Source organism: Thalassobacillus sp. CUG 92003 (genome assembly GCF_013618635.1).
Lineage (GTDB): Bacteria > Bacillota > Bacilli > Bacillales > Halobacillaceae > CUG-92003.
Genome location: NZ_JABLSJ010000014.1, coordinates 1 through 57671 on the forward strand (window position 1 = coordinate 1; position 57671 = coordinate 57671).

The following is a 57671-nucleotide window of genomic DNA, read 5'->3' on the forward strand; positions in this document are numbered from 1 at the left end:
CAAAATAATTTCCAATTCCATATCAATTTACAGTTGACATTACACCACTAGGCTAAGCTTATTAGAGCATTAAAATAGATAAATCCGTCTCAAAGCAACTATGAGACGGATTTTTTCTTATTCAACCGTGATGGATTCTTTTTTGTGTGTATGAATGTCACCTTTTTCAATATGAACCTTTACGGTATAGTTACCAGAGGCGGGGAATGTGTAACCTGCTGAATATTTTCCATCGTCGGATTCAGCTGCATCGATGAACTTCTCATTTTTCGACTGATCAGAAGATACTTCAAAACGCACATCCGCTTGCTGGAACGGCTCCTCATCTTTTTGGATATGGGCTATAAGTTCTGACTCTGTCTTCGCCGTGAACGTTTTATCTGTCATCACATGAATCGCGAAGTTATCGTCTCCGTGGGCGTGAGACTCCGAGTCTTCTTCCGAGTCATCCTCGGCTGTTTCCTTATTTGGAGATCCGATTGTTACGGTTTTGGTTGGCATCACATGCATATCGCGCGCTGTTGTATGGGCCGTGATGTTATAAGTACCTTTACTTGGGAAAGTGAACTCAGCTTGGTAAACCCCATTTCCGGTTGACTCAGCACTCAGCATTTTGCTGTTGTCTTTAGACGCGTTCTTTTTCCAGATTTCAAACTCTACTTCATCCGCATCATTTACAGCTTCCCCGTCTTGGGTAACTGTTGCTTCAATGGACGTTTGCTTATTCGGTTCGGGTTGATCAGGTGCCAGCGTAATCTCAGTTTCGACCATCGCTAGTGCTTCACTATCGCCGCCATTGCTTTCGGCGTTACTAGAACCACTATCATCTTTGGCCTGGGAGCCGCAGGCACTTGTGAACAGCAAGAAAATAAAAGACATACATAATAGCTTTTTCAACTGCTTCAACTCCTTCTTTATATAATCACGTTAAGAATAACATGGATGCAACCACTTTGTACCCATTATCCCCCGCATAAATGTGGCAAATACATGACACATTAAAATTACACGACACACCCGGCTCTTTCAAAAACCGATTTTTGTACCAGGTACGCTCCATGTGCGTACCTGAAGGAGAATCGGTTGTATGATTCTCTTTGGGTTTGTGTTATAATAGAAAAGTTGAATAATTTTGTGAGTTGAAAGAGGTGTGTGCTTTTATGCAACACAGAACAGATATTCGAAATATCGCTATTATTGCGCACGTGGACCATGGGAAAACAACGTTGGTTGACCAGATGCTTCATTATTCAGGGACTTTCCGTGAAAATGAACATGTGGCAGAACGTGCGATGGACTCTAATGATTTAGAAAAAGAACGCGGTATCACCATTTTGGCGAAGAATACTGCGATTAATTACAATGACACGCGTGTCAATATTCTTGATACCCCGGGTCACGCTGACTTTGGCGGTGAAGTTGAGAGAATCTTGAAAATGGTAGATGGTGTTTTACTTGTGGTTGATGCCTATGAAGGGTGCATGCCGCAAACGCGTTTTGTTTTAAAGAAAGCTTTGGAACAAAAGCTGACACCAGTACTGGTTTTAAATAAAATTGATCGCCCTAATGCCCGTCCGAATGAAGTCGTTGATGAAGTGCTGGATCTATTCATTGAACTGGGTGCTGACGAGGATCAGTTGGAATTCCCGGTAGTCTACGCTTCCGCGCTGAACGGTACATCTGGTGATGAGCCGGATAACTTGCAAGAAACCATGGATCCGATTTTCAATCTGATCATGGATAACATTCCTGCGCCGGTAGACAATTCAGAAGATCCCCTGCAATTTCAAGTTACGCTGCTGGATTACAACGACTATCTCGGGAGGATCGGGATTGGTCGTGTCTTCCGCGGGAGGATTAAAGTCGGGCAGCAAGTTGCCCTGATGAAAAAGGACGGAAGTACGAAGAATTTCCGGATTTCGAAATTATTCGGCTTCATCGGCTTAAAGCGTCGTGAAATTGAAGAAGCTAAAGCTGGTGACATTATTGCGATTGCCGGGCTCGAAGATATTAATATCGGCGAGACAGTTTGTTCTGCTAATAAAAAAGAAGCGATGGAAATACCACGTATTGACGAACCTACGCTGCAAATGACTTTCCTTGTGAATAACAGCCCATTTGCAGGACGGGAAGGAAAATACGTGACGGCACGCCAAATTGAGGAACGGTTGCTGACTCAGTTGGAAACGGACGTCAGCCTGCGTGTTGATCCGACAGAAGTGCCGGATGCTTGGACTGTTTCAGGACGCGGAGAACTTCACTTATCCATCCTCGTCGAAAACATGCGCCGCGAAGGTTTCGAACTGCAATTATCGAAGCCTAAAGTCATCCTTAAAGAGATAGATGGCGTAACATGTGAACCTGTCGAGTACGTGCAAATTGATACACCTGATGAGTTTCAGGGTCCCGTGATGGAATCAATTGGTGCCAGAAAAGGTGAAATGCAGGATATGGTGAATGACGGCAACGGCCAAGTGCGTCTGGAATTCATCGTACCTTCCCGTGGATTAATCGGTTACGCAACTGAATTCATGTCCATGACGCGCGGTTATGGCATCTTGAACCATACGTTCCACGGCTATGCGCCGGTAGCGGAAGGTCAAGTGGGCGGCCGCAGTAAAGGTGTACTTGTTTCCTTAGATAAAGGAAAAAGTTCAACTTACGGCATCATGAACCTTGAGGATCGCGGAACAATCTTTGTTGAACCTGGTACCGATGTGTATGAAGGTATGATTGTGGGCGAACACAGTCGCGATAATGATCTGACGGTTAATATTACGAAAGAAAAGCATCTCACTAACGTGCGCTCTGCGAATAAGGACACGACGGTTACTATCAAGAAAACCCGTTCATTGACACTCGAAGAAGCAATCGAGTACTTGGATGACGATGAGTATTGTGAAGTTACACCTGAAGCTGTCAGACTTCGTAAGAAAATCCTCAATAAAGGGGAACGCGAACGTTTAGCGAAAAAGAAAAAAATGCAAAATGCAGAGTAACAAAAAAACCTGTTCCGATTTAACGGAGCAGGTTTTTTTAATGGGAGGAGATTTATTCCACGAGGTCATTTTCCCAATCATAACTATAAAATTGTTCAGTGGTCACCCATTTTAAAGCTTCCGGATCATTCACTTTGATTCCTTCTTCTATCATCTCCAGCCAACGTGCTGTTTGTGATATATGTGCATGCATAGCATTTAACTTTTCATCTTTAGCATCGGCAATATTACGTTCGATATCAGGATGGCCTAAATCGTCGTACGTATTATTGGCAAAGGCTAGACAGTGCAATTTCGGGCGCTCTGACGGTGCGATTTTTCTAACGGCCCGGACGACTGCCCGTGCGGTCGCTTCATGATCGGGATGGACTGAATATCCCGGGTAAAAGCTGATCACGAGAGAGGGATCCAACTCTTCGATGAGGTCGCTAATCATTTGAGTCATCGCCTCGTCATCTTCAAATTCAAGCGTTTTATCTCTTAAACCCATCATTCGCATATCCGTAATTCCCATGGCATTTGCAGCTTTGAGAAGCTCTTGTTTTCGAATGCCTGGCAAACTCTCTCTCGTGGCAAATGTCGGCGTACCAAGATTGCGCCCCATCTCACCTAAGGTCAGACATGCATAAGTGAGCGGTGTGCCTTGTTTGATAAATGAGGAGATGGTTCCTGATACACCGAACGCTTCGTCATCAGGATGAGGAAAGATGACAAGCACGTGTTTTTCCTGTTCCATATACAATGTCACTCCTTTATTTGGATGTGATATTCCACTCATCATTATCCCGCAGACGACGAGCATTTTAAAGCTATCTGTTTGCGAATGGTATAGACGAGGGCGAGCATCATAAATTATTGTTTATTGCCTTGCAAAATAAGGAACATGCTTCGTGACATCACATTTTAATTAAGGAGTGTTACACGAATGGAAGAAAGGGTCAATCATTTAGTAGATTGGTTGCAATATAAGGTCGAAGAGTCAGGGTTGAACGGTTTGCTCGTAGGTGTAAGTGGCGGCATAGATTCGGCCGTCGTTTCCCAACTGATTAAGCGGGCGGCTCCCGATCAGTCCCTGGGGGTTATATTACCTATCGATCAACATGTAGAAGATCAAGGAGATGCACTGGATGTCGTTAAAAATGCCGGACTCGATTATGTGGGAATTGAATTAACCGAGACGTATCAGCAGTTATACGGTACGATCGAACAAAAACTGACGGATAAAGGGGACTGGAATGAACAGCATTCCCAGTTAGGCGGGGCGAATCTGCAAGCCAGGCTCCGCATGAGTACGTTATATGCTGTGGCAGCTAACTACGGTTATCTCGTAGTAGGAACGGATAATGCTGCAGAACACTACACAGGCTACTTTACAAAGTATGGCGATGGAGGCGTCGACTTGGTCCCGCTCGTTCATATGAACAAGTCGGAGGTAAGAGAGATGGCCCGGTATTTAGAGGTTCCGGACTCCGTTATCTCTAAGGCCCCGAGTGCTGGACTTTGGGAAGGCCAGTCTGATGAGAGTGAAATGGGCGTTTCATATGATGTAATCGATGCTTACCTACAGGGACAACCGGTGAGCGACTCGGATCGTTCTTCGCTTCACACCATGCATGAAAATACTGAACATAAGCGTCAAATGCCAGCCGAACCATCCCCGTTTAAAGGAGAATGATCAATGTCAGAGGTGAAGCGTTCGCGAACAGCACTCATTATGATCGATATGATTAACAAAATGGATTTCGAGGGTGGACACAATCTCCTGGAAAACACACGGTCCATTATGGGCAACCTTCAGGACTTGAAACAAGAAGCCAAGAAAAGAGACGTTCCGGTCATCTATGTTAATGACAACTTCGGTTTATGGCAAGACAACGTCGCGGAGCTGATTGAAGAGTGTCAACAGGGGCCGGGGAAAGAAGTGATCCAGGAGATTATTCCGGAAGATGATGATTTCTTTATTATCAAGCCTAAACATTCAGGTTTTTATGGCACTCAGCTGACCATTCTCCTAAACCAAATAGGAGCTGAGAATTTAGTTATGACCGGCATAGCTGGCGATATATGCGTATTATTTACAGCGAACGATGCCTACATGCGGGAATATAACATCTACGTCCCGAAAGATTGTGTCGCTTCTGAACATCATAGTGATAACGAAAACGCCCTACAAATTATGAAACGCTCCTTATTTGCCGACCTTCGAGAATCCCATCAGTTAAACTGGGAAGAATTAAAATAGACAAACATGCCGTGATGACACACCCGGCTCTTTTCAAAATCAACATTTTGTACCAGGTACGGGTACGAGACGGAAGGAGGAGGCTTATATGAAGAAGCGGCGACTGAAATGGTGGCTGGTTGGCGGCGTTTTAATTGTATTAGGTGCGCTCCTGATTCCTGAAGCTTACGCGTACTTTACGAAGCGTAATTATGAAAGCGAAGCTGTCAGTCAGGAGGATATCCCTGCAGGGTATACCGTCGCCACGTTTGCCGGCGGTTGTTTCTGGTGTATGGAGCCTCCATTTGAAAAACTGAAAGGAGTAGAGGAGGTCGTCTCAGGTTATACCGGGGGCGAAACAACAAATCCAACTTATGAAGAAGTTTCAGCTGGAGGGACGGGTCATATAGAATCTATACAAGTTTACTTTGACCCCGACGTTATCTCATACAAGGAACTGCTTGATGTGTTTTGGCGGCAAATTAATCCAACAGATGATGAGGGGCAATTTGTTGACCGAGGTCATCAATATACGTCAGCGATTTTCTATCACAATGAAAATCAAAAGCAGCTAGCCGAGACCTCGAAACAAGCAATGGCCGAGTCAGGACGTTTTGAAGGTGAGATTGTGACACCCATACGGGAAACAGAGGCTTTCTATAAAGCAGAAGAGTATCATCAGGACTACTATAAAAAGAATGAACTGCGTTACAAATTCTATCGCAATGGTTCAGGGCGAGATGACTACCTGAACGAAACCTGGGGGAACGACCGAGAACTCGACTTCCCAACCAAAGAATAAAAATGGAACACCCGGCTCTTTTCAAAATCAGCGTTTTGTACCAGGTACAAAAAAATAGAGACAACGCGTTTGTGTTTGATTACGTCGCGTTGTCTCTATTTGTGTGGTTGGGGGCGAGGTTTTTGTTTCTGTTTTGGACTGTTAATAATGTTATCTGCCTCCTTCATTAAGATACGAATTTTAAGCCGACGACACCGGCGACAATGCAGCCGATAAAAAATACCCGCTTCAGGTGCGCACTTTCTTTAAAAAACAACATGCCGATCAGGACAGTACCAGCGGATCCGATTCCGGTCCAAATGCCGTACGCCGTTCCAACCGGTAAGTGTATTAAGGAAAGTGACAGAAAATAAAAGCTGAAACAAGCAGCGGTTATTGCTCCAATCGTTGGTTTGACCTTAGAAAAACCATCAGAAAGTTTTAGAAACAGCATGCCTGTCATTTCACCTATGCCTGCTAACACTAAAAATACCCATGCCATCACAGACACCTCCTATCCAATTTCAACCTCTTGAGGCGTCATGACCTCTTCCGACTCTTGTTCTGACGATGTTCCCTTGTTTTCTTCTTCCTGCAAGATCCCTTTAGAAGCAGAGAGCTTCAAGCCAATGATTCCAGTAATCAAAAGAGCAATAAAAAAGACCTTCCCAAGATTTGCTGAATCTCCCAGGAATGTCATGCCGACTATAGCCGTGCCTGCCGCTCCAATACCAGTGAAAATGGCGTACCCTGTGCCAATATCGATTTCTTTTAAAGCCTTCGTAAAACAATAGAAACTGAGTAAGATGAGCACGACCGTAATGCTGGTAATGAGTGGTTTACTGAACCCATCTGACATTTTCAGTCCAATAGCCCATCCGATTTCAAATAGCGACCCGATTAATAAATAGATCCATGCCATCGTTAATCCTCCTTATGTCCGGGATGTTTAATCCCCAACCAGAATATGGTCCAACTCGCTTTTTGCCGCTTGGCAAATAAATCTACATCGTAGAAATTTTCTTCTAAAAACAAACCATCAATTAGTGTGTAAAATGCCGAGGTTAACGTTTCAATGTCTAAATCACGAATGATGCCATCCTGGATACCTTGTTGAAAAATGGGGCGAAGAAGCTCAGTGACAATCGTTTCAACCTCGATGAATTTCTGTCGTATAGCATCTGAAAATTCTTCCGGTGGAAAAAAAGTGACCCGCTTCCAAAACTGACCTTCTTTAGATGTGGCCATCTGCTCGATATACATTTGATAAACATTCTCCAAGCGCTGCTTAATCGTGGCATCTTGAGCAAAATGAATCTGGTTACAGAAAAAATCCTTTTCCCGTCGTGTCACTTCATTTAAAACTTCGAAAAAGATGTCTTCCTTGCTGGCAAAATGATTATAAAGGGACGGTTTCTTGATGCCGATTTCCGAGGCAATATCAGAAAGGCTTGTATTTTGGTAACCGTATTGCCCGAAACAATCGATCGCAACATCCAAAATTTTTTGTTGGGTCATCCTATCGCCACCTTCACTAACTAACGTTTGTTAGTCTAACTGTACCACAGAAAATCCTACTGTGTCCACCCCTCTCGGTCTACACGTTGAGATGACAGAATTTTCAATGTTTCGACAGTGTGAATACCGGGAATACGTTAATTAATAACGTCTTGATAAGATATTTAAAATCTGTTCAGAAAGGGAGAGCTCATTTGTGAGCAAAAATCAGTACACCTTGGGACGATACGAGGGAGAATACGCTATTTTGATGGAGTACGGCCATGAAGATAACGAACTTTCGATTTTAAAGGAACGCGTGATTGCATTCGCAAATTTAGGTGATCGGTTATCCATTCAGTTTGATAACATCGGAAATCTTAAGCAGGTTCAGGTCATAAAGGCGAAGGAAGATGGTAAAGACACGATGGTGATAGAGAAGGAGAAAGTTTAATAGGATTAAGCCTCATCAGGTCATCTAGTTAGCCTGATGAGGCTTATTTTTTTGAACTCCAGTGCTTACGCGTTATATCGTCGGGCCTGATCCCATTATCGTCGCTCCGTCTGCACTTATCATCAGACCCGCTGGAAATATCGTCGTTCCGCACTATGTCGTCGGACCTGATACCCTTATCGTCGCTCCGCCGGCACTTATCATCGGACCCGCTGGAAATATCGTCGCTCCGCACAATGTCGTCGGACCTGATTCCCTTATCGTCGCTCTGCCGGCACTTATCATCGGACCCGCTGGAAATATCGTCGTTCCGCACAATGTCGTCGGACCTGATTCCCTTATCGTCGCTCCGCCGGCATTTATCATCGCATCGCCACAAAATATCGTCGCTCCGCGCCATAGCGGCCAGAGGCGCATAATAAAAGACCCCCGAACAAACGGAGGTCTTTTAACTCAACTAAGAATGAGTGACTAAGGACATGTTCAATTCTTCATCTTTAATGTTTGCAAGCGGCATCATGATATTTTTCGCATTAAATTCGTTTAGCTGTTTTCCTTCGTAAATTTTGTTCGGGGCGTCTGGATTGGCTAATGCGCCTGTTCCAAGACTGATCATATCTGTTTCTTCATTTGCAATCATTGAAGCGGCTTTTTCGGGATCCGATAGCTTTCCGTTTGCAATGATCGGAAGTCCACTGTAATCTCTCGCGGCTTGAGCCATACTTCGGCTATCTTCTCCAAAACCAGGTTGAGCGCCATCTTCATCGGTCACGTGGATAAAATCGACTTCTGATTTTCCCAGGCTGCCGAATATAATGCTGGCATCATCTTCACCATTGGCCCAGCGGTGTTCTGAGTCAGAAACCTTTCCTTGCGAGAGTCTGATGCCAACAGGGTAATCCGGACCGATTGCATCGCGGACATCGGCAATCGTTTCAAGGATGAATTGCATGCGATCGCTCGTAGAACCGCCATAATGGTCTCTGCGTTGGTTGGAGTAATCAGTCAGAAACTCGTCTAGCAGATATCCATTCGCGCCATGCAATTCCACGCCGTCGAATCCAGCCCGCTTAGCATTTTTTGCTGCCTGGACAAATGATTGTTTAACATCTTGAACGTCGATTAAACTCATGGCTTCAGGGTCTGCATAACTCCCTTCGCCTCCATAAAAGGATAATTGCTCTCCTTTTGGTTTGACACCGGAGGGGCTGATGTTGGAATGGACGAAAGCGTTGTATTGGGATTGTGCTCCCGCGTGCATGAGCTGGGCGATGAATTTTGCGCCATGTTCATGGACAGCTTCCACAGCTTCCTGCCATGTTTCAGTTTGTTTAGCGTTAGCTAAGCCAGGTTGATTGGCATAACCTTGGGAATACTTTTCATCAATATAAATGCCTTCGGAAATAATTGCGGCAAAGCCACCTTTTGCGTAACGTTGATAATAATCTATGATTCGGTCATTGATGACGCCGTCTTCTGATGCACTGATGCGTGTCATAGGTGCTACGATGAAACGGTTTTTAAGCGGCAATGGCCCCAAAGATACGTTGTTGAATAATAGGTTATTGGAATAGGTCATTGTTTCTCTCCTTTAAATCTGGTTGTAGATTCCTGACTTTCTTTAATCTAATTCCATTTTTTTGCTGAGTTTAAACAAAAGCCTCTTAGGAAATAAAGGAAGTTATGGTATAATGCAAACAAATGTTCTTGTAAAAGGAAGGTAGATTTATGGGAGAATTGCTCGGGAACCTGAATGACAATCAGGCAGCGGCTGTCATGGCGACGGAGGGGTATTATAGAGTCATAGCAGGAGCCGGGTCTGGAAAAACGCGGACCTTGACCCATCGTTACGCCTTCATCGTAAATGAATTGGGGATCGACCCTGCTCATATCCTTTGCGTAACTTTTACGAACAAAGCGGCTCATGAAATGCGAAAACGGGTTAAAAAACTGATTGGTGGCGAGCAGGATACTGGTTTCATCACAACTTACCATGGTTTTTGTGTCCGTGTGTTACGCGAAGACATTCACCGCCTGTTTTATCCGAAAAACTTCGTCATTTTGGATGTGGATGATCAAAAGACTATACTTCGAGAAATTTTTGAAGAAATGGATTTAAAATTGAACGACAAAACGTTCAAACGCATTTTGGATAAGATTGGGGTGTTGAAAGGGAGTACTCATTACGTGCAACAGATGATTACCCGCGGGGAGATGCCATCAGCAGACGAAGCTGGGGATCTCGATGGCCAAATTATTCAGCGTTATTTAACGAAGCAAAAGCGGGTTTATGGCCTCGATTTCGATGACTTACTCAACTTCACCTTTGTGCTGTTTGCGCAGTATCAGGAGGTGTTGGAAAAGTGGCAAGAGCGGTTATTTTATGTGCAGGTCGATGAATTCCAGGATAGCAGTGGCAAGCAATTTGAATTACTGCAGATGCTTTCTAACAAACATGGCAATTTATTCGTCGTCGGGGATCCGGATCAGACGATTTATGAATGGCGAGGGGCTGATCCTAAATTCCTTGTAGAATTCGAAGCATACTTTCCTGCGGCAGAGACAATCATCTTAAAGCGAAATTATCGGTCGACACCTGAAATTTTATCCGTCAGTAATGATCTGATTAGACAGAACGCCTTTCGCGTCGATAAACAAATGGTGACGGAAAATCCCTTTGGTGTGAAAGTCACGCATTTTCATGGTAAACACGAGCAGGAAGAAGCTAAGTGGGTGATCCATACAATCAAGCGATTAGTGACAGAGAACCAGGCTGCTTATAATGAAATGGCGGTGTTGTATCGGGCGAATTATTTATCCCGATTTATTGAACAGGAATTGATGAATGAGGGGATCGACTATACCATTTTTGGTGGTTTTAAATTTTTTGAACGGATGGAAATAAAAGATGCCATTGCCCACCTTAGAATGGTAGCTCAGGCTGATGATTTGGCGTTTTCACGTATTGTAAATAAACCAAAGCGTCAGATAGGTAAAAAGAGGATGCAGTTCCTGCGGGAGCGGGCTCAGTCAGACGGTTTGAGTCTTTATGAAACATTGAAACGCTATCAAGACCATGCGAGATTGAATGGTACGGGTGCAGCGCCTTTCATTCAAGCGATCGAGTCACTGAGGGAGAGAAGGGAAAGCCTTCATGTATCTGAGTTGCTGCAGGAAGCCATGCAACGCACAGGATACGAAGCTTACTTGAGAGAAGACGGCGATCAAGAACGGTTGGATAATATAGCTGAACTGCTTAATTCGATTGTGCAATATGAGCAAACGTTAGGAGAAGATTTAGAACTCGAAGCTTACTTGCAAATGCTCACATTATATACGGATCACGATCGTGATGACCGCCGTAATACGGTTAAGCTTATGACCATTCATACCGCTAAGGGATTAGAGTTTCCTTATGTATTTTTGGTAGGGCTGAGTGAACGGGTACTGCCGAATGAACGGGCTTTACGGGACAGAAAAGAACGAGCGCTTGAGGAAGAGCGGCGGCTTGCTTACGTAGCCATGACACGAGCTGAGCAGGAGTTGTTTATCACGGAATCGGAAGGTTTCCAAAATGGGGGTCAGCGAAAATATCCGTCACGCTTCATTTTTGAAGTCGACGAGACCCTGTACCAGAGGGTGGGAGAATTGGATGAAGAGCTGGAGCAAGAAGCCAAAGCATTCATCCGGTCAGCTTATCATGATCCTTCTTCCGAGCAATCAGCCCGCCAATTCTCGGTAGGAGCCAGAGTGATTCACCCCGTTTTCGGGGAAGGCACGGTAGAAGCGATCGATGAGAAAACCAATACGTATCAAATCTTTTTTGATGGCTTAAAAGCGCCTCGACCGATTAGCCGGAACTTCAAAAAACTCGAACCTGCATCTGGCTGATCGATGATCATAAAAAGGAGCCGTTCGTCTATGTATGCGAACGGCTCCGATGGTTATTAGGAATTATATAGAATTCACCGTCTCCATAACCTGGGCAAGGTCGGGATCTTTCCCTTCATAGACCAGCTGATAGATGACATCTCTCGTGCTGTTGTACCATTCAATTCGTGTGGTTTCTCCCTCTGTCATGACACTGGCGACAGCGCCTGAATCCATATTGATTTGCCGGTCCGGGTTAACGTGGATTTCCATGTCGCGCAGTACAGTTATAGTCGAAAGGGTTGTTTTTTCCCCGTGGTAGATGAGCTCAATTTCAGAAAGCTGCTCATTTTCTTTGGACACGTGCGCTTCGACAGATTTTTCCTCGAATGGTAGTTTGTCAGGGACGCCGACAAGCTCTTGTTGCTCCGACGTAAGCTCTTCCATAGGTTGGCCAACGTCATCTGGATAGGATCCGGTTAAGTCTTCGAGCGTGACATTTTTGCCGCACCCTGTAATTAGAAGCAGACTCAGACCAACACCGATGATAGATTTCAATCTGATTTTCCTCCTCGTCCTAACGATTGTTAAAAGGGCTGGGGGCCTGGAAATTGAGTGATTTTGGCCCCGAAATTGTTTGCGAACACTCCCGCTTCTTTATGGTTATGGCCGTTTCGAAAAAGTTCCGTGAGATAAGCCCCAATAAACGCATCTCCCGCACCGGTCGTATCGATGGCGTTAGTCGGTGCAACCGGAATACGTTGAGTTTCACCACCGTGATAGACCATACAGCCCTCTTTACCTAATTTCAACACAGGATGCTTGGCGAAGGCAGACAGCCTGGTTAAAATCACTTCTGGCTCCGATTGACCAGTTAACAATTCGCCTTCCTCATAATTAGGGAAAAAATAATCCGCGCCTTGAATAAAATGGAGCAAATCTTGTTTGTGCGTGTGTAAAAAATAGCTGGAACTTGGATCGACTGCTGTAGGAATGCCAGCTTTTATCGCAATTTCTTTTGCTGCCATAACGGCGTCTACCGTTTTAGCATCAAAGAAACTGTAACCTGAGAGGTATAAACATTGGCTGTTGCGGATGGTCTCGGCTTGCCGCCAAACTTCTTCGCACGCCAACGTCTGATTCGCCCCGCGATCCGTGAACATTGTTCGTTCTCCGTTTTGTTTATCGACAAGAATGACGATCTTCCCTGTCTCCAACTCTTGATCACGTTCAATGGCGGGGGAGATGCCTTGTTCCTGGACCTTTTCGATTAAGTATCGGCCGTAAACATCGGAACCGACTTTAGCGAGTAAGGTGCTTTGCCCCCCGCATGCCTGAATACTGGCTGCCACATTATTCGCTTGGCCGCCTGGACTTGTCGTAATATTCGATACCGTATCTGTTCCGTAATGTGCTCCGGATTTGTGTACAATCACATCGACTACCATATCTCCGATTACTGTAATCATTGGTGATGGGCCACCGCGATTTTTGCTCCAATACGGGCGTTATTGTACATAAGCGATAAATTAGCAGTTAAACTGGCGCCGCCCGTTTCTTGTTTAATGTGCGAAAGTAAAAATGGAGTGATCTCCTTGCCTGTTATGTGCTGTTCGTCTGCTTCACGTAAGGCCTGGTTTATGATGGTTTCTATCTCCCCTTTATCCATGGCATCCTGAGGGGGGATAGGGGCCGCTACATGGATAGCTTGGCTGAGATTTAGGTGCTGCTTCACTTTCATGATATCGGCTGCCTCTTGAGCGGAAATCGATTCAACGGGCAACGTTGTTTCTTGAAAGTAAAAGCCAGGGTATCGTTCTGTTTCGAATCCATATACTGCAATCCCAAGGGTTTCCATGAATTCCAACGTTTTCGGTACATCAAGGATGGATTTGATGCCGGCCGACACAACACAGATATTACAATGGGCTAACGTTGTCAGGTCAGCTGAAATATCAAGATGCTCTGCTACGTTTCTGTGAATACCGCCCAGCCCGCCTGTGGCAAAAAAACGAATACCTGCTTGATCGGCAGCATAAGCGGTCGTCGCCACCGTGGTCGCTCCCGTTTGCTTCTTCGCTAAAACACCTGCTAAATCCCGCGTGCTCGTTTTGACGACGCCCTCCTCTTGAGCCAGGCGTTCGATCTCTTCTTCCGTCAAACCTATCTTTATTTTGCCATCCATGAGGGCGATTGTTGCTGGCACTGCTCCTTCTTCACGAATGATGCGTTCAGCTTTTCGTGCCATTTCAACATTCTCAGGGTAAGGCATGCCATGCGAAATAATGGTCGATTCTAAAGCGACAATCGGTTTGTTATGTAGTAAAGCATCCGTTACCTCTGGACTATAATGCAGCATTTTCAATTTTATTCCTCCCTTGCCATCATTATATCTCATTTTAACAAAGGCTGATAGATGGAGTCAGGCTTGTTGGCCGAAGTGGAGTACGGTAATATGAAGAAGGAGCTAAAAATGACCTTGAAGCGATGGAGGTGACGGTATGTCAGGATCGGAAGGGGAGAGACGTCTGCAGGAAAAATATCAGACGAAGCAACAGGCCATTGCCTTTTACGATAAGCAAATGCTGGCACATTTAAATGAGCTGATGATTGATTTTATACGTGATCGCGATATGATGTTTATTGCAACCTCAGACGCCCAAGGGAATTGTGATAGTTCATTTCGTGCGGGGCCGCAAGGGTTTGTGCGCGTGTATGATGAACAGACGGTATTTTACCCTGAATATAAGGGGAATGGTGTGATGGCCAGTCTCGGCAACATAGTTGAGAACCCGCATATTGGTTTGATGCTGATTGACTTTGAACAGGATGCCATTGGTTTGCATATTAATGGTACCGCAGACATCATCGAACATGATTGTTTAGCAGACGTCTTAGACTTGAGCTCAGATCAGATGCAGGAGATTGAAGCAAGTGAAAAGGGACGGGCGCTAAGGTGGGTCGTGGTATCTGTAGAAGAAGCTTATATCCATTGCTCAAAACACATCCCTTTGATGGAAAAACAGGATAAACGTGTACACTGGGGAACGGATCAAGATAAATATAAAGGCGGCGACTATTTTAAAGCCAAAAAAACGAACGATAAAATAGCTGAGAGATAAGCTTGGGTTTAATCCAGGCTCTTTTTTTATGGGCATCGTTATGTATTCATAGACGTTAAATTTGAAAAGTCTTGCTCAATCGTAGCAACAAATGAAAAGGTGCTCTGACAACGATCACCCATCTGTTTGCAGGATAATTGTAGGGGGAACGCGAAAGTATGTATGAAAGCAAATGCCGTAGAAACTACATACAATTGGAGTAAGAACGGTTAGAAGAGAAAAGGAGTGGTACCAGTGAAACGAAAAGTCGGCATATTATTCGGGGGTAAATCTGCAGAGCATGAAGTATCGCTGCAGTCGGCCAAAAACATTATAGAAGCGATTGATGAAAATAAATATGACGTCGTGTTAATCGGAATCGATAAAGAAGGGAAATGGCACCTTAGTAAGGCTTCGCAATTTTTGCTGAATGAGGAGAACCCCAAGTTAATTGCCCTTAACAAATCAAATGAAGGTATAGCAGTAGTTCCTGGGAAAGCAACTAACCAAGTTGTGGCGCTTGGTGATCAGCAGCTCGACCAACTTGACGTTATTTTTCCTATCGTGCATGGGACGCTTGGGGAAGATGGGAGTATGCAAGGAATGCTCAGGCTGGCTAACCTGCCTTTTGTCGGGAGTGGTGTACTGGGTTCTGCCGTGAGCATGGATAAAGATATCGCGAAACGCTTACTTCACGGAGCGGGATTAGAGGTCGCCCGATCCATAACTGTGTCACGAAACAATAGGTCCACGGTACAATTTGAGCAGGTAAAAGCAGAACTCGGGACGCCTCTGTTCATTAAACCAGCCAACCAGGGTTCATCGGTCGGTGTAAGTCGAGTTGAGCATGAAGATGACTTTAATCGCGGCCTGACAGAGGCATTTCAATTTGATCATAAAGTCATCATTGAAGAAAGTATAAATGGGCGGGAGATTGAATGTTCCGTTCTAGGAAACGAAGACCCCGAAGCTTCCTTACCAGGCGAAATCTTGCCTCAGGACGGATTTTATTCATATGAAGCAAAGTATGTCGATGAGAAGGGAGCTATACTGGAAGCCCCAGCCGACCTCAATGATGAGCAAGTCAAAGCGATAAAAGAAGCGTCTATTCAAGCTTTTCAAGCATTGAATTGTGAAGGTCTGGCGCGGGTTGATTTCTTCTTCACAGACGACGGGCGAATTATTATCAATGAAATTAACACATTACCTGGTTTTACTAGAATCAGCATGTATCCGAAGCTATGGGAAGTGAGCGGTTTACCGTATGATCAATTAATTGATAGATTGATTGAATTGGCACTTGAACGTCATCATCGTGATCTGGAACTTAAGCATTCCATCCATGATGATTAAGTAGAAAGAGAGGGAAATGACGTGACCATTAACATCCGTTCTTATCAATCAGACGATTTTGATACAATCCAGTCTTTAAATTCACAGGAAGGATGGTCTGGCCTTGTGTCCCGCTATGAGGCGACACGTCAGGCATTTGAACAGTCATCTCCTGTGTTAGTGGTTGAGTATGAGGGTGAAGTTATAGCATATTTACGGGCATTGACCGATCAAATAGTCACGTTGTATGTGTCCGAAGTATTAGTCAGAGAAGACTGGCGCGGCCATGGAATCGGGAAGCTATTATTAAAGGAGGCTCACCGATTATATCCAGATACGCGTATCGACATGCTAGCCACTAGTCAGTCTCAAACGTATTATACACAACAGCAATTTCGACCGTTTTATGGATTTAGAAAATCAGCAGAAGAATGGAACTAGCAGTTTGGTTACCTATTTATTTTGCTGGAATATTAATTATTCAGATAAACCTAGTTTAATTAATGTGTATAGTGGAACACCTTCCTTAGGAAATATTTCAGAATAACGATTAGGGACTAAGGAGGAGATAGTATGGATCGCGATTATCGTCAAACAGAAGGGCAGCCAGGTCAACATCAGGCGGGCCAGCCTGGGTACGAGCGTCCCATGGACCCACAGCCTTTGCAGGCAGATGATGATTATCGGAGCGGCAATAAACTGAAGGGGAAAGTTGCTTTAATTACCGGCGGTGACAGTGGCATTGGTCGCTCTGTTGCTATTGGTTATGCAAAAGAAGGCGCGGACGTAGTGATTTCTTATTTGGAAGAACACGAAGATGCAGCCCTGACCAAAGAACAGGTTGAAGCTGAAGGGCGAAGAGCAGTGTTAATTAGTGGAGATGTGGGATATCCAGATGTGTGTAAGGATGTTGTTGAGAAAACCATCCAAGCATTTGGTAAGCTGGATATTTTGGTTAACAACGCAGCAGAACAGCATCCCACTGACGATATTATGAATATATCACCAGACCAACTGGAAAGTACGTTCCGCACGAATATTTATTCCATGTTTTATATGACTCAAGCCGCGATTCCGCATTTGGATCGGGGCAGTGCCATCATCAATACCGCATCGATTAATCCGTACACGGGAAATCCGGAGTTAGTTGATTACACTGCCACAAAAGGAGCAGTGGTCGCCTTTACACGCTCAATGGCACAGCAGTTGGTGGACCGCGGCATTCGCGTGAATGGTGTAGCTCCTGGCCCAATTTGGACACCACTTATACCAGCAACGTTTTCAGAGGAAAAGGTGGAAAAGTTCGGTACCAACACGCCTATGGGAAGGCCTGGTCAACCCGTGGAGCACATCGGAAGCTACGTCCTGTTAGCATCTGACGACTCCTCCTATATGACCGGTCAATTCATCCACATCAACGGCGGCCTCTTCACCTCAAGCTAGGCGTACCTGGTACAAAAGACGATATTTCAAAAGAGCCGGGTGTTTCATGTTCGTACATGAAACACCCGGCTCTTTTCATTTTCCCTGATTTGTACCAGGTACGCTAATTATTCTTTATCAATATAGTGTGCGATTTTGGCGGTTGTTGAGCGTGGGAGGAACTTGCTCATGACGGCCGCACTCGTGTTAAGTGCTCCGGGAACGACCACACGCTTTCCTTTGACGAAACCGAGGAAGCCGGCTTTGGCTACATCATCGGCGGTCATCTGACTTTTGGTTAGCTTCGTATTTTCTGCATTAGCTCGTTTAAAGAAATTCGTTTCGGTTGCGCCAGGACATAATGTGGTTACCGTTATGCCCGTGCCTTGCAGCTCTTCTACTAATGCTTCAGAGAAGGAGAGGACGTAGGCTTTAGATGCATAATAAACGGCCATTTTCGGGCCTGGTTGGAAAGCAGCAGTGCTCGAGATATTCAGAATCCCTTTAGGAATATCAAACAAAGGGGCTTTCTTCATGTCAGGTAAGAAATAGTAAGTCAGTTCGGTCAATGCATTAATATTTACCTGAAGCATATCCTGTTGCTCTTTAAGATTAATTGAATCAAAATCCCCGTTCAGGCCGAAACCTGCGTTATTGACGAGTACTTCGACGGTTAGCTCATGGCGGTGCACCACATCATAAATGCGTTTAGCAGCCCCTTGTTTTGATAAATCTTCAACAATCACCGTGACGGGGTGGTCACCTAATTCATCTTGCAGCTCGCGCAATTTATCTTCTGAACGCGCTACAATGATGAGGTGGTAGCCAGCTTTAGCAAACAGGTGGGCAAATTCATACCCAATTCCTCCTGACGCCCCAGTAATTAAAGCAGTTGGTCTCATCTTATACACCTCTCAAATATAACTATTGTAGACTCATTTAACCCCCATACCCGAAATGAATGAGGATTAAGCGTACCTGGTACCAAAACGCAATAATGAAAAGAGCCGGGTGTTCCATGTTCGTACATGGAACACCCGGCTCTTTTGGAAATATCGTTTTGGTACCAGGTACGTTAACGGTACGCTAACTAGGATCAGGCCATTTCTTTGGTGCGGAAGACGAGGGTTGAGGCAATGAGCAGGATCACGATGGTGGCGAGTGATATGCTGGTTGCGGCCCAGAGCTCGCCTGGTACGCTGCCCTCGGCCAGCATGGTACTGAGGTGAGGGATCATCAGCCCTGGGCTCCACGTTAGAATGTGCGATAGAACGTTACTTACCATTGAAATTAAAATTACCACAGCTAAAGTCAGAAAACTGACCATGCCGGGAGACCTGAACAAGGTGTTGAAAAATAAACTGAATGTGACGACTAATGCCAGCCAAACACCATAAAACAGAAACAATTGCATAAATTGACCGAACGCTACATCTCCGATTAATAGATTGGTATAATACCAGCTAGACAATAATCCGAGGAATAAAGAAACGGCCACGATCCCCAACGTGCCGGCCCACTTTGCTGAAATATAAGTATGATAATGGACAGGCTTAACGAGCACTAGTTCAGCCACGCCACTTTTTCGTTCGCCGGAGATTGTTCCCATAGACATTAAGACAACAATCAACACACCAAGCATGTTGAATTGGGATAGACTCATAATCAGTACTTCTCCGGGTGGAGGGGTGGGGATGTCAACTGTCGCTCCTTCTGGGAGTCCGCCCATGGAGTCGAGGATTTCGGGCAGATAATACGTGGACAACGGATCAGTGACACCGAGGATAATAAAAACCAGCGGTACCCACACCCATTTAAAATTCCGCGCTGCTTCCAGATTCTCACGCTTGAAAATGGTCAGCCATTGCATCGTCATTCACCACCTTCATAAATAAGTCTTCAAGCGATGTTCGTCCGACTTCGAACTGGGTAACAGGCCATTTATTCAAAAATGCCCGTTCCAAAATCGCTTCTCTAGCTTGTTCTAAATCTTTAACCCATAAAGTCAGTCCATCTTTTTCACGTAATACTGATTCCACAACTTCCAGGCCTTCTAAATCAGCCACATAAGCATCGGGTTCAGTTTGAAAGTGCAGCGAAATTTTATCTATACGGTGTTTATCCCGTACGGATTGAAGCGTACCGGATTCAATGATTTTGCCACGATGCATTAATAAAAGCTCATCACTCACATCTTCAGCATCCTTAAGAATATGGGTGGAAAATAATAGCGTCGTTTCCTGTTTCAGTTCTTTCATCAAATTCAATACCTCTCTTCGCCCGATAGGATCGAGCGAGGACACAGGCTCATCAAGCATCAACAGTTTGGGTTTATGAATCATCGCCTGGGCGATGCCAAGCCGTTGCTTCATGCCGCCCGAATATTTACCGATTCGCTGATTTTTCACCTCAAGTATGCCGACCCGTTTCATGAGTGCTTCGGCCTGCTCACTCGCTTCTTTTTTACTCAGATGAGCCAGCTGCCCGACGTATACAAGAAATTCCTTGCCATTCATCCAGTTATGAAATTGAGGATGCTGAGGCAAATAGCCGATTTGTGCTCGAATATCATGATCAGGAAAATCTTCAAAAGCGATACGGCCCGAAGTAGGCGTGATCAGGCCTGCGAGCATGCGGAGTGTGGTCGTTTTGCCCGCCCCATTCGGTCCTAACAGCGCAACACAGCTTCCTTTTTGAATATCGAAATGAAGGCGATCCACCACGGGCGACTTCTCGTATGTTTTCGTTAAATCGTGAACGGTTAAGATCGTCATCCATCACCTCTCCTTCCTACGATAAAATAAGCGACAGGCCCAATTGTATTGATGATTAAAATAATCAGGATCCAAAGCCACTTTGGTCCATAAGTGGTATTGGTACGGGAAAGACTGATGAGTGCAACAATCTTTAGAATGAGCTCGATGACAATTAATGGGGCAATGATTCCCCACTCGATCGTTTCAAACATGGCAGACACTCCTTCAATAAAAGTTGTAGTATGATTACGTTTATCAGGGTGAAAAGATTCAATAAAACGAAAAAATTGTCAGATACCTTTGGTTGACATGGGGGAGCTGGTTCTATAAACTAATGGGCAAGATTAGTTTCAGAGATTAGCAGAGATTTAGAGAATGAGAAGAGCCAGAGTTGAGGCAGGATGAGCGGAGCCGAGTGAGCCTGGGGTTAACAAGGGAGAGCCTTGTATTATCGCCTAAGCCAATTCCCACATTAAATTCATCCACTTTTATGCGTTTTCCTCAACCTCTCATTCTCCATAACTACTATGGAGAGGTGAGTCTTTTTTGCGTACCTTAAATTCTTTTCTGCACCAGGCAGAAACCTACCACACACTTCCAATAAGCGATACTTTTTATGCGGATACACTGACACCGATTCAAATGTTTCAGGCTGTTCAGGATGAGGCTGTTTACATGCTTGAAAGCCAGGATCCGGAATCCCCATGGGCAAACTATTCCTTTATCGGTCTTGATCCTATGGTTGAAATCAAACAAGCCTCAGAACAGTTTGTGATTCGGGATACCCAAAACGGTCACGTTCAGTACGCGCCTTCTCTTAAGCGCGCATTTGACCTGACGCTGCATGATCTGAATGTTGAACAGCCTGATATTCCTTTACCCTTTCGAGGCGGAGCTGTCGGGTATATGGGTTACGATGCGATTTCCGATTTCGAGCCGATTCCAAAAGCAGTTCCTGATCATGTGAATGTGTCGAACTATCATTTGGTATTTTGCCAAAGCTTGATTGCGTATAATCATAAATCAAAAGAAACAACATTTATTCATTTTGCCCACTTGCCGTCTTCTTCTGATGACGAGGAAAAGGCATGGCATTATCACCAGGCCAGTTCACGTATTCAGCAATTACGTGATAAATTGATGAATAATTTCACCGGCCACGATCTCATGATCAATCAACAACACGAGACAGGCGATACTTTGCAGCTGTCAAGCAATTACGAGCATCAGAAATTCCTGAGTGATGTTGAGCGCATTAAAGAATATATCAAAGCGGGGGATATATTCCAGGCGGTCTTATCTCAGCGTTTTGAAGTGACGAGTCAATTGTCGGGTTTTCAACTGTACCGTGTTTTGCGGAAGGTGAATCCTTCTCCTTATATGTTTTACTTGAATTTTGATGATGTAGAAGTTATCGGCAGCTCGCCTGAACGATTGTTGGAAGTTCAAAATCAGAAGCTTGAGATTCATCCCATAGCGGGAACCCGTAAACGAGGCGCTACAGTTGAAGAAGATGAAGCGTTAGCCAAGGACTTGTTAGACGATGAAAAAGAACAGGCCGAACACCGGATGTTGGTCGACCTAGCACGCAATGATGTCGGAAGAGTGGCCGAATTCGGCTCTGTGGCTGTGCCGGAATACATGGTAATCGGACGTTTTACCAGTGTCATGCACATTATCAGCAAAGTGACGGGAACTCTTCGGAGCGATGTTCATCCGATTGACGCGTTATATGCAGCATTTCCAGCCGGTACGTTATCAGGCGCGCCTAAAGTAAGGGCAATGCAGATATTGCGGGAACTTGAACCGACGCCGCGTCATTTGTACGGAGGAGGAATCTTATATTTAGGGTTTGATGGCAATATTGACTCGTGCATTACGATCCGGACGATGACACGTATCAAGGATAAAATATATATTCAGGCAGGGGCGGGCGTTGTGGCCGACTCTGACCCTGAGAGTGAGTATCAGGAAACGTTAAATAAAGCAAGCGCACTAAAACGTACGATTGAGTTAGCTGAGGAGATTTTTGAGCCGAGCAGAGAAGGAGTGGAGACGAGTGAAAACACTATTAGAACAGATCGTAGCAGGTAAAACATTAAACGAACAGGATGCTTTTCAAACGATGGATCAAATCATGAAAGGGGCCGTTTCAACAGGGCAGTTGATGAGCATGTTAAGCGTCCTCAGTTTTCGAGGTGAAACAGTCGAGGAGTTGACTGGATTTGCCAGGGCGATGCGGGAGAATATGACGAAATTGTCGGTTGAAGACGACGAGGCCCTGATCGATACATGCGGAACAGGAGGAGATGGCAGTTCGACCTTCAATGTGTCCACAGCTGTCTCGCTCGTTTTAGCCGCGATGGACGTCAAGGTGGCGAAACATGGCAATCGCAAAGTCTCCTCTAAAAGTGGGAGTGCTGATGTGCTTGAATCGTTAGGTTTGCCAATTGAAACGACACCTGAAGAAGGAAGGCAAGCATTGCAGCACAAGGGAATGACCTTCTTATTTGCCCCGAATTACCATCAGGCTATGAGGCATGCGGTACCGGCGCGAAAAGAACTGGGATTCCGAACGGTTTTCAATCTGCTCGGGCCAATGGCCAACCCTGCCAACGCTAAGCGGCAGCTCATTGGTATTTATGACACAACACTCGGGGAAAAAATGGCTGAAGCCCTTCATGCCCTTGGTTCCAAGCATGTGTTGCTCGTAACCGGAAAAGATGGACTGGATGAGATCACCATAACGGGTGAAAGCGATATTGTGGAATTGCGGCACGGTGCTGTTAATCGGTTTTCCATCAAGCCAGAAGATGTCGGTTTAAACACCGGCAAACTTGAAGATATTCAAATCAACCGTCCTGAAGAGAGTGCAGACATTATTCGTGATATCATATATGATGAGGCCAATGAAAGCGCCAAAAACATCGTGCTGATGAATGCTGCTGCCGGCCTGTATATTGCGGGCAAAACGCCGGACTTAAGAAGCGGTGTTCAGCAGTTGACAGAGGCTGTTGAGAGCGGCCGAGTCCGCGATTATTTTGAAGCGATCACTGAAGTAAAGGGGAACCGCCGATATGCTTGAGACGATTCTAGCTACAAAAAGACAGGAAATTAAACTTCTCGGATTACCTGAAGCGCAGGAAGTCCACCATTATTCATTATATGATGCGTTAAAATCTGCAGAGTCATCACCTTTTTTAACCGGTTTGATTGCGGAAGTCAAGAAAGCTTCGCCATCGAAGGGAATCATCCGGGACGACTTTAACCCGGTTATCATTGCAAAAGAGTATGAAAAAGCTGGTGCTCAGGCGATTTCTGTTCTCACAGACCAGCATTTCTTTCAGGGACACCGCGATTTCTTGCGTGATATCAAACAAACCGTTCAAATCCCAGTGCTACGAAAGGACTTCATCATTGATCCAATGCAAATCGAGGAGAGTGCCAGACTGGGTGCAGACGCCATCCTGTTGATTGGTGAAGCGTTGGAAGCCAAACAGCTTCATGAATTCTATCAGATGGCGGAAGGATTTGGGATGGAAGCATTGGTAGAAGTACATGCCGGATCTACGTTGCAGGCGATTTTAAACGAGTTCACTCCGCGGATTGTCGGCATCAATAATCGGGATTTAACCACATTTGAGACCAGCCTGGATCAAACGGACAAAATAAGCGGACGCGTACCGAAGGATAGCCTGATCGTTTCAGAGAGTGGCATTTCCTATTATGAAGATATTAAACAAGTCCGCGAATTTGGTGCCGATGCTGTGCTGGTTGGTGAATCATTAATGAAACAAGAGAGCGTCAAGGATGGCGTTTCGTTACTTATGGGGGGTGTGCGTCCATGAATCAGCCGCTGCTCAAACTATGTGGGAATCGCTCTGAACAAGACGTAATCGAAAGTGCAGCTTCGAACGCGACCCACCTTGGATTTATTTTTGTTCAAGGCACGAAACGTTATGTCTATCCTGAGCAGGTAAAAAGATGGATCAACGCCACTGAGCCACGCCAGCAATTAGTTGGTGTGTTCATTGAGCCGACCATCGAACAACTGGAGGTTGTGCTTGAATTCGTTCCGCTTGATATTATCCAGCTTCATGGCAATGAGACAGTTTCAGAGGTTTTGAAAATCAAGGAAAACTTCAATTTACCTGTATGGAAAGTGGTTCATCATAGCAAGCACGGCCTGGATTATATGAATCTATTTCACGGTGCTGTAGATGGCTACGTGATTGATTCCAAGGTTAAAGGAGCTTATGGCGGTACGGGCGTAAGTTTTGACTGGGAAGCGATCCAAGACTATCAGATAGAGGCAAAGAAGCAGGGAGTCCCGTGTTTGACTGCTGGCGGAATCACACCGGAAAATGTGCATGAATTACTCAGCTATCACCCACGAGGGATTGATATATCAAGCGGTACGGAAACGGAAGAACGCAAGGATCCAAAAAAAATTAAGGCAATTATGGAAGAGGTGGAGCAGTATGACACAAGTTTATCCAGACGCTAAAGGCCGCTACGGCGATTTCGGCGGAAAGTATGTGCCAGAGACGTTGATGGCGCCTCTTCAGGAATTAGAGCGGGCTTTGGATGACGCCATGGACGATCAGCATTTTATCGACGAATTACACCAGGTATTAACCGAATACGCAGGTCGTCCGACTGCGCTCACCTTTGCTGATAAAGTGACCGAGCAGCTAGGCGGGGCCAAAGTTTATTTAAAGCGAGAGGATTTGAACCATACTGGCGCTCATAAACTTAATAACGCCATTGGCCAGGCCCTTCTTGCCAAGCGAATGGGCAAAAAAAATATCATCGCAGAGACTGGGGCAGGCCAGCACGGCGTGGCTTCTGCTACAGTGGCAGCTAAGTTTGGTCTTTCCTGTAAAGTCTTCATGGGAGAAGAAGATATAAAGCGGCAGGAATTGAATGTATTTCGGATGAAATTGTTAGGCGCAGAAGTCGTGCCAGTATCCAGCGGTAATGGCACGCTGAAAGATGCGACGAACGAGGCGATTCGCTACTGGGTGGCAAATTGTGAAGACCATTTCTACTTGATCGGCTCGGTCGTAGGACCGCATCCGTACCCGAGAATGGTCCGTAACTTTCAACGCGTGGTCGGAGATGAGTCGAAGGTTCAATTCGCAGCAGCAGAACCTTCCCTGCCTACGAGAATATACGCATGCGTGGGTGGTGGAAGCAATGCGATCGGTATGTTCTACCCTTACTTGGAAGACGATGTAGAGCTGATCGGCGTTGAAGCTGCCGGTAAAGGCATCGATACGTCCGAACATGCAGCCACGCTGTCTAGAGGTTCGCGAGGTGTTATCCATGGATCCCTAACGTATTTGATGCAGGATGAAAATGGCCAAATAACTGAGCCTTACTCGATTTCAGCTGGTCTTGATTACCCGGGCATCGGGCCGGAACACGCTTATTTGTTCGATTCTAAACGCGTGCGTTATGAAGCCGTCACGGACGAAGAAGCGCTGGAATCGTTGAAGCTATTGACAGAAACTGAAGGGATCATCCCTGCCATAGAAACGGCCCATGCTTTAGCGCAGGCGTTTAAAGAAGCTAAACACCTTACTTCAGATGACACAATTCTGATCAATTTATCAGGACGTGGAGATAAGGATATGGCCACACTGATGAACCATTTTCAGGAGGAGGTTTAGAATGTTGACCCAAACGTCGTTTCAAGGAAAGTTAACGAAGACGCAAAACTTGTTCATCCCTTTTCTGGTTGCAGGTGATCCGACTCCTGATATTACCGTGCAGCTTGCTCAAAAACTACAAACTGCAGGGGCAGATGTATTGGAGTTAGGTGTACCTTATTCTGATCCGATTGCTGACGGGCCGACAATCCAGCGTGCTGCTAAACGTGCCCTGGAAAGCGGAATGTCATTGACCAAGGCCATTGAACTGGTGCCAAAACTCCGGGAAAACGGAGTAGATATACCGATTGTGATTTTTACGTATTATAACCCTGTGCTTCAGCTCGGGCACGACTATTTTTTTGAATTGCTTGAGAAGAATGGAGTAGAAGGTGTGTTGATTCCTGATTTACCGTATGAAGAGAGCAGCGAAGTCCGGGAACTTGCTTTGAACTATGATATTGAGTACATTTCATTTGTCGCTCCTACCTCAGAAGCGCGTATTCAGCAAATTGCTGAGCAAGCCCGTGGTTTTCTTTACTGCGTATCTACCCTGGGTGTAACAGGCGAACGCCATGAGATTGCCCCTGAGGTTCTTTACTTTATTGATAAAGTAAAAGCATATAGTCAAGCCCCTGTTGCTGTCGGCTTTGGCATATCGACGAACGAGCACGTACGTTTAATTCAACAGCATGCAGACGGCGTCATTATCGGCAGTAAAATTATTCGGTTGATCGAAGAAGAACTCGATTCCCTCTTGACTGCCGAAGCACGTGAACAAGCACTCGAGCGGTTTTATGTTCAAGTGTCCGATCTTGTAAAATAGTGAGCCAATAGATGAGAGGAGCTGAGCCGAGTGATTTATATGATTGACCATTATGATTCCTTCACGTATAACCTGGTTCAATATTTAGGGGAGCTTGGTCAAGAGATTGTTGTCAGGCGAAATGATCATGTAACGTTCAAAGAGATTGATGAATTGTCACCAGACTTGCTTCTTCTTTCGCCTGGACCGTGTTCACCAGATGAAACCGGAGTCACGATGGATGTGATTCAACATTATAAGCGAAAAATTCCGATATTTGGCGTATGTCTTGGCCATCAGGCGATTGCTCAAAGTTTCAACGGCAAGGTGATTCGTTCTGATAAATTGATGCACGGCAAATCGTCTTTGATTCGTCATAACGGCACAGGCATTTATGAGCAGCTGCCTAACCCTCTGGAAGTCATGCGTTATCATTCTTTAATCGTGGAGAAGGAATCGCTACCTGAGGAATTTTACGTTACTGCCTCTACAGACGAAGGCGAGTTGATGGGCATCAAGCATAAACATCTTCCAATCGAAGGGGTACAATTCCATCCCGAATCCATTGGAACTCTGGAAGGAAAAAAATTATTGCAAAATCTTCTCGAACAAAAATTAAGCGCGATAGCCAGCCGGTAAAAAAAGTTCGCCAAGGCTTAAACAAAACTATTGAATTCTAGGAGCGCTCTATTATATAATGCATAGTGTTGGTTCATAAACATGACCGATACGGGGCATTAGCTCAGTTGGGAGAGCGCCACGCTGGCAGCGTGGAGGTCATCGGTTCGAGCCCGATATGCTCCATACCTTTGAATGAAATTCCGAACGATTTCTCTGAAATCAGTTCGGATTTTTTTGTTAAGAAAAGGGTTCCACTCCTTCCACAGACATGGACAGAGCTACCTCGTAATTCTGCAACATCTTCATGTTGCGCTATTTTCTACGAGGTTTTTCGTGTTTAAACTACGCTATTCAAGGTTCGTTTTTTTTAACTCATTTACTAATGTCCCAGTCTTTCTGTATGTGGATGCTAGCGACATTCTAACTTTCGATTGGAAATTTATAACTGAAATTGTGCAATGAGTAGAGAAGGAAACACCCTATGCTTAGTAGAGGTGAACGAGATGCTAAACGTAAGGGAAGTTAATCGATTTCGAGTGCGATATATCATTAAAATGAATGCTATGATGATGAGCACAATTGTCTTTATGGATATTTACTTGTCACATGGTCTCCCGATAAAGGGTTTCGTGTTTGGAATGGCCTTTATATTTCTCGGCGAGTTTGCGCGAAGCGTGTATCAATGGAAGACTGGTACGTTTATCGGAACGAAAAATTCGAATCGACTGAAGGAATATGAAATAAAACTGATTGGAGAAAAGCGGTGGAAAAAACAAAAGAAGGTGGGTAGAGTCCTGCTCCCTCTCCTTGCTGTTGTATGTTTCATAGCCGCGTTTAGTATTGATTTTCCTACAGGCTATGATAATGGCGGCATGTCTCTTGTCTCCTACATTGGTGCGTTTATCGGGACGAACCTCGCTGTCGGTACGCACGCTTATCGTTTCGATCGGTAAAAGAGGAAAGGAATGGATTTGGACTTCCCGCGTGCAGTCAGCGGATGGCAAATAATTTAAAGAATCCTTGAAATTTAGGGAGTAACGGCACATTGCATACGAGACAATCATCTAAAGGCAGTCTGATTAGCTATTCTAATTGGACTGCCTACTTTTGGTTAATTAAACATGATAGGAAAGACTTTATCCCCTTAACCAGAAAGACATATGATTACATAGTAACGCGTAAACAGTTGTTTGCTTGCCCAGCCGTCCGGGAATAGAACTCTACACGATAATGTCACGAGTAATAAGCAAAGGAGATAATCGTTTATGGAAAAATTAGCCCCGACGCCACATGATAAAGGGTTAGACAAGAGTTTATCGCTGATAAAGGAAGGCTATCAGTTTATCCCGAATCGAACACGCTTCTATCAATCAGACATCTTTACAGTTCGTTTGTTGGGAGAGCAAGTCATTTGTACAAGCGGTAAGGAAGCAGCGGAAGTTTTTTATAATAACGCGTTATTTCAACGGAAAGGTGCTGCTCCAAAGCGCGTACAAAAAACGTTGTTTGGCGAAGACGCAGTACAAGCCATGGACGGGTCCGCTCATGAACACCGGAAAATGTTGTTCATGTCGTTAATGACGGAATCACGTTTGCACTATTTAGCTGACCTTACGAAAGAGCAGTGGCAGTCCAGGATCCAACGATGGAAGAACATGGATAGTGTCGTTTTGTTTGATGAAGCACTAGACGTTCTGTGTCGAGCAGCTTGTGAGTGGGCTGGTGTCCCTTTGAAAGAAGCAGAAGTTCAAGAAAGAGCACAGGATTTATGGGATATGGTGGATGCGTTCGGAGCTGTGGGTCCGAGGCACTGGCGAGGAAGAAAGGCCCGTGCTCGGACAGAAAAATGGATAGAAAAGGTTATTAAGCAAGTGAGAGCTGGAAAGTTGAAAGTACCTGAGGACTCTGCCGTTTTTGCCATGGCTTGGCATAAAGATGAAAATGATGAACATCTCGATACGCACATGGCCGCCGTAGAGTTAATTAATGTTATCAGACCTACTGTCGCTATTGCGGCGTATGTGACTTTCGGGGCGCTAGCTTTGCATCAACATCCAGGCTACAGAGACCGGATTCAGTCAGCTCAAGACAAGGATGTGCAATGGTTTGTCCAGGAAGTGCGCCGGTATTATCCGTTTGCCCCTTTTTTGGGAGCGCGCGTGCGAAAAGGTTTTATTTGGAACGACGTGCGTTTTGATGAAGGTTCGCTCGTCTTGTTAGATGTTTACGGCACCAATCATGATCCCAGGTTGTGGGAGGAGCCGGACACGTTCCGACCCGAACGGTTTGAACATTGGGAAGGAAGCCTGTTTGATTTGATCCCCCAGGGTGGCGGCGATCATTACGAGGGGCACCGCTGCCCAGGCGAATGGGTCACGATTGAGGTGATGAAAACGAGTTTGGACTTCCTGATAAACGACATCGACTATGTTGTTCCTAAACAAAATCTGAGCTATAGTATGGCGAAGATGCCAACACTTCCTGAAAGCGGCTTTGTGATGAAGCAAATTACCCCTCAAACGTAAGAACGTGGGCGAGCTGAACCATTTAAGCTCGCTCTTCAATATGCTTGGGGCTTATAAGAAGTATCAACACTGAGATTAAAAAAACCGTACTTATCGTGTTAGGAGGCTTTAAGTTGTTAGCCGCACTGCTGCCAAAACCTGTACTGAAATACATTCAAATGTCCAAATATCAAATGAAGTATGAGCTCCAAATGACCTTGTGGTTTATACCCTTGATTTACATCTTAGCAAGTTCTTTACTGGTGGTCCTGACGCTTTACTTGGACCTCCAGCTCAATATCTCAGCATATGTCCCGGAATTCTTTCAGGCGGAAGGCCAGGCGACTCGTACGTTAGTGAGTACGTTGATTGGCGGTATTTTGACCTTAAGCGCCTTCACATTGAATTCATTATTAGTCGTATTGACGATGCTCAGTGGTCAATTTTCGCCGCGCATGTTGTTCGATTTTATATCAAATCGAGGGACGCAGCATATATTAGGGATTTTCCATGGGAGTTTCATCTATGTGTTATTTGTTTTTCTATTTATTACAAATCAAGGGGATGAAATGTATGTCGCCGTCCCCTTTACCACAGTGTCCCTTGCTTTTATTACCATCGTCGTATTTATTTTCTTCATCAACCATGCTTCGAGCTGGATGCAGGTGCACAATTTTACCTATTCCATGAAAAATATTTCCAAAGCTGCTGTGCAAGATACGATGCGTGATTATCTTGAAAAACACGGAACTGAAAAACCCGGCAATTTAATGGAAGCCTATCAGGGTAAAACGGAAGTGGTAACCAGTCCGGAACCAGGGTATCTGCAAATGATTAATTTTAAAGATATGATTAATGAAGCCCGTAAAGACGATGTGATCATTCGCCTCTATGCCAAAATAGGTGATTTCACGCTCAAACATAATCGGTTATTTGCAGTGTGGGGGCCAGGAAAAGAAACAGCCGATTTAGATAAATATAATCACATGATTGAAATTGGATATAAAGAAACTGAAGTGCAAGAAGTTAAAATGGGGATAACAAAACTCAGTGAAGTTGCAGTTAAAGCGATTGGAAATAGTGACCCTAAGACAGCTGTAAGTGCAATCCACCAAATGGCCGACTTAGTCGTCTCAATTGAAGGGGATATGACGTTTACATCTTATTTGCAAGATGAAGATCGTCAGACACGTGTAATCATGAGCGCAGAAGATTTTGAATACTTTATGTATGTCGGGTTTGGTTATATTCGCCATTACGCAGGTCATAACTATGTGATCATCACCGAAATCATAGTCGCTCTCGGGAAAATGGCCCAAACGATTTCCTCTGATAAATTGGACAGTATATGGGAATTCGGCTCGAACTCCATTGATCACATTTCCCAACACTTCATCTTTAAATTGGATAAACGTTATTTGTTAAGCAAAGTGTATGAGCTTGCCCTCTACACGAACCATGAGATGGATTATTATGCTGTTGAAAAACGCTTGAATCAAACGGAGCCTGATCACCTGTAAATCAGTCTAAAATGAGGACTAACAATGGAAAGCAGATGTTTCCCAAGGAGGGCCATCTGCTTTTTTGTGGTTGTTGTTATAACCGTTGCACTACGATTTATAGGAAGTGGATAATTAGGCAGGGGATTTTTCGGCTTTCTTCGAAGCGATTAAATAACGATGGATGAAATACTCGCACCCGGTGATGAGCAACGATAAAATTAATGCTCCGGCAAATGTCACTTCGGCCCCTGTAAAGAAGTTCGATGCGCCCCAGATAATCAACAACGATGTTACAAAATCAAGAAAGACACTCGAATTTAAATTACCTCTTTCTAAGAACATGTATTCCATGGCAACACCAATCCCAGTTAAAAGGATGGCCAGTACGATCGGCTGCCAAATTGCTCCGTAGGTGACATTCTCAAGCACGTACATAGCTGTGACCAGTAACACAGGTAAAATCACGATCTTCATCAAGAAGCTGCTCAAAATAGACCCTTCTTTCTTATGACTAAATGATTTATATATATTTAGTGTTTCTATATCGGCTTTGGTTATGCAAGTTAGGAGGCGCTCAATAAGCACAATTTGATTGGGAATGGGCTTATTCACTTACATCGGAATTCAATCAAAAACGAAAGGTTCAGAAAAATTATCAAAAAGATGACAAAAAACAAGCTAAATAAACTATTCTTTTACAATAATATGGAAAACGAATCAGGTTAAATTGTTCCAATGCTTATGAATGGCTAAAAAGTTCTTATGCTTTATACAAAAAATGAAAAAGATGGAAGTGAAATTGCAATTTAGGCATGATGCGTGCTTTTTTCAATTAAAGCCATCCATGATAAGATTTTGAGTGTTCAGAAAAGTATGAATCAAGGAGGGGCGCATTTTTATTTGAATGGTCTGGACACTTAATTTCAATTTATAAAGGAGAGGGACGATTTGAACTTTAAACAATTGTGGACGGCATCATTACTTGCGCTATCATTGGCTGTTTTCCCTACAGCGGCTGAAGCATCTGTTGATCAATTGGAGACAGTAAACGAGCCACAGGATATTGAAAAGACTGAGCAATCGGATTATGTTAAAGGAGAAGTGGTTGTAAAGTTTAAAGATCAGGCTTCTATAGCGAAAAAAGGGAACAAGCTTGGTAGTGTGAAGGCGACTGTCCAAGAAGATTCTGACAAGGTAGATTCGAATTTCAAAGTATTGGAAGTTGGAAATGTTGAAGCTGTCGTGAAGGCTTTGAATAAGAATCCCAATGTTGAATATGCAGAACCGAATTACAAATTTGAAGGTAATTGGACACCGAATGACACGTATTACAGCGGTTACCAATACGGACCTCAGAATACATACACGGATGACGCTTGGGACATCACCCGTGGGAGCAGCAGTCAGGAAGTAGCGGTCATTGACTCGGGTGTGGATTACAACCATCCTGATTTGGACGGTAAAACCATCAAAGGGTATGATTTTGTAGATAATGATAATGACCCAATGGATTTGAATAACCACGGGACTCACGTTGCGGGAACGATAGCAGCAGAAACCAATAATGCTCAAGGTGTTGCAGGGATGGCCCCTGAGACTAACATTTTGGCTGTGCGCGCTCTTGACGCGAGCGGCAACGGTTCATTGGCTAATATTGCTGATGCGATTACGTACTCTGCTGATCAAGGCGCTGAGGTTATCAATTTATCTCTCGGTTGTGATTGTGATACTCAGACACTTGAAAATGCAGTGGATTACGCGTGGAACCAAGGATCTGTTGTGATCGCAGCAGCAGGGAATGATGGTGTCTCCACTACGTTTGAACCTGCTTCTTATGATAATGTCATTGCGGTTGGAGCCGTGGATTCGAACGATCAACCTGCCAACTTCTCGAATTACGGAAGCTGGGTTGATGTGACAGCACCTGGCGTAAGCATCGCTTCCACTGTACCCGGCAATGGATATGCCTACATGTCTGGCACGTCCATGGCATCACCTCATGTAGCCGGATTGGCGGGTCTTCTTGCGGGGCAAGGCCGCACAAACGGCGAAATTCGTCAGGCCATTGAACAAACAGCGGATGAAATCAATGGGACAGGCACATATTTTGAACATGGCCGCATCAATTCATTTGAAGCCGTCAATTATTAAAGTCTAGGCTGCAGGCTCTGCTCATGTATGATTCGATCATGCTGGCAGAGTCCTGTGCCTTTTTTGTTTTAGGAAGGCCTGCAATGACCTATTTAATACCGCCAAGTGACCAAATTTCTGGCCAAAAGCAAGGCTAATAAGTACTTAGTCTGGAAAGAGTCGTCAATTTGGTTGTATGTTCGTATTAAGCTAACCTGGCTTTAGACAAAAAAAAGACCGCGCTTCAACGCGGTCAAGTGGGAAAGTCATTTCTCTTTCATTATCGATTAATGTCTTGAAATTTTCAAGGGCAAGAAGGGCTACATTTTTTCCTAATCTTTGTTATTGATTGTCGAATCTTTGCCATAGCCTTGTTTTGCCTGGCTTATTTTTTTGCTAAATAATCTGCAATCCCCATTGCACAAACGTCACAGTCGAGCTTCAGAATGTCATAAACGGAATGGTTATCCGGTATATTGTACTGTTCCAAATAACCCGTTATGTGATCGAGAAGTCGCCTCTGAATGCCTGCTGTGCCTTCATTATTGGCTAAGGCTTGTTTGCCTGCTTCAATAAAATGCGGTAACCATTGCGTGACTTGCGTGTAGACGATTTCGGGATCCTGAGACTCGCCGAAATGTCCGAAATAGATTCGATCAAGGTTCAGATTACGTAATCGTTCGATTGACGCGATCATCTCATCCGGATTGAATTGATTGGGAGACGTGCTCGGCAAATAGAAGGTTAGCCCGTAATCTTGAGTCTGATGATAACGAATGCCGGCAGTATCGCCAGAAAAAATTCCGTTGCTGACTGGATCGTAAATACTGTAATGATGATTTGCGTGACCAGGCGTATCCAGAAAACGGAGCGTGCAGGCTGAACTGAGCTCAAGGGTGTCTCCGTCTTCTTTCGTGAGCAATCTTTTTTCTGGAATTGGTAAAATAGGGTCAAACAATTCACCGAATGTGTCCCCGTAAACAGCTCGTGCGCCGGCAATTAACCGAGAAGGGTCGGCCAAATGCCGTTTGCCGCGAGGGTGGACGACCACGGTGGCATTCGGGCATTCTTGCAGAAGTAAGCCTGCTCCCCCTGCGTGATCAAGATGGATGTGGGTCACAATAATATATTGAATGTCAGCGGGGTCAATCCCAAGGGAATGTAAACCATCTAATACGTATGGAATAGACGGACTTGGTCCTGTTTCAATTAATGTTAAGGCTTCTTCCATTAACACGTATGTACCCGTTCTTCCCGGATAACCCAGATCAAATCCGTCAATTAAGCGCATGCGATCGCCTACATGATGTATCGGAGCATGTGTTGCCATTTCCTCACCTCTTCAACTTTGATATTTCCATTTTACTAGAAATGACTGAATATTGTAACGTTTAGGCTTTTGTTGAGTATCCTGTAGGTGAAGGGAGATGGGCGATATGAATGAAGATAGAAATAAACATCATGGATCTCAGGGGCAAATGAACCCTATCCACGACCAGTGTAAACGGTACACGTATTATCATGTCATTATATCCATGTCCGATGGTAACTCGGTGGACGGTATAATCATTGACGTGGATGATCACAGCATCACTGTGCTTGTAGGAGAAGATGTGGAACATGAAGAAGAACGTCAATTTTATGGGGGTTACGGCCGGAGAAGAGCGAGACGATTTGGTCGACGCACGTTCCCGCTGGCTGCATTGACGGCACTTGCCTTATTCCCATATTTCACTCCTTATTACCCCCCTTACTATCCGTATTATTATTAATGAGTGATGGAAGGGAAGAGGGACCTCCAACCGATTTGATAGGCTAATTGAATCAAAAAACTACATTCGAATTTAAAAGTACAATCAATCATTTCAGCAGTCCGATTATCATGAATCGGGCTGCTCATTTATTTCAAGGCACAAAAAAAGCTCAATTTAAGGAGCTTTTGTATTGTTATTACTATTCGCTATGCCCTTTTCAATAAGGGGTATAAGTTTACTAGAATAGTTCGATACTATTCTAACCTTCGACACAAACCCCCAGTGTTACTATCATCTTCAATTATTCCAGTTGGATTTTACTTTTGAGGCAGCATTAGTTTCTATCACTAGATCTAATGGGAGGATGCTCTTCAACATTTGCGAATCTGCTGCGCATTTTATTAAGGATTTTTAAAACGTCATCTAAATTCACCGTGTCATCTCGGATCAATTGGATGAACTTCGCGTCTCCGGTAGGCCGTTCAGGCTTCATTTGGAAAGGTGCTCGGGGAAATGGCGAGACTCCTGTGGGAGGAGAGTACAGGGTGAGACCCCTGAAGGCGAAGCCTGAAGAGGCTCACCGTACCCCACGGAAAGCGAGCTGTTTCCCCGAGCACCTACTCCTTATACCGAGAACGGAATAGAGCATTTTCTATGCATATTTAGAGTTCGTATCAAGAGGGTATGAGGCGTAATCGTCCTGATCGTGCCACATTTGATTGAATTGCTTCGTCCAGGCTGCAGCCATTTGCTTATCTTTAATGATGAGCATAACCTCGTTATTCTTTTGTTCCGCCGAGTAAGTGAAATTATATGAGCCTGCTGTAATAGTGTGTTGATCTGAAATGACCACTTTCAAGTGCATGGTGCCGTCGTGGCGGTTGACCATCACCTGGGCTCCGGAATCGATCAACCGCTGGATATTGGCCATTTGCTGTGGGGATTCGGTCGCCTGAGTTCGATCGGTCAACACTCTGACCTTGACGCCTCTTTTAGTGGCTTGGCACATATGCGTGACGATCTCCTTCTCTGTCAATAGAAAGATCGCGACGTCTAAAGTGTGTTTAGAATGATCAATTGTGTGGAGCAGCTTTTGTTTTGGGGATTTATCCGTTCTGGAAAAAATATAATCAACGGCTGCAGATTTCTCATGTCTACGCGTATGCAGATAAAGACTGTATGTCATAGAGCCGAAGACAATCATTGCTCCGGTTGCTGTTATAATGTCCATCTGCTTCCCCCTTTTGATACCATTTTTAAACTATATGCATAAGGAGGATTGTCTCACAACAAGAAACATACTGGGACATAAGTAAAATGAGAGGTTTAAACAAGCGAACATTGAAAATGGATATAAGTTCAACGATGTTCATGAGCGGAGTGTTTTGACGGAGCGGTCATTAAACACCTCCCCAAAACACAAACATTCCGAACGTTTCGCTGAAATCGTTCGGAATGTTTGTGTTTTATTTAGTTTTGTCACAACCTCACGTCCTGTTCATATGTACATGATTGTAAAAGAGTCGGGATGACAGGAGTTGAACCTGCGACCCCTACGCCCCCAGCGTAGTGCTCTACCAAGCTGAGCTACATCCCGTTAAAGTGAAAAATGCACTATATATAAAATAACGTTTATATGATCCAAAATCAATCATGACGTTTAAATTTTTCTGCACGGTCTGTAGGGAAAAAGACAATACGTCGAGAATGAGTTTAAGAGGAAATAGTTAGAACACCCAGCAGAGGAGGGACCAAAGACGTGAACTATTATTTTTATTGCCGTAAGGATTCCGCTGTAGCAGGAAGCTCGCCGTCTTTTCCAATAGAGCAAATCAATAATCGTTTGATCCCTGCTGCTTCATACCCAGTTACGTTAACGTCCATGAACAATGTGTTCAAGGGTGAGCATCTCGATACGCTTCCTTTTATTATTGCTTCAGAGGAGGCGTTACATGCTGCCAAAGAGGGCGGTGAGTCTGAGCTGTTTTTGGAAGTCCCGCGTGATACGGTCATGATGTATTCCATCAACCGAGATGACCCGACCGACTATCAGGTTATTTATAAGAAGGATCATTCGACATCTTACCCTGCTGTGAGCAATGTCCCATCCGATATTTCTGAAGGCAGCACACAATTTGAAAAAGTATGTACCTACTACCAGCCTAAGGGCGTAATCAGGCGAGCATTGCTCATTATCCGCAGCTTGAAAAACATTATTAAACATTTCAACCCTGCCGAAGAACGCTTTTACGAAATTAAAGAGGAGGGAGGCGTGATCGTTGATCAGCCTCTGCCAGTTGATGAGCCGGTGGATCGCTCAACCTCAGAGCCTATGGTTGTGATCCTTCATGGCTTCATGTCTTTGACTGAGCATCAATTTCACGCTTTGAAGCGGATTTTATTACAAGCGGGTTATTACGGAAAAGTGTTTGGCTATTCGTATGCCACCAATCGTGCAGGCATCAGGGCGAGCGGAGGGGAACTGTATCATGTCTTATACAACACGGGCTTGTTGCAGAAAAACTGCAGCTTAGATATGTTTGCTCATAGCCAGGGCGGATTGATCGCGCGCAGTATGGTAGGGTTTCACTTGTCTGATCACCCTCATAGTATCAATGATGTCGTGCTCGCTGGAGTGCCTAACAAGGGGACTCCGTTAGCCGTATACGGTGCAACCTTGTTTTCGATTCATAGCTGGAATGCCATTGAGCTTCTGTTCCATATTGTCAGGGATCTTATCGCTGCTTTGCAGGGCTCAAAGCAAGCGTATGATTTCTTTGCGGAACAGGTGACTTCTTTTCATGATAAATCACCGGCGTTGCACGACATGTCTCCAGGATCTGAATTTCTGGAGAATTTGAACGCCGCCTCATTCTCTATCAATGGAAACCTTTATGTGTCAGGTTACCACCTGCCTGAAACAGAGGATAAGAGTCATTTTTTCTTGAAAGCCTATCGCCGTCTTCTAAATGAGTTGAATGTATTTATTGGAAAGGCTCATGATGGGGTGGTCCCTCAGGAAAGCAGCTATCACGTTTTTACATCTGGTACGCAAACTCTGGATGAAAACGAGGGATGGCATTCCTGGTATTTTGGCAAGGCGGATCGAGCTGCACACATATGGAAAGCTGTTTTGGAAGGAAAACCATAAATTTCACACGTTTTTAGTGATGCGGTGAGAGAATGATTTTTCCCGCCGTAAGTGTGATTGACAGCGGTTTCGATATAAGGTAGACTTCACCTCAATTCTTGTTGAGGTGATAGCTAAATTAATAGTGGAACACCGTTCCTTATAGAGGAACGAAAGGAGGTTACTATAATGAGTGTGCGTGAAGTTATCCGGCGAGAAAAACTCGTCGCCATCATTCGATTAGAAGATGATGACATCATTGAACCGATTGTCTCTCATCTTTATAAAGGAGGCATCCGGGTGGTGGAAGTAACGATGAACACGCCTGGTGCTGTCGAAGCAATCCGTAAAATAAAAGAAACCTATACGGAGATGACGGTTGGGGCCGGTACAGTACTTGATGCTGCTGCAGCTGAAGAAGCCATTCAGGCAGGCGCCGACTTTCTCCTGGCTCCTACTTTAAAGAAAGAAACCATCCATACCGGCGTAGATTATGGGATTCCAGTAATTCCTGGCGTCATGACACCGACAGAAGCTTTAACCGCCTATGAGTGGGGTGCGCCTCTCGTTAAAGTATTCCCAGCGCGACATTTAGGGCCTGATTTTCTCAACGACTTACGCGGTCCGCTTACGGAAATTGAAGGGATGGCTGTGGGAGGCGTTTCAACTGACAATATGGCAGAGTATTTACGCAAAGGCTGGAACTCACTTGGCATTGGCGGGTCACTGGTCAACAAAGCCTGGATTCAGGAGGGAAACTTTGCAAAGATTGAAGCAAAAGCAAAGGAATTTGTTGCGATTCGTGATAATGTCACGATGGTCTAAGAGAGGGGGCTGCTGATATGAAGGCTGTATTGATCGATTCAGGTACTACAAATTCCCGTCTCCGTTTAGTAGATGCAAAGACAAGGCACGTGAACGATGTACTTAAATTGGAAGTGGGTGTACGTAATGCGGCAATGGATCAAAATACGGACCGACTAACAGAGGAGCTGCAAAGCGGGTTGAAAGACTTGCTGGAGCGTAACGGTCTTGCAGTCTCAGAGCTTGCTTACATCGTAGCTTCGGGAATGATTACGTCGAATCTTGGGCTCCTTGAAGTCCCCCATATTTCTGCCCCGGCAGCTTCGGAGGACTTTGTGCGCCATACTCAGCAAATCAAACTCGATGCTTTTTTTAACATTCCTTGTCTGTTTGTTCCAGGGATGAAGACTGTTTCTGAACGTGACATCGCCAGTGATATAAGCGTAATCGATGATTATGATGTTATGCGCGGAGAAGAAGTGGAAGGGTTGGGACTGCTTCATCAACTTGAACCCCAAGGCGAAGGGATGTTGGTTCTCCCTGGCTCGCATACCAAGTATGTGCAAGTACGTGAAGACAAGTCATTTACATCATGTCTGTCCACGTTGGCTGGAGAAATGCTGAAAGCTGTGCGGAATCAGACGATAATAGCCGATTCCCTGGATGGACACCTCATCTCAGCCATAGATCAAGAGAGATTGATAGAAGGGTATGAGGCTGCCAAGCGGGTCGGGATTACCCGTGCTTTCTACCATATAAGGCTTCTCCATCTTTTCTCCCAATTGGATGCCAATGCCCGGGCAAATTATTATGCAGGTGTTGTGCTTTATTATGATTTAGAAGCGCTAATGAACAAAACGTCTCAGGGAAGAATGGAATGGATCATCGTCGGCGGGTCAGACCCACTCCGTTCAGCCTTTGTTCATCTCTTAAACCATGCAAATAAGGGGTGGCGGATCATTGAAGCCGATGATCATCAAGTAGAAATGGCTTCAGTTCATGGAGCGTGTGACATCGGGAATCACTTTTTAGCTAATGAGGAATGAGGAGGCTGTGTAGTATGCAAATCGTAAACTATGAACTATTTCAAGTGCCCCCGAGGTGGTTGTTTTTAAAAATAGAAACGGATGAAGGGATTTCTGGGTGGGGGGAACCTGTCATAGAAGGACGTGCCTATACGGTGAAAGCGGCCGTCGAAGAACTGATGACATACATGATCGGAAAGGATCCGCTTAGAATTGAAGACCATTGGAACATGCTTTATCGTTCCGGTTTTTACCGCGGTGGCCCGATATTGATGAGCGCTCTGGCAGGAATTGATCAAGCCTTGTGGGATATCAAAGGGAAATTTTATCAGGCCCCGATCTATCAATTGATGGGAGGTGCCTGCCGAGATTCGATCAAAGTCTATTCGTGGATCGGCGGCGATCGTCCTTCTGATGTTGGTAAAGCAGCTGCCGAGGCCGTGGCCACCGGTTTTACAGCTATAAAAATGAATGGAACAGAGGAAATGCAATATCTGGACTCGTATGAAAAGGTCGATCAGGCTGTCGAACGCGTGGCAGCTGTGCGCGAAGCGGTTGGTAATGGCGTCGGAATCGGAATTGATTTTCACGGGCGGGTCCACAAACCAATGGCCAAAGTGTTGGCAAAAGAACTGGAGCCTTATCGCCCGATGTTCTTAGAGGAACCAGTAGTGGCGGAGAATAATGAAGCTTTACGAGAAATCGCCTCTCATACCCACACCCCGATTGCGACGGGTGAACGGATGTTTTCCAGATGGGACTTTAAGTCATTACTGTCTGATGGTTATGTTGACGTGATTCAGCCGGATATTTCCCATGCTGGTGGCATTACGGAAACAAAGAAGATTGCCACCATGGCCGAAGCGTATGATGTTGCCATTGCTCCTCATTGCCCCTTAGGTCCGATTGCTCTGGCTGCTTGCCTGCATGTAGACGCTACATCGCACAATGCGTTCATTCAGGAACAAAGCCTGGGCATTCATTATAATAAGGAGAATGACCTGCTCGATTATATTAAAGATCGCAGCGTGTTCGACTATGAGAATGGTCACGTCAAAATTCCGCAGGGTCCAGGACTCGGTATTGAAATCAATGAAGATTACGTACGTAAACGGGCTGAAGAAGGCCACAACTGGCACAACCCCGTGTGGCGGCATGATGATGCGAGTATAGCTGAGTGGTAGGCATAACGTAAACGAAGCAGATTTTGATAACCTTTCTCTAATATTTATAATGGTGAATTGTCTCTCTTGTTTTTTTATTTGTGTATAATAGAGGTGGTTATCCAAATTGATTCAAGGGAGCTGTTACATGATGTCAATCAGTTTGAACCCTTATTTGATCTTTGACGGAAACGCGCGAGAGGCAGTCAATTTTTACGAGAAAACATTGGATGGGAAAATAACAGGTATCATGACGTTCGGGGATATGCCGGAAGACCCGGACCATCCTGTAACGGACGACATGAAGGACCGCGTTATGCATGCTCATTTAAAAGTCGGCGATGCAGATCTCATGTTCTCCGATACATTCCCAGGCATGCCTCATCAGCCAGGCGACACGATTCAAATTGCGATCCATCCCAAAGAGGAGGAAAAAGCGAAAGAAATCTTTGCTGCTCTAGAAGATGGCGGACACGTTATCATGCCTCTTCAAAAGACGGATTGGAGCCCCTTATACGGTAGTGTAAAGGACAAGTTCGGCGTTACGTTCCAAGTGAATGTCCCCGATGAGCAATCGACGTAATACACCAACAAACCCAGCCTCCTGTTTGCGAATGAACAGGAGGCTGATTTCGATCACTACATGGAGACGGATGCAGGAATAGCGCGAGCCAAAGATTTCTCAGGAGAGCATTCTTTGCGTTATCTAAGAAGCTAAGGCCGTGCCCGTGGAAAGCGGCGTGTTTTGACGGAGCGGTCATTGAATACCTCTCTAAAACACAAAAAAATCCGAACATTTCGCTGAAATCGTTCGGATTTTTTTGTGTTTTATTTAGTTATGTCTCACCCACGGCAGTTTTGTATTTCATGAATTTTTGTACTAGTGTCCTAAGATTAGTTATCTTACTGACATGAATGTTTTATATTTATAGTTTCGTATAAATTGTCTCCTTATAAACGCCTGCGTGAAATAGCTTCACGCATCTTGTTTAAAGCTTCCTGAGATTGCTCTTTCATTTGCACGCTGTAATTGACGTAAAGCGCGTCTATGATAGATAGTTCGGCAAGGCGAGAGGCAAGCGCTTCGGAGCGGTACCCTGTTTCCTGAGAAGCGGTGAATAAGCACACGTCCATAGCTTTACTGAAAGGTGACTTGGCAAAGTTCGTAATACCGATTGCAGGGACGTTATTTTGCTTAGCCACTTCAATCACTTCGAGTAAGTCTTTGTTTGAACCCGTGTGCGAAATAAATATGGCCACATCCTGAGGGGTGAGCTGCGATGCCGCCATAAGCTGCAGGTGTGTATCGGTATACGCATAACTAGATAGGCCGCTGCGCATAAATTTATGTTGCCCATCCAGAGCTGTAACGCCTGAACCCCCATTACCATAGAAGTGAATTTGCTTGGCTTGAAGAATAAGAGACAAAGCTTGGTGGAAGGGTGCTTCATTTTGCAAGTCGCGGGTATATTGGAGCGCATTGATATTGGCTTGGAAAACTTTTTGCATAATCTCCATTTCAGTGTCATCTTCATCAATTTTCTCATGGATATCCTTGATTGGGCTGACAATTTCGGAAGCCAGCGCAATTTTCATAGCTTGATAACCCTTGAATCCGAGCGATTTGCAAAAACGGAAGACTGTGGCATCGGCAACTTTTAAATCCTCGGCAACTTGGTTGATGGTTGAATGGACAATGTTAGTTGGGTTTTGGATAATGTAGTCTGCAATACGTTTTTCTTTTTCACTTAGCTGAGCGTAAGATGAGCGAATGCGATTTAGAACATGCGGTGACGATTGCGTCATTGGGACTCCCTCCATAACTAACTTACATTCATTTTAAACAAAAAATATTTCAAATAAAAGCCAAAGCTATGAAAAAAATTTTGAAAGAACGGTTGAATCGAAAAAAATTTATTGTATAATCGGCATTAACGAAATAAAATTTCATAATTTGTAAACGTTTTAACGGGCAACCGCGTTATTATTTTCACGTATTTGGAAGCGGTTACCATTCATTTTGAAAGCTGCTGGGAGCTTGGAGGGAACGACATGAAAACAGACGTCATTATAGGCATCGATATCGGTACAACCAGTACAAAGACATTAGCTTACGACACGAAAGGTGCGATTTGGGCAGAAGTTGAGCAAGAATATCCGCTATATTCGCCGGATCCATCTTGGAAAGAGCAAGACCCTGAAGAAATTTATGCAGCTGTTAAATCTACGCTGGCTGAAGTTGCCCAGCAAGTTGAATCAAAGCAGGGTCATATTGCAGGCGTAGGGTTTAGTGCTGCCATGCACAGTATTTTGGCTTTGGATGACGAGGGAAATGTACTTACTAATGCTTTGACATGGGCGGATCAGCGCTCTTTTTCAGAAGCGGAAGAGTTAAAAGAGGGAGAAGGACACGCCATCTATTTGCGGACAGGCACGCCAATTCACCCCATGTCACCACTGACTAAGCTTATGTGGTTCAGAAGAAACCGACCGGAATTATTTGCAAAAGCGACGAAGTGGATTTCACTTAAAGAGTATGTGTGTTATCGCTTGTTTCATCGTTTCATCGTTGATTATTCAATCGCATCTGCGACAGGCTTATTTAATTTAAAGGAATTAAGCTGGGATGATGAAACACTTAATCTCGTGGGAATTAAAGAAAATCAGCTGTCACAGCCGGTTTCGACTACTCACGTTGTTAAAGGATTGGATAGCGAACTTGCAGCATATTTGAACCTGGATCCCGAAACGCCGTTTGTCATCGGAGCAAGTGACGGCGTATTGGCCAACATAGGGGTCGGGGCTGTTGAACATGGCTCCGTAGCTTGCTCGATCGGTACAAGTGGCGCCATTCGAACCATTGTGAATGAACCGACCGTGGACCCGAAAGGTCGAATTTTTTGCTATGCCTTAACGGAAGATCAATGGGTGATTGGCGGTCCGATCAATAACGGCGGCATTTCATTCCGTTGGGCGCGTGACCAACTGTTCCCTGATATCAAGGAAAGCATTAAGCCGAACGGATTCACAGCTTATGACGAACTGACCCGACGGGCTTCCTTCGTCAGACCTGGTTCGAACGGACTCTTATTCCTACCCTATTTAACCGGAGAACGCGCACCATTCTGGGATGCGGATACAAAAGGGGTATTCTTTGGCCTCACCTTGGATCATGGGCGCGATCACATGGTACGGAGTGTGTTAGAAGGCGTCATGTTCCAAATGTATTCAGTCGCCATTGCCTTGATCGAAGCTGGTGTAGAACCGGTTGAATATCGAGCAGGAGGCGGATTTGCTCGTTCAGAATTGTGGCGACAAATAATGGCCGACATTTTCGAAACGGAAATCGTTGTGCCAGAAAGTCATCAGGGTTCATGTTTAGGTGCAGCCTGGCTATCAATGAAAGCGCTTGGCATGATCGATGACTTGTCGAGTGTGAAAGAGGTCATCCGCACAAAAGTGAAACATGGTCCAATTGAAGAAAATGTGCAAACTTACAGGGAACTGAAGCCAGTCTTCCTTCGTCTGGCAAGACAATTGCCGGATGAATTTAAGGCGATATCAGAAGTGCAAAGAAAGATTAGTACACAACATTAATAAATGGAGAGGAGTAGATTAATATGGAATCCACAGCTGGTCTTATTATTGTAGCTGTCTTAGCTGTCGTCGCACTTTTATTTCTTGTTATGAAAACGAAACTGCAAGCGTTTATCGCTTTACTACTTGTAAGTATACTTGTCGGTTTAGTCGTAGGAATGCCTTTAGGGGATATCATCACGACCATTGAAGAGGGAATGGGAGGCACCCTTGGTTACATCGCTGTCATCATTGGCCTCGGCGCCATGTTTGGTGAGATGCTGCGTGTCTCAGGGGGCGCTGAACGGCTTGCCATTACCTTAATCGATAAATTCGGGGAAAAGAACGTCAGCTGGGCCCTCGGTTTAACAGGCTTTATCATTTCGATTCCTGTCTTCTTTGACGTGGCGCTCGTTATTCTCGTACCGATCATTTACAGCTTGACTCAAAGAACAAAGAAATCATTATTATATTTTGGGATCCCATTGTTAGCGGGTCTCGCTGTTACGCACAGTTTCATTCCACCGACCCCCGGCCCCATCTCGGTTGCTTCCATACTTGATGCCGACCTTGGCTGGGTTATCTTATTCGGTTTCTTAGCTGGTATACCGGCTATGATTATCGGTGGTCCTATTTTCGGGAAATACATCTCCGAAAAAATTCATATCAATGTTCCTGAATACATGCTTGAGCAAGTTAAAGATATTGATTATGATCGTGAACTACCCAGCTTTAAAAGCATTGTCCTCATCATTACGCTGCCACTTGTATTAATTTTGGTTAATACATTGTCAGACTTGATGTTAGAAGATGGCAGCTCAGTTCAAAGCTTTTTGACCTTCATAGGTCACCCCTTTGTGGCGTTAACGATTGCAGCATTATTAACGTTCTACATTTTTGGGATCAAACGCGGTTATACGAAAGAAGAAGTTCAGGGCATCACTACGAAAGCGCTTGAACCTGCCGGGATCATCATACTCGTAACAGGTGCTGGTGGTGTGTTTGGTGAAATGCTCATCCAGTCCGGTATCGGCGACATTTTAGCCGAAGCCATGAAAGGTGCACAGATGCCACTGATCGTTTTTGCTTTCTTGACCGCAACCGTTGTCAGAATCGCTCAAGGTTCAGCAACTGTTTCGATGATTACAGCCGCTGGTCTCGTTGCGCCATTATTAGAATCGTTTGATGTGAGCGAACCGATGCTTGGCTTACTCGTTATTTCAATTGCTTCTGGTGCTACAGTCGTGTCTCACGTCAATGACTCAGGTTTCTGGATTGTTAACCGTTATTTCGGTTTAACGGAGAAACAAACGCTGCAATCATGGACAGTGATGGAAACGATTATTGGACTCGTCGGTTTCGCCGTAGCGTTATTGCTTAGTCTATTTGTTTAAGGCGCCTATGAAATTATTAGACAGAAAAGAGGATGCAATATGAAGGTAGGGTTAATTGGTTTAGGTAAAATGGGTGCGAACATCGGAGCTCAAATGCTAGAGAAAGAACACGATGTCGTGGCTTATGACGTATCGGAAGAGTCTGTGGAACAGTTCAAGCGTGAAGGCGGGGAGGGTGTCAATTCTATCCCGGCTTTAGTGGATCTGTTAGATGAGTCGCCTCGTGTGATTTGGATGATGGTACCTGCAGGCGAGATTACGGATCAAGTCATTGAAGAAGTGACGCCCTTATTAAATAAAGACGACATTCTAATCGATGCCGGTAATTCTCACTACAAAAAAACAATCGAACATCACGAGCAGTTATCCGCGCGTGGCATCAAATTCTTTGATGTCGGCACGAGCGGCGGGGTTTCCGGAGCTCGCAATGGAGCTTGCTTCATGATTGGCGGAGATCAAGACGTCTTCCAAACGATTGAACCGCTATTTGATGGGCTTTCTGTCGAGAACGGGTATCATTTTACAGGGGAAGGCGGAAGCGGCCATTTTTTGAAAATGGTTCACAACGGTATCGAATACGGCATGATGGCAGCTATCGGTGAAGGATTTGAACTGCTTGAAAAAAGTCCGTTTGATTTTGACTACGAAGGCGTCGCCAAAGTGTGGAATAATGGCTCCGTGATCCGCAGCTGGTTAATGGAACTAATGGAAGGCGCCTTCAAGAAAGACGCTCGTCTGGATGATATTAAAGGCGTCATGAACTCCTCCGGTGAAGGGAAATGGACAGTGGAATCCTCATTGGATTTTGAAACACCTGCTCCCATTATTACACTGGCGCTTATGATGCGTTATCGTTCCCAGGAGGACGATACGTTCACTGGAAAAGTTGTCTCCGCTCTCCGTCACGAGTTCGGCGGGCATGCAATTGAAAAGAATAACTAATGATGAAGGTGCTGGGTTGTTTTCTTCCGGTCTAGGAAGAGAGGGATAATGACCGTAAACAGCAAATCAAAACGCTTGGATGTCTACTATCCAAGCGTTTTTTTAGGTCTTGAATAAGAGGGTATTCCAGAGCAACCGGCTGTCTGAAAAGCATCAATGGGTAACCTTCCTAAAGCTATATCCCCCCAATTTAAACATCAAAAAATAAATTTCGTATTTTCTTGTTCCTTACGGTTGACTTTATACGTTACGCATGTATAATTATGAATTAACAATAATAAAAATACAAAAACCGTAGATGAAGAAAGTAGTTGCTAAATAGATAATCAGCGAATCGGGGACGGTGGGAGCCCGGGAATCTATTAGGAATGAAACGCCCTTCTGAGGTGCCGGGTGAATGTATAAGTAGCCTTGGCCGGTATGCCCTCCGTTATGGTTTCGAGTTGGTTCTGACAAAGGACAATGAGAGTGGTACCGCGGACAGCAGATACGTTCGCCTCTTACAGGGATACAAGAGGTGGACGTTTTTTAATGGATATACACAATTCTGAAGGAGGAATTAGAATGACTAAACCAAAAGTAGTGTTGGCTTATTCCGGCGGATTGGATACATCAATTTCAGTGAAATGGATTCAAGAAAAATATGGATACGATGTTATCGCCTTGGGCCTAGACATCGGTGAAGGCAAGCATTTGGAGGAAATCAGACAGAAGGCGCTTGATGTAGGTGCCGTTAAAGCGATCATGATCGATGGTAAAGAGATGCTCGCGCAGGATTATATTTTACCTTCATTGAAAGCCAATGCCATGTATGAAGGGAAATATCCGCTATCTTCAGCGATTTCGAGACCATTAATCTCAAAATTGTTGGTTGATGTGGCTGAACAGGAGGGGGCCGTTGCTGTGGCGCATGGCTGCACCGGAAAAGGGAATGATCAAGTCCGGTTTGAAGTGGCGATCCAGTCGTTGAACCCCGATCTGGAGGTCATTGCACCCGTACGGGAGTGGGGCATGACCCGTGATGAACAAATTCAATATGCGGAAGATAAAGGCATCCCGATTCCAGTGAACCTGGATAATCCGTTTTCGATTGATGCGAATATCTGGGGCCGTGCCTGTGAAGCAGGTGTGCTTGAGGATCCTTGGATGGAAGCTCCGGAAGCGGCTTACGATTGGACGAATCCGATTGAGAAAACGCCGGATCAACCCGAGTATCTGGATATCGAGTTTGATCAAGGGGTCCCGGTGGGGTTGAACGGTGTACCTATGCCGCTCGTAGATTTGATTGAAACGTTGAACGATAAAGGCGGACTGCACGGTGCTGGGCGTATCGACCATGTGGAAAACCGTCTCGTCGGCATCAAATCAAGAGAGGTCTATGAAAATCCGGGTGCGATGATTTTGATCAATGCTCACAAAGAATTGGAATTTCTGACCCTGACACGGGAAGTGTCTCAGTTTAAAACCACTGTCGATCAGCAGCTGTCCAAAATCATTTACGATGGCCTTTGGTATTCACCGATCAAAAATGCGCTGACCGCGTTTGTGGATGAAACCCAGCAGGTTGTCTCCGGCACCGTCAAAGTCAAACTGTTTAAAGGACACTTTAATGTAGTTGGAAAACAATCGGCTAACAGCTTGTATAATGAGCAGCTTTCCACTTATTCAAAAGAGGATGCGTTTGATCATAACGCGGCTGTAGGGTTTATCAAGTTATGGGGCCTTCCAACTAAAGTGTATGCAGATGTTCATAAAAAGAAAAAGGTGCTTGTTCATGAGTAAGTTGTGGGGAGGCAGGTTTACAAAACCTACCAATGATTTAGTGGATGCGTATACATCTTCTATTCATTTTGACCAAAAATTAGCCAAGGAAGATATCCAGTGCAGCCTTGCGCATGTGCAGATGCTTGGAGAAACAGGCATTATCTCAAAAGAGGAGGCAGAAACGATCAGCCACGGTTTAACAGTGATCAGCGGAAAAATCGACCGTGGTGAGGTTTCTTTCTCCACAGAACATGAAGACATTCATATGAATATCGAAAAGCTCCTGATAGATGAAATCGGTGAGGTGGGCGGTAAACTTCACACCGGTCGAAGTCGGAATGATCAAGTGGCTACCGATATGCACTTATATTTACGAACGAAAACAAATGAGCTGATCGCATTACTTGAACACGTGCAGCAAGCCATCTATAAGCAGGCAGAAGCTAATGTGGAGACCATTTTACCAGGTTATACTCATTTGCAAAGGGCTCAGCCCGTTTCCTTCGCCCATCATGTGCTCGCTTATTTCTGGATGTTCGAACGAGATAAACAGCGACTCCAGGATAGTCTGAAGCGCATTAATTGGTCGCCGCTCGGTGCCGCAGCCATGGCTGGTACGACTTACCCGATTGATCGCGAGCGTACTGCTGAGCTGCTGGATTTCGAATACGTCTATCCCAACAGTATGGATGCAGTAAGTGATCGCGACTTTATTCTGGAGTTCCTTTCTGATGCCTCAATCATCATCACCCATATTTCCCGTCTATCCGAAGAACTTGTCCTTTGGAGCAGTGAGGAGTTTAGTTTCATTGAGCTTGATGATGCATTTTGCACCGGGTCTAGTATTATGCCGCAAAAGAAAAATCCGGACGTGCCCGAGCTATTACGCGGAAAAACTGGGCGTATTTACGGTCATTTGACAGGATTGCTCACGTTATTAAAAGGACTTCCCCTGGCGTATAACAAAGATATGCAAGAAGATAAGGAAGGCATGTTCGACACAGTCGAGACATTAGAAGGAGCCCTGAATTTATTAGCTCCTATGCTGGAATCAATGACAGTCAATAAAGCGCATATGCGCCAAGCTGTCACACAAGATTATTCAAATGCCACAGATATTGCCGACTACTTGGCGGTCAAAGGCATGCCCTTTCGCCAAGCGCATGAAGTGATTGGTAAAATTGTGTTATATGCCATCGAAGCGAACAAATATTTACTCGATCTAACACTAGAAGAATTTCAATCATTTTCGACGTTATTCGAAGATGATATTTTCACTAAATTGCTGCCGGATGAAGTTGTAGCCGCCAGAGACAGCTATGGCGGAACTGGACATGAAAAAGTTCACATGCAGCTTAAGCAAGCAGCCGATTGCTTATCTCATCATTAGTCCCCCAGCAGGTTCTGTCACTTCAGGACCTGTTTTTTTATGTTCAATTTTATAGAACATGCCAGGCGTTGAACCTTAAATATGAACAAAAGTTAGAATGGTTGACAAATAAATGAAGGCAATTTATTATGATGAAGCAATAATTCATATCGGTTTAATCGGTATTAAGATATTATAGGGAGGTTTTTATTATGAGAAGATCATGGTTTGCGTCTGTTGCCTTTCTTTCTATTTTAGTATTGCTCGCAGCTTGCGGAACGTCAAACGAAGGACAGAAAGCCAACGAGACAGAAGGTGAGAGTGATCAAAACGAGACAAGTTCCTCTAATGAAAGTTTGTATGAAAAAGTGCAGAATCAAGGAGAGATTCTGATCGGGACAGAGGGCACCTATCCACCTTTCACGTTCCATAATGAAGAAGGCGAACTCACAGGTTTCGACGTTGAAATCGCTCGTGAAGTAGCGGAACGCCTGGGAGTGGAAGCGAATTTCCAGGAAACGAAATGGGATGCAATCTTTGCTGGCTTGAATTCTGAACGGTTCGACGTCATCGCAAATCAGGTGGGTATCTCATCTAAACGTCTGAAAAAGTATGATTTTTCTGAGCCTTATATTCAGTCTTCAGCTGTACTCGTAGCTCACGAAGATAACGAGGACATTACAAGTTTTGAGGACATTGAAGGAGTCAGTTCAGCTCAATCATTGACGAGTAACTACTCCAGTATCGCAAAAGAGCATGGTGCGGACGTCACGTCGGTAGAAGGGTTCAAAGAAGCCATGCAGCTACTGGGTTCAAAACGTGTGGAAGTCACAATTAATGATCGACTCTCCGTATTGGACTATTTAAACCAGCAAGAAGACGCCCCTATTAAAATTGTCGATCGCAAAGACCAAGCTTCTGAAAATGCTTTTGCTTTCCGTAAAGGTACCAGTGACAAATTAATCGAGGAAGTCAATAAAGCGCTAGAAGCAATGAAAGAGGACGGCACATATTTGGAAATATCTGAAAAGTGGTTTGGCGAAGATGTTTCTAAGTAATATTTTTACCAACCCAGCAGAGCAACAATATTACCTCGAGATTTTTGTCAATTCCCTTTGGCCATTGGTCAAGGGGGCTTTGTTGTATACCATCCCTTTGACATTGATCACCTTCTCCATAGGTCTAGTTCTGGCTGTATTGACAGCTCTTTTTCGTCTATCCGGAATTGCCGTATTAAAGGGGATCGCTCGTTTCTACGTATCCATTATCCGAGGCACGCCGCTGCTGGTCCAATTGTTTATCATATTCTTTGGTTTGCCTAGTGTCGGTATCACAATTGGTGCCTTTCCCGCGGCGGTAATTGGATTTTCACTGAACATGGGGGCATACGGATCTGAAATCATTCGGGCTGCCATTTTGTCAATCCCGAAAGGACAGTGGGAAGCGGGTTACTCAATTGGGATGTCTTATATTCAGTCCTTAAGACGTGTCATCCTGCCACAGGCGACCAGGGTTTCGATTCCGCCCTTATCAAATTCCTTTATTGGATTGGTGAAGGATACTTCATTAGCTTCCACTATAATGGTGGCGGAGATGTTTCGAAAATCTCAGGAAATTGCCTCACAAAATTATGAGTTTATGGCATTATATACACAAGCCGCCCTTATTTACTGGGTTATTTGCGTATTCCTTTCTTTTGTTCAAGGAAAAGTAGAGCGCAGGCTGGACCGGTATGTAGCCAAATAGGAGGATTCTATGCTGAGCGTTAAAGATTTGCATATACAATTTGGGGATTTGCACGTACTCAAAGGCATTGATTTAGAAGTCGAGAAGGGGAAAGTGATCGTTATTGTCGGACCATCCGGCTCGGGCAAGACGACACTTTTACGTTGTTTGAACGCATTAGAAATTCCGAACGAAGGCATCGTGGAAATTAATGATGCTAAAGTGGAATACCAAAACAAGCCAAGTAAAAAAGAGATCATTGCTCTCCGTCAGCAAACAGGGATGGTGTTCCAAAATTATAACCTATTCCCTCATTTTACTGCGGCGCAAAATGTCATGGAAGGTCTGGTCACCGTAAAAAAAATCAATAAAAAACGTGCCAGAGAAATAGCAGAAAGCTTACTTGCCAAAGTCGGCTTGACAGAAAAAGCGGATGACTACCCTTATCAATTATCAGGTGGCCAACAGCAGCGCGTCGGTATCGCCCGTGCTCTTGGTTTGGACCCTCATTTGATTCTTTTTGATGAAGCCACCTCAGCACTTGATCCGGAATTAGTCGGGGAAGTGCTTAAAGTCATGAAGCAATTAGCGGATGAAGGCATGACGATGGTGGTGGTGACCCATGAAATGAAATTCGCGGAAGATGTGGCAGACGAAGTCCTGTTTATGGATGAAGGCGTTGTGGTAGAACGAGGAACACCACAAGACGTTTTTCATCATCCTAAAGAAGAACGTACGCAACAGTTTTTGAACAAATTGCAATAAGACCCTCAAGATCAGCACGCTGAATGCAGTCTTCAGCGTGCTGATTTTTAAATCTTCTGTCAAATGTGCGTTTTCAGAGTGATCAGGTTGGGAATACTTTGGTAAACGAGTACAATAAGCGGAGGTCATAACGTATGGGAGCCGTTCCACAACGCCCCACCAAAAATGAGATCGGGTGCAGAAACGAATACGGGACATTACAGAAAGCAATCGTTTGTGCTCCCAGGTTTATGCGCATTGAAAAAACAATCAATGAGACACAGAAACATTATGCGAACGAAAACATCAATCGCGAAAAAGCGATGAAACAGCACGAAACCTTCATTCAAACATTAGAAGACCATCATGTGGACGTGATTCATCTGGCTCCAAGTTCCACCTTTAACGAGCAAGTATTTACACGTGACATCGGCTTTTGTATCGGGAAACAAATCGTCGTCGGCGCCATGAAAAGCGATGTACGCTGGGGCGAAGAAAAAGTTTTGCGCCAATATTTAGAGGCACACGATATACCGTATCAACAATTGCCCGCCGCTTCGATTGAGGGCGGTGATATTATGATTGATCACGACCAGATTTGGGTAGGAATCAGCGACAGAACCCCAAGAGAAGCCGTTCGTCATTTGAAACACGTATTTCCTGAATACAACATTCAACGGTTGAAGCTTAATCAAAACATTTTACACCTTGATTGCGCGTTCAATATTATATCCAAGCACGTTGCCCTTATTTATCGGGAAGCATTTGACTCAAAAGAGGTGGAGAGGCTCGCAAGTCATTATGAACTCGTCGATATAACAGATGAAGAACAATTTTTTTTAGGAGCTAACGTTTTGTCGATTGATGGAGAACGTGTCATCAGTCTTCCGCAAAATAACCGGATCAACGCCTTATTATCGAGGATGGGATTCGACGTAATCGAAGTCGAATTTTCTGAAATAATCAAGTCTGGCGGCTCCTTTCGATGTTGCACATTACCTATTTGCAGAAACTGATTGCATGGCGCTCCCTGGGATGGTATACTTCATTTCCAGGGAGATTTTAATGGAACTCCAACATTGGATGAAAGCGCTCACCAAGGCGTTTTGAACGATTTAAATGTACAATTTGTTCAATTTAAATTTCATAATTCAATGGAGTTTTGAACGCAACACTGCGGGGAATCGCCCTGTAACATTTTGTAAAGGAGGATGATGGGCTGTGACACTGATGTTTGCAAAAGCTCGCGAGCTTATGGAGCAAGATTATAAGAATAGCGACGAGTTTAAAGAACAACGTAACGTTACCCCGCTTTCAAGCCAAGTTAAGAAAAGCAAATTCACACGCCAAGGCAAAAAGCCCTTCAAGAAAAAATAGGGCATGCGCCGGTCGCAGTGGATCGTAGGAAGCTATGCGACATTGAGGAACCGGATGAAGCAAACATCACGGCCATTTGTAAAAACCCATCTTAGTAATTAACATCATCCTTATTAAATAGAGATCTAGTTTGTTAATTCACCCCTTCTTAATTGAGAAGGGGTTTTTATATATGCACCAGTCAAAATACGATAGATATAATAAAATATCAGGCTTCGGGTCTTATATCAGTCTAAAATCGAAAATATCGGTCCACCAGCCGAGATATCGGTCAACCCGCCATCGATATCGGTCAGATCTCTTCATATATCGGTCCAGCGCCAGCCATATCGGTCGTCACGCCTTATATCGGTCTAAAATCGAAAATTTCGGTCCACGAGCAGATATATCGGTCAACCCGCCATCGATATCGGTCGTCTGCTCCCATATATCGGTCCAGCGGGAGACATATCGCTCGCCGCTCCTTATATCAGTCTAAAATTCCAAATATCGGTCCACGAGCCGATATATCGGTCAGATCTCCCCATATATCAGTCCAGCTCAGCACATATCAGTCGTTACGCCATATATTGTTTTAAAAATCAGTCACAATTGAACCCGTACAATAAATATGATATATTAACATCATAATCCCTAGTTAACTGATAGGGATTATATACAATAAGGGGTTGAATGTTATGGGCGTAGAGTTCGTTGATTTATTTGACCAATGGGCAAGTTCATATGATAATACAGTTAACGGGGGAGACCCGGAATATAAAGAAGTGTTCAAGCACTATGAAGATATGTTGGGTGAGTTAGCTGATATCTCCGTTTCTCCAGTATTGGAGTTTGGAGTCGGTACAGCTAATTTGACTCGAAAAATGGTCAGACAAGGCAAAGTGGTCATTGGAATTGAGCCTTCGTTGGAGATGCGCAAGATTGCAAAAATCAAATGTCCGGAGGCTGCCATCTATGAAGGGGATTTCATTGAATATCCTTCGCTTCAGGTGCCGGTCCGTTCAGTTGTGAGTTCTTTTGCGTTTCATCATTTGACTCACGAAGAGAAAGTGCAGGCCATTCGGGATTATGAGGCTTTGCTGGAGCCGGGCGGCGGGATTATCATGATTGATACGGTTTTTCAGGATAAGGACCATCGTCGGCAGTTGATTGAAGCAGCTGAACAAGACGGGTTCTTGAATTTAGCGCAAGATTTAAAGGAAGAACACTATGCGTATATGGATGAATTAAAGCAAGCGTTTAAGGCGGTGAACATGGACGTGACGTTCACCCAAAAGAACAAGTATGCCTGGTTGATCCAGGCTAAAAAAGGAGCGTAATCGTATGCCAAAAATGAATGTGGAAAGTTTCAATCTCGATCACACCAAAGTGAAAGCCCCTTACGTACGTTTAGTGGGTGTAACAGAAGGTGAAAAAGGCGATAAAATTTATAAATATGATATCAGAGTGAAGCAGCCGAACAAGGAACACATGAACATGCCAGCTTTGCATTCCCTTGAGCATTTAATGGCCGAGAACAGTCGGAATCATCACGACAAAGTTGTTGATATCGGGCCGATGGGGTGTCAAACAGGTTTTTATTTGGCTGTACTGAACGATGATAATTATGAAAATATCCTTGAGGTCATTGAATTGACGCTGAAAGATGTATTAGAAGCTGATGAAGTGCCGGCATGCAACGAAGTTCAGTGTGGTTTTGCTGCAAGCCATAGTCTTGAAGGTGCGCAGGAGCTTGCCCGCGAAATGCTGGATAAACGTAGCGAATGGACTGAAGTTTTTTAAAACGTGGACGGTGGCGATGAGATGAATTATAAACGGAGTGTTCAAGAATTAATTGGTAATACGCCGCTCATTGAATTAACTCATATCAAAATCCCCAATCAAGTTCGAATTTTTGCTAAGTTGGAATTCATGAACCCAGGCGGAAGTATTAAAGACCGTCTGGGTTTAAAACTGTTAGATGATGCGATTGCACGCAAACAGCTTAAGCCTGGCGGAACCATTATCGAACCGACAGCAGGTAATACAGGGATTGGGGTAGCTTTGGCAGCTATCGGCAGAGGATTCAAGGTTAAATTTGTCACACCGCAAAAATTCAGCCAGGAGAAACAAATGTTGATGCGAGCGCTGGGGGCGGAAGTGATCAATACCCCTACTTCTCAAGGAATGAAGGGGGCAATCGCGAAAGCCAATGAGTTATCGAAGACGATACCCGGGTCTTTCAGTCCTCAGCAGTTCGGTAATCCCGCAAACCCCGAAGCCTACTATGAGACGCTGGGACCGGAGCTTTTTCATGATATCGATGGCCAAATGGATATGTTTGTAGCGGGTGCTGGTACAGGCGGGACATTCATGGGGGTTGCGCGCTACTTAAAAGAGCAAAATGAGCGAATCAAGACGGTGATTGTTGAGCCGGATGGGTCCATTCTTAACGGGGGAGAGCCGGGTCCTCATGATACGGAAGGCATCGGAATGGAATTTTTACCTGATTATATGGATGAAAGCTATTTTGATGCCATTCATACGGTATCAGATGAGGATGCCTTTGATTGGATGCGTAAGCTCGCTTTAGAAGAGGGACTTTTGGTAGCAAGTTCGTCAGGTGCCGTAATGGCAGCTTGTATAAAAGAAGCGGCTCAAGCAAAACCGGGAAGCCGCATCGTAACAATTTTTCCAGATAGCAGTGAGCGTTATTTAAGTCAAGGGATATATGAGGAGTGAAACATATGAGACAAAAAACAAAACTCATTCATGGTGGCATCACTGGGGATGAAAAAACAGGTGCAGTCTCTGTGCCGATTTACCAGGTGAGTACTTACAAACAACAAGGTGTCGGGGAGCATAGCGGGTATGAATATTCCCGCACAGGCAATCCGACGCGGTTTGCATTGGAAGAATTAATCAAAGATCTTGAAGGCGGGTATGCTGGATTTGCTTTCGGATCAGGGATGGCTGCCATTACTGCAGTGCTGATGACGTTTAAGCAAGGTGATCATATTGTGTTTACGGATGACGTTTATGGCGGAACGTACCGTCTTGTTTCCCAGGTCATCACCCGTTTCGGTTTGGAGGCGAGCTTTGTTGACACGAGCGACATCGCTAATGTGGAAGCGGCCCTCCAGGATAACACGCAAGCGATTTTTGCAGAAACACCGACGAATCCATTGCTTAAAATTACGGATCTTGCTAAAGTATCTGCTCTTGCCAAACAACATGATTTAACGTTTATTGTTGATAACACGTTCGCTACGCCAT

At 44.7% G+C, this 57671-nt stretch carries 60 protein-coding genes, 2 tRNA genes and 1 other annotated feature (1 of these 63 running past the window's edge); of the genes, 43 read left to right on the top strand and 19 right to left on the bottom strand.

What is annotated here, in order from left to right; genetic code table 11:
* Positions 1-117: 117 nt before the first annotated feature.
* On the bottom strand, positions 118-897 hold the full coding sequence (locus HOP45_RS17305) for a FixH family protein (RefSeq protein ID WP_181350641.1): 780 nt from the start codon (positions 895-897) through the stop codon (positions 118-120).
* Positions 898-1160: 263 nt separating this feature from the next.
* Here HOP45_RS17305 and typA point away from each other — a divergent pair, with 263 nt between their 5' ends.
* A complete protein-coding gene (gene typA, locus HOP45_RS17310) occupies positions 1161-2999 on the top strand; it encodes a translational GTPase TypA (RefSeq protein ID WP_181350642.1) in 1839 nt (612 codons plus the stop codon).
* 52 nt (positions 3000-3051) lie between these two features.
* On the opposite strand, the gene bshB2 is transcribed toward typA, so the two are convergent.
* Positions 3052-3735, bottom strand: coding sequence for a bacillithiol biosynthesis deacetylase BshB2 (gene bshB2, locus HOP45_RS17315; protein ID WP_181350643.1), 684 nt, complete (start codon positions 3733-3735; stop codon positions 3052-3054).
* Positions 3736-3924: 189 nt separating this feature from the next.
* On the opposite strand from bshB2, the gene nadE reads away from it, so the two are divergent.
* The 3 genes from nadE (at position 3925) to msrA (ending at position 6022) form a co-directional block, all read left to right on the top strand.
* Positions 3925-4674 (top strand): NAD(+) synthase, encoded by a 750-nt coding sequence (nadE, locus tag HOP45_RS17320; protein WP_181350644.1) that lies wholly within the window; start codon positions 3925-3927, stop codon positions 4672-4674.
* Positions 4675-4677: 3 nt separating this feature from the next.
* Positions 4678-5241, top strand: a complete 564-nt coding sequence (locus HOP45_RS17325; RefSeq protein ID WP_181350645.1) for a cysteine hydrolase family protein — start codon at positions 4678-4680, stop codon at positions 5239-5241.
* Positions 5242-5329: 88 nt separating this feature from the next.
* Positions 5330-6022: a peptide-methionine (S)-S-oxide reductase MsrA gene (gene msrA, locus HOP45_RS17330; RefSeq protein WP_181350646.1), complete on the top strand. Its 693-nt coding sequence runs from the start codon at positions 5330-5332 to the stop codon at positions 6020-6022.
* Positions 6023-6188: 166 nt separating this feature from the next.
* Here the strand turns inward: msrA and HOP45_RS17335 are convergent, their stop codons facing one another.
* From HOP45_RS17335 to HOP45_RS17345, 3 genes are read right to left on the bottom strand one after another with little or no spacing between them, the layout of a single operon-like run.
* Positions 6189-6503, bottom strand: a complete 315-nt coding sequence (locus HOP45_RS17335; protein ID WP_181350647.1) for a DMT family transporter — start codon at positions 6501-6503, stop codon at positions 6189-6191.
* Positions 6504-6515: 12 nt separating this feature from the next.
* Positions 6516-6923: a DMT family transporter gene (locus HOP45_RS17340; RefSeq protein ID WP_181350648.1), complete on the bottom strand. Its 408-nt coding sequence runs from the start codon at positions 6921-6923 to the stop codon at positions 6516-6518.
* A gap of 2 nt (positions 6924-6925) precedes the next feature.
* Entirely contained in the window at positions 6926-7519 is a 594-nt protein-coding gene (locus tag HOP45_RS17345; protein WP_181350649.1) for a TetR/AcrR family transcriptional regulator, read from the bottom strand.
* 196 nt (positions 7520-7715) lie between these two features.
* Between HOP45_RS17345 and HOP45_RS17350 the strand changes: the two genes are divergently transcribed.
* Positions 7716-7952, top strand: coding sequence for a hypothetical protein (locus HOP45_RS17350; protein ID WP_370458060.1), 237 nt, complete (start codon positions 7716-7718; stop codon positions 7950-7952).
* 153 nt (positions 7953-8105) lie between these two features.
* Here HOP45_RS17350 and HOP45_RS17355 read toward each other — a convergent pair whose 3' ends face one another.
* Positions 8106-8369 carry a hypothetical protein gene (locus HOP45_RS17355; protein ID WP_181350650.1) on the bottom strand — a complete coding sequence of 88 codons (264 nt, stop codon included), beginning with the start codon at positions 8367-8369 and terminating at the stop codon, positions 8106-8108.
* A gap of 40 nt (positions 8370-8409) precedes the next feature.
* On the bottom strand, positions 8410-9531 hold the full coding sequence (locus HOP45_RS17360) for an oxidoreductase (protein ID WP_181350651.1): 1122 nt from the start codon (positions 9529-9531) through the stop codon (positions 8410-8412).
* A 149-nt stretch (positions 9532-9680) separates the two neighbouring features.
* Here HOP45_RS17360 and HOP45_RS17365 point away from each other — a divergent pair, with 149 nt between their 5' ends.
* Positions 9681-11843 carry an ATP-dependent helicase gene (locus HOP45_RS17365; RefSeq protein ID WP_181350652.1) on the top strand — a complete coding sequence of 721 codons (2163 nt, stop codon included), beginning with the start codon at positions 9681-9683 and terminating at the stop codon, positions 11841-11843.
* A gap of 63 nt (positions 11844-11906) precedes the next feature.
* Here HOP45_RS17365 and HOP45_RS17370 read toward each other — a convergent pair whose 3' ends face one another.
* The 3 genes from HOP45_RS17370 to HOP45_RS17380 are packed head-to-tail and all read right to left on the bottom strand — an operon-like array spanning position 11907 to position 14181.
* Positions 11907-12380, bottom strand: coding sequence for a hypothetical protein (locus HOP45_RS17370; protein WP_181350653.1), 474 nt, complete (start codon positions 12378-12380; stop codon positions 11907-11909).
* A 29-nt stretch (positions 12381-12409) separates the two neighbouring features.
* On the bottom strand, positions 12410-13291 hold the full coding sequence (locus tag HOP45_RS17375; protein ID WP_181350654.1) for a carbohydrate kinase family protein: 882 nt from the start codon (positions 13289-13291) through the stop codon (positions 12410-12412).
* The gene (locus HOP45_RS17380; RefSeq protein ID WP_255437740.1) at positions 13288-14181 is read right to left on the bottom strand and encodes a pseudouridine-5'-phosphate glycosidase; all 894 of its coding nucleotides are present in this window, start codon (positions 14179-14181) and stop codon (positions 13288-13290) included. The genes HOP45_RS17375 and HOP45_RS17380 overlap by 4 nt, the downstream gene beginning before the upstream one ends.
* A gap of 142 nt (positions 14182-14323) precedes the next feature.
* On the opposite strand from HOP45_RS17380, the gene HOP45_RS17385 reads away from it, so the two are divergent.
* The 4 genes from HOP45_RS17385 (at position 14324) to HOP45_RS17400 (ending at position 17698) form a co-directional block, all read left to right on the top strand.
* Positions 14324-14944, top strand: a complete 621-nt coding sequence (locus HOP45_RS17385; RefSeq protein WP_181350656.1) for a pyridoxamine 5'-phosphate oxidase family protein — start codon at positions 14324-14326, stop codon at positions 14942-14944.
* Positions 14945-15178: 234 nt separating this feature from the next.
* Positions 15179-16276, top strand: a complete 1098-nt coding sequence (gene ddlA, locus HOP45_RS17390) for a D-alanine--D-alanine ligase (protein ID WP_181350657.1) — start codon at positions 15179-15181, stop codon at positions 16274-16276.
* Between the two features lie 21 nt (positions 16277-16297).
* A complete protein-coding gene (locus HOP45_RS17395; RefSeq protein ID WP_370458061.1) occupies positions 16298-16696 on the top strand; it encodes a GNAT family N-acetyltransferase in 399 nt (132 codons plus the stop codon).
* Positions 16697-16828: 132 nt separating this feature from the next.
* On the top strand, positions 16829-17698 hold the full coding sequence (locus HOP45_RS17400; RefSeq protein ID WP_181350658.1) for an SDR family oxidoreductase: 870 nt from the start codon (positions 16829-16831) through the stop codon (positions 17696-17698).
* 107 nt (positions 17699-17805) lie between these two features.
* On the opposite strand, the gene HOP45_RS17405 is transcribed toward HOP45_RS17400, so the two are convergent.
* The 4 genes from HOP45_RS17405 to HOP45_RS17420 all read right to left on the bottom strand — a co-directional run bounded on the left by HOP45_RS17405 (position 17806) and on the right by HOP45_RS17420 (position 20645).
* Positions 17806-18579, bottom strand: a complete 774-nt coding sequence (locus HOP45_RS17405; protein WP_181350659.1) for an SDR family NAD(P)-dependent oxidoreductase — start codon at positions 18577-18579, stop codon at positions 17806-17808.
* Positions 18580-18773: 194 nt separating this feature from the next.
* A complete protein-coding gene (locus HOP45_RS17410) occupies positions 18774-19547 on the bottom strand; it encodes an ABC transporter permease (RefSeq protein WP_181350660.1) in 774 nt (257 codons plus the stop codon).
* A complete protein-coding gene (locus tag HOP45_RS17415) occupies positions 19519-20451 on the bottom strand; it encodes an ABC transporter ATP-binding protein (protein ID WP_181350661.1) in 933 nt (310 codons plus the stop codon). Before HOP45_RS17415 ends, HOP45_RS17410 begins: the two co-directional genes overlap by 29 nt.
* Positions 20448-20645, bottom strand: coding sequence for a PLDc N-terminal domain-containing protein (locus tag HOP45_RS17420; RefSeq protein ID WP_181350662.1), 198 nt, complete (start codon positions 20643-20645; stop codon positions 20448-20450). Before HOP45_RS17420 ends, HOP45_RS17415 begins: the two co-directional genes overlap by 4 nt.
* Before the next feature lie 334 nt (positions 20646-20979).
* Here HOP45_RS17420 and trpE point away from each other — a divergent pair, with 334 nt between their 5' ends.
* The 11 genes from trpE (at position 20980) to HOP45_RS17475 (ending at position 31537) form a co-directional block, all read left to right on the top strand.
* Positions 20980-22527 (top strand): anthranilate synthase component I, encoded by a 1548-nt coding sequence (gene trpE, locus HOP45_RS17425; protein ID WP_181350663.1) that lies wholly within the window; start codon positions 20980-20982, stop codon positions 22525-22527.
* Positions 22493-23518: an anthranilate phosphoribosyltransferase gene (gene trpD / locus HOP45_RS17430; RefSeq protein ID WP_181350664.1), complete on the top strand. Its 1026-nt coding sequence runs from the start codon at positions 22493-22495 to the stop codon at positions 23516-23518. The genes trpE and trpD overlap by 35 nt, the downstream gene beginning before the upstream one ends.
* Positions 23511-24281: an indole-3-glycerol phosphate synthase TrpC gene (gene trpC, locus HOP45_RS17435; protein ID WP_181350665.1), complete on the top strand. Its 771-nt coding sequence runs from the start codon at positions 23511-23513 to the stop codon at positions 24279-24281. Before trpD ends, trpC begins: the two co-directional genes overlap by 8 nt.
* Complete coding sequence (locus tag HOP45_RS17440; RefSeq protein WP_181350666.1) at positions 24278-24940, top strand: phosphoribosylanthranilate isomerase; 663 nt, start codon at positions 24278-24280, stop codon at positions 24938-24940. Before trpC ends, HOP45_RS17440 begins: the two co-directional genes overlap by 4 nt.
* Positions 24915-26108 (top strand): tryptophan synthase subunit beta, encoded by a 1194-nt coding sequence (gene trpB / locus HOP45_RS17445; RefSeq protein WP_181350667.1) that lies wholly within the window; start codon positions 24915-24917, stop codon positions 26106-26108. The genes HOP45_RS17440 and trpB overlap by 26 nt, the downstream gene beginning before the upstream one ends.
* Before the next feature lies 1 nt (position 26109).
* On the top strand, positions 26110-26913 hold the full coding sequence (trpA, locus tag HOP45_RS17450) for a tryptophan synthase subunit alpha (protein WP_181350668.1): 804 nt from the start codon (positions 26110-26112) through the stop codon (positions 26911-26913).
* A gap of 30 nt (positions 26914-26943) precedes the next feature.
* On the top strand, positions 26944-27531 hold the full coding sequence (locus HOP45_RS17455) for an anthranilate synthase component II (RefSeq protein WP_181350669.1): 588 nt from the start codon (positions 26944-26946) through the stop codon (positions 27529-27531).
* 92 nt (positions 27532-27623) lie between these two features.
* Positions 27624-27696, top strand: a tRNA-Ala gene (locus HOP45_RS17460).
* Positions 27697-28016: 320 nt separating this feature from the next.
* Positions 28017-28466: a hypothetical protein gene (locus HOP45_RS17465; protein WP_181350670.1), complete on the top strand. Its 450-nt coding sequence runs from the start codon at positions 28017-28019 to the stop codon at positions 28464-28466.
* 312 nt (positions 28467-28778) lie between these two features.
* Positions 28779-30038 carry a CYP152 family fatty-acid peroxygenase CypC gene (cypC, locus tag HOP45_RS17470; protein WP_181350671.1) on the top strand — a complete coding sequence of 420 codons (1260 nt, stop codon included), beginning with the start codon at positions 28779-28781 and terminating at the stop codon, positions 30036-30038.
* Between the two features lie 113 nt (positions 30039-30151).
* Positions 30152-31537 carry a DUF2254 domain-containing protein gene (locus HOP45_RS17475; RefSeq protein ID WP_181350672.1) on the top strand — a complete coding sequence of 462 codons (1386 nt, stop codon included), beginning with the start codon at positions 30152-30154 and terminating at the stop codon, positions 31535-31537.
* Between the two features lie 114 nt (positions 31538-31651).
* Here the strand turns inward: HOP45_RS17475 and HOP45_RS17480 are convergent, their stop codons facing one another.
* The gene (locus HOP45_RS17480; RefSeq protein ID WP_181350673.1) at positions 31652-31993 is read right to left on the bottom strand and encodes a DUF2512 family protein; all 342 of its coding nucleotides are present in this window, start codon (positions 31991-31993) and stop codon (positions 31652-31654) included.
* A 474-nt stretch (positions 31994-32467) separates the two neighbouring features.
* Between HOP45_RS17480 and HOP45_RS17485 the strand changes: the two genes are divergently transcribed.
* Positions 32468-33670 carry a S8 family peptidase gene (locus HOP45_RS17485; RefSeq protein WP_181350674.1) on the top strand — a complete coding sequence of 401 codons (1203 nt, stop codon included), beginning with the start codon at positions 32468-32470 and terminating at the stop codon, positions 33668-33670.
* Positions 33671-34034: 364 nt separating this feature from the next.
* On the opposite strand, the gene HOP45_RS17490 is transcribed toward HOP45_RS17485, so the two are convergent.
* The gene (locus tag HOP45_RS17490) at positions 34035-34979 is read right to left on the bottom strand and encodes an MBL fold metallo-hydrolase (RefSeq protein ID WP_181350675.1); all 945 of its coding nucleotides are present in this window, start codon (positions 34977-34979) and stop codon (positions 34035-34037) included.
* A gap of 106 nt (positions 34980-35085) precedes the next feature.
* Between HOP45_RS17490 and HOP45_RS17495 the strand changes: the two genes are divergently transcribed.
* Positions 35086-35421 carry a hypothetical protein gene (locus tag HOP45_RS17495; RefSeq protein ID WP_181350676.1) on the top strand — a complete coding sequence of 112 codons (336 nt, stop codon included), beginning with the start codon at positions 35086-35088 and terminating at the stop codon, positions 35419-35421.
* 634 nt (positions 35422-36055) lie between these two features.
* On the opposite strand, the gene HOP45_RS17500 is transcribed toward HOP45_RS17495, so the two are convergent.
* Together HOP45_RS17500 and HOP45_RS17505 are read right to left on the bottom strand one after the other, a co-directional pair.
* The gene (locus tag HOP45_RS17500) at positions 36056-36634 is read right to left on the bottom strand and encodes a phospholipase D-like domain-containing protein (RefSeq protein ID WP_181350677.1); all 579 of its coding nucleotides are present in this window, start codon (positions 36632-36634) and stop codon (positions 36056-36058) included.
* 292 nt (positions 36635-36926) lie between these two features.
* Positions 36927-37000, bottom strand: a tRNA-Pro gene (locus tag HOP45_RS17505).
* 162 nt (positions 37001-37162) lie between these two features.
* On the opposite strand from HOP45_RS17505, the gene HOP45_RS17510 reads away from it, so the two are divergent.
* The 5 genes from HOP45_RS17510 to HOP45_RS17530 all read left to right on the top strand — a co-directional run bounded on the left by HOP45_RS17510 (position 37163) and on the right by HOP45_RS17530 (position 42108).
* The gene (locus tag HOP45_RS17510) at positions 37163-38554 is read left to right on the top strand and encodes an esterase/lipase family protein (RefSeq protein ID WP_181350678.1); all 1392 of its coding nucleotides are present in this window, start codon (positions 37163-37165) and stop codon (positions 38552-38554) included.
* Positions 38555-38722: 168 nt separating this feature from the next.
* Positions 38723-39358, top strand: a complete 636-nt coding sequence (locus HOP45_RS17515) for a bifunctional 4-hydroxy-2-oxoglutarate aldolase/2-dehydro-3-deoxy-phosphogluconate aldolase (protein ID WP_181350679.1) — start codon at positions 38723-38725, stop codon at positions 39356-39358.
* A 17-nt stretch (positions 39359-39375) separates the two neighbouring features.
* Complete coding sequence (locus HOP45_RS17520; protein ID WP_181350680.1) at positions 39376-40383, top strand: 2-dehydro-3-deoxygalactonokinase; 1008 nt, start codon at positions 39376-39378, stop codon at positions 40381-40383.
* Positions 40384-40397: 14 nt separating this feature from the next.
* Positions 40398-41546 carry a galactonate dehydratase gene (dgoD, locus tag HOP45_RS17525; RefSeq protein WP_181350681.1) on the top strand — a complete coding sequence of 383 codons (1149 nt, stop codon included), beginning with the start codon at positions 40398-40400 and terminating at the stop codon, positions 41544-41546.
* 130 nt (positions 41547-41676) lie between these two features.
* On the top strand, positions 41677-42108 hold the full coding sequence (locus HOP45_RS17530; RefSeq protein ID WP_181350734.1) for a VOC family protein: 432 nt from the start codon (positions 41677-41679) through the stop codon (positions 42106-42108).
* Positions 42109-42476: 368 nt separating this feature from the next.
* On the opposite strand, the gene HOP45_RS17535 is transcribed toward HOP45_RS17530, so the two are convergent.
* Positions 42477-43331, bottom strand: a complete 855-nt coding sequence (locus tag HOP45_RS17535) for a MurR/RpiR family transcriptional regulator (protein WP_181350682.1) — start codon at positions 43329-43331, stop codon at positions 42477-42479.
* A gap of 246 nt (positions 43332-43577) precedes the next feature.
* Between HOP45_RS17535 and gntK the strand changes: the two genes are divergently transcribed.
* From gntK to HOP45_RS17610, 15 genes are all read left to right on the top strand, one after another.
* On the top strand, positions 43578-45122 hold the full coding sequence (gene gntK / locus HOP45_RS17540) for a gluconokinase (RefSeq protein WP_181350683.1): 1545 nt from the start codon (positions 43578-43580) through the stop codon (positions 45120-45122).
* A 23-nt stretch (positions 45123-45145) separates the two neighbouring features.
* Entirely contained in the window at positions 45146-46495 is a 1350-nt protein-coding gene (locus HOP45_RS17545) for a GntP family permease (protein WP_181350684.1), read from the top strand.
* Positions 46496-46534: 39 nt separating this feature from the next.
* Complete coding sequence (gene gnd / locus HOP45_RS17550; RefSeq protein ID WP_181350685.1) at positions 46535-47437, top strand: phosphogluconate dehydrogenase (NAD(+)-dependent, decarboxylating); 903 nt, start codon at positions 46535-46537, stop codon at positions 47435-47437.
* A gap of 286 nt (positions 47438-47723) precedes the next feature.
* Positions 47724-47941: a binding site (T-box leader), on the top strand.
* Between the two features lie 60 nt (positions 47942-48001).
* Complete coding sequence (locus HOP45_RS17555) at positions 48002-49219, top strand: argininosuccinate synthase (protein WP_181350686.1); 1218 nt, start codon at positions 48002-48004, stop codon at positions 49217-49219.
* Positions 49212-50591 (top strand): argininosuccinate lyase, encoded by a 1380-nt coding sequence (argH, locus tag HOP45_RS17560; protein WP_181350687.1) that lies wholly within the window; start codon positions 49212-49214, stop codon positions 50589-50591. Before HOP45_RS17555 ends, argH begins: the two co-directional genes overlap by 8 nt.
* 191 nt (positions 50592-50782) lie before the next feature.
* Positions 50783-51628: an amino acid ABC transporter substrate-binding protein gene (locus tag HOP45_RS17565; RefSeq protein WP_181350688.1), complete on the top strand. Its 846-nt coding sequence runs from the start codon at positions 50783-50785 to the stop codon at positions 51626-51628.
* On the top strand, positions 51615-52316 hold the full coding sequence (locus HOP45_RS17570) for an amino acid ABC transporter permease (protein ID WP_181350689.1): 702 nt from the start codon (positions 51615-51617) through the stop codon (positions 52314-52316). The genes HOP45_RS17565 and HOP45_RS17570 overlap by 14 nt, the downstream gene beginning before the upstream one ends.
* 9 nt (positions 52317-52325) lie before the next feature.
* A complete protein-coding gene (locus HOP45_RS17575) occupies positions 52326-53060 on the top strand; it encodes an amino acid ABC transporter ATP-binding protein (protein WP_181350690.1) in 735 nt (244 codons plus the stop codon).
* A gap of 134 nt (positions 53061-53194) precedes the next feature.
* Positions 53195-54055 (top strand): dimethylarginine dimethylaminohydrolase family protein, encoded by an 861-nt coding sequence (locus HOP45_RS17580; RefSeq protein ID WP_181350691.1) that lies wholly within the window; start codon positions 53195-53197, stop codon positions 54053-54055.
* Positions 54056-54260: 205 nt separating this feature from the next.
* Positions 54261-54416 (top strand): hypothetical protein, encoded by a 156-nt coding sequence (locus HOP45_RS17585; RefSeq protein WP_181350738.1) that lies wholly within the window; start codon positions 54261-54263, stop codon positions 54414-54416.
* A 172-nt stretch (positions 54417-54588) separates the two neighbouring features.
* Positions 54589-54894: a hypothetical protein gene (locus HOP45_RS17590; RefSeq protein ID WP_181350692.1), complete on the top strand. Its 306-nt coding sequence runs from the start codon at positions 54589-54591 to the stop codon at positions 54892-54894.
* A gap of 199 nt (positions 54895-55093) precedes the next feature.
* Complete coding sequence (locus HOP45_RS17595) at positions 55094-55735, top strand: class I SAM-dependent DNA methyltransferase (protein WP_181350693.1); 642 nt, start codon at positions 55094-55096, stop codon at positions 55733-55735.
* A 4-nt stretch (positions 55736-55739) separates the two neighbouring features.
* Entirely contained in the window at positions 55740-56198 is a 459-nt protein-coding gene (locus HOP45_RS17600; protein WP_181350694.1) for an S-ribosylhomocysteine lyase, read from the top strand.
* Positions 56199-56219: 21 nt separating this feature from the next.
* The gene (locus HOP45_RS17605; protein ID WP_181350695.1) at positions 56220-57137 is read left to right on the top strand and encodes a PLP-dependent cysteine synthase family protein; all 918 of its coding nucleotides are present in this window, start codon (positions 56220-56222) and stop codon (positions 57135-57137) included.
* Between the two features lie 5 nt (positions 57138-57142).
* Positions 57143-57671: the 5' end (the start) of a bifunctional cystathionine gamma-lyase/homocysteine desulfhydrase gene (locus HOP45_RS17610; RefSeq protein ID WP_181350696.1), read on the top strand. It continues 608 nt past the right edge of the window; the window shows 529 of its 1137 coding nt (coding positions 1-529); the start codon lies at positions 57143-57145; the stop codon falls past the right edge of the window.

Excerpts from the sequence above, each read along its gene's own strand:
- HOP45_RS17410 (WP_181350660.1), bottom strand. The coding sequence starts at position 19,547 with ATGCAATGGCTGACCATTTTCAAGCGTGAGAATCTGGAAGCAGCGCGG.
- cypC (WP_181350671.1), top strand. The coding sequence starts at position 28,779 with ATGGAAAAATTAGCCCCGACGCCACATGATAAAGGGTTAGACAAGAGT.
- HOP45_RS17515 (WP_181350679.1), top strand. The coding sequence starts at position 38,723 with ATGAGTGTGCGTGAAGTTATCCGGCGAGAAAAACTCGTCGCCATCATT.
- gnd (WP_181350685.1), top strand. The coding sequence starts at position 46,535 with ATGAAGGTAGGGTTAATTGGTTTAGGTAAAATGGGTGCGAACATCGGA.
- trpB (WP_181350667.1), top strand. The coding sequence starts at position 24,915 with ATGACACAAGTTTATCCAGACGCTAAAGGCCGCTACGGCGATTTCGGC.
- HOP45_RS17575 (WP_181350690.1), top strand. The coding sequence starts at position 52,326 with ATGCTGAGCGTTAAAGATTTGCATATACAATTTGGGGATTTGCACGTA.
- HOP45_RS17590 (WP_181350692.1), top strand. The coding sequence starts at position 54,589 with ATGCACCAGTCAAAATACGATAGATATAATAAAATATCAGGCTTCGGG.
- HOP45_RS17545 (WP_181350684.1), top strand. The coding sequence starts at position 45,146 with ATGGAATCCACAGCTGGTCTTATTATTGTAGCTGTCTTAGCTGTCGTC.
- HOP45_RS17440 (WP_181350666.1), top strand. The coding sequence starts at position 24,278 with ATGAATCAGCCGCTGCTCAAACTATGTGGGAATCGCTCTGAACAAGAC.
- bshB2 (WP_181350643.1), bottom strand. The coding sequence starts at position 3,735 with ATGGAACAGGAAAAACACGTGCTTGTCATCTTTCCTCATCCTGATGAC.
- HOP45_RS17340 (WP_181350648.1), bottom strand. The coding sequence starts at position 6,923 with ATGGCATGGATCTATTTATTAATCGGGTCGCTATTTGAAATCGGATGG.
- trpC (WP_181350665.1), top strand. The coding sequence starts at position 23,511 with ATGCTTGAGACGATTCTAGCTACAAAAAGACAGGAAATTAAACTTCTC.
- msrA (WP_181350646.1), top strand. The coding sequence starts at position 5,330 with ATGAAGAAGCGGCGACTGAAATGGTGGCTGGTTGGCGGCGTTTTAATT.
- HOP45_RS17385 (WP_181350656.1), top strand. The coding sequence starts at position 14,324 with ATGTCAGGATCGGAAGGGGAGAGACGTCTGCAGGAAAAATATCAGACG.
- HOP45_RS17495 (WP_181350676.1), top strand. The coding sequence starts at position 35,086 with ATGAATGAAGATAGAAATAAACATCATGGATCTCAGGGGCAAATGAAC.
- HOP45_RS17580 (WP_181350691.1), top strand. The coding sequence starts at position 53,195 with ATGGGAGCCGTTCCACAACGCCCCACCAAAAATGAGATCGGGTGCAGA.
- HOP45_RS17405 (WP_181350659.1), bottom strand. The coding sequence starts at position 18,579 with ATGAGACCAACTGCTTTAATTACTGGGGCGTCAGGAGGAATTGGGTAT.
- HOP45_RS17465 (WP_181350670.1), top strand. The coding sequence starts at position 28,017 with ATGCTAAACGTAAGGGAAGTTAATCGATTTCGAGTGCGATATATCATT.
- HOP45_RS17520 (WP_181350680.1), top strand. The coding sequence starts at position 39,376 with ATGAAGGCTGTATTGATCGATTCAGGTACTACAAATTCCCGTCTCCGT.
- HOP45_RS17555 (WP_181350686.1), top strand. The coding sequence starts at position 48,002 with ATGACTAAACCAAAAGTAGTGTTGGCTTATTCCGGCGGATTGGATACA.
- HOP45_RS17360 (WP_181350651.1), bottom strand. The coding sequence starts at position 9,531 with ATGACCTATTCCAATAACCTATTATTCAACAACGTATCTTTGGGGCCA.
- HOP45_RS17480 (WP_181350673.1), bottom strand. The coding sequence starts at position 31,993 with ATGAAGATCGTGATTTTACCTGTGTTACTGGTCACAGCTATGTACGTG.
- HOP45_RS17600 (WP_181350694.1), top strand. The coding sequence starts at position 55,740 with ATGCCAAAAATGAATGTGGAAAGTTTCAATCTCGATCACACCAAAGTG.
- HOP45_RS17420 (WP_181350662.1), bottom strand. The coding sequence starts at position 20,645 with ATGTTTGAAACGATCGAGTGGGGAATCATTGCCCCATTAATTGTCATC.
- HOP45_RS17355 (WP_181350650.1), bottom strand. The coding sequence starts at position 8,369 with ATGCGCCTCTGGCCGCTATGGCGCGGAGCGACGATATTTTGTGGCGAT.
- HOP45_RS17565 (WP_181350688.1), top strand. The coding sequence starts at position 50,783 with ATGAGAAGATCATGGTTTGCGTCTGTTGCCTTTCTTTCTATTTTAGTA.
- HOP45_RS17400 (WP_181350658.1), top strand. The coding sequence starts at position 16,829 with ATGGATCGCGATTATCGTCAAACAGAAGGGCAGCCAGGTCAACATCAG.
- HOP45_RS17335 (WP_181350647.1), bottom strand. The coding sequence starts at position 6,503 with ATGGCATGGGTATTTTTAGTGTTAGCAGGCATAGGTGAAATGACAGGC.
- HOP45_RS17345 (WP_181350649.1), bottom strand. The coding sequence starts at position 7,519 with ATGACCCAACAAAAAATTTTGGATGTTGCGATCGATTGTTTCGGGCAA.
- HOP45_RS17535 (WP_181350682.1), bottom strand. The coding sequence starts at position 43,331 with ATGACGCAATCGTCACCGCATGTTCTAAATCGCATTCGCTCATCTTAC.
- nadE (WP_181350644.1), top strand. The coding sequence starts at position 3,925 with ATGGAAGAAAGGGTCAATCATTTAGTAGATTGGTTGCAATATAAGGTC.
- HOP45_RS17530 (WP_181350734.1), top strand. The coding sequence starts at position 41,677 with ATGTCAATCAGTTTGAACCCTTATTTGATCTTTGACGGAAACGCGCGA.
- HOP45_RS17570 (WP_181350689.1), top strand. The coding sequence starts at position 51,615 with ATGTTTCTAAGTAATATTTTTACCAACCCAGCAGAGCAACAATATTAC.
- gntK (WP_181350683.1), top strand. The coding sequence starts at position 43,578 with ATGAAAACAGACGTCATTATAGGCATCGATATCGGTACAACCAGTACA.
- HOP45_RS17500 (WP_181350677.1), bottom strand. The coding sequence starts at position 36,634 with ATGGACATTATAACAGCAACCGGAGCAATGATTGTCTTCGGCTCTATG.
- HOP45_RS17375 (WP_181350654.1), bottom strand. The coding sequence starts at position 13,291 with ATGATTACAGTAATCGGAGATATGGTAGTCGATGTGATTGTACACAAA.
- HOP45_RS17595 (WP_181350693.1), top strand. The coding sequence starts at position 55,094 with ATGGGCGTAGAGTTCGTTGATTTATTTGACCAATGGGCAAGTTCATAT.
- HOP45_RS17415 (WP_181350661.1), bottom strand. The coding sequence starts at position 20,451 with ATGACGATCTTAACCGTTCACGATTTAACGAAAACATACGAGAAGTCG.
- HOP45_RS17380 (WP_255437740.1), bottom strand. The coding sequence starts at position 14,181 with ATGCTGCATTATAGTCCAGAGGTAACGGATGCTTTACTACATAACAAA.
- HOP45_RS17605 (WP_181350695.1), top strand. The coding sequence starts at position 56,220 with ATGAATTATAAACGGAGTGTTCAAGAATTAATTGGTAATACGCCGCTC.
- trpA (WP_181350668.1), top strand. The coding sequence starts at position 26,110 with ATGTTGACCCAAACGTCGTTTCAAGGAAAGTTAACGAAGACGCAAAAC.
- HOP45_RS17365 (WP_181350652.1), top strand. The coding sequence starts at position 9,681 with ATGGGAGAATTGCTCGGGAACCTGAATGACAATCAGGCAGCGGCTGTC.
- HOP45_RS17325 (WP_181350645.1), top strand. The coding sequence starts at position 4,678 with ATGTCAGAGGTGAAGCGTTCGCGAACAGCACTCATTATGATCGATATG.
- typA (WP_181350642.1), top strand. The coding sequence starts at position 1,161 with ATGCAACACAGAACAGATATTCGAAATATCGCTATTATTGCGCACGTG.
- argH (WP_181350687.1), top strand. The coding sequence starts at position 49,212 with ATGAGTAAGTTGTGGGGAGGCAGGTTTACAAAACCTACCAATGATTTA.
- HOP45_RS17490 (WP_181350675.1), bottom strand. The coding sequence starts at position 34,979 with ATGGCAACACATGCTCCGATACATCATGTAGGCGATCGCATGCGCTTA.
- dgoD (WP_181350681.1), top strand. The coding sequence starts at position 40,398 with ATGCAAATCGTAAACTATGAACTATTTCAAGTGCCCCCGAGGTGGTTG.